Raw genomic sequence first — 57671 nt, forward strand, 5'->3', positions numbered from 1 at the left:
TTGCCCCCCTACCCCCGCTGGGCCCCGCCCCCGCACACCCCCCGGGAGCGCCTTCCCCCGGGCGGGCCCGGGTACCGGGGGGGGGGGGCCCCGGGTTCCCCCGGGGCCCCGCCCCTCGACGGTCCGCGGGCTACGCGGTGAGCTTCGCCAGCGCCGCGTCGATCCTTGCCAGCGTCTTCTCCTTGCCCAGGACCTCCAGGGACTCGAAGAGCGGCAGGCCGACCGTGCGGCCGGTGACGGCTACGCGGACCGGGGCCTGGGCCTTGCCGAGCTTGAGGCCGTGGGCCTCACCGGCGGCCAGGACGGCCTCCTTGAGCGACTCGGGGGACGTCCAGTCGGCGGCCTCCAGCTTCTCCCGCGCGGTGCGCAGCAGGGCGTCGCTGCCCTCCTTCATGGCCTTGTTCCAGGACGCCTCGTCGAAGACCGGCTCCGGCAGGAACAGGAAGTCGACGTTGTCGGTGATCTCGGAGAGGACCTTGAGGCGGGTCTGCGCGTGCGGGGCGATGGCCTGCCACTTGGTCTCGTCGAAGGCCTCCGGGGCCCAGGGCGCGAAGGGGGCCTTGAGCCAGGGGGCGCAGCGCTCGGTGAAGTCCTTCACGTCGAGCATGCGGATGTGGTCGCCGTTGATCGCCTCGCACTTCTTCAGGTCGAAGCGGGCCGGGTTCGGCTGCACGTCCGCGACGTCGAAGGCGGCGATCATCTCGTCGATCGAGAAGACGTCCTGGTCGGCGGAGAGCGACCAGCCGAGCAGGGAGAGGTAGTTGAGCAGGCCCTCGGGGAGGAAGCCGCGCTCGCGGTAGAGGTTGAGCGAGGACTGCGGGTCGCGCTTGGAGAGCTTCTTGTTGCCCTCGCCCATGACGTACGGCAGGTGGCCGAAGGCGGGGGTCCGCTTGGCGATGCCCAGCTCGGTCAGCGCCTTGTAGAGGGCGATCTGGCGCGGGGTGGAGGAGAGCAGGTCCTCGCCGCGCAGGACGTGGGTGATCTCCATCAGGGCGTCGTCGACCGGGTTGACCAGCGTGTACAGCGGGGCGCCGTTGGCGCGGACGATGCCGTAGTCCGGGACGTTCTCCGGGGTGAAGGTCAGCTCGCCGCGGACCAGGTCGGTGAAGGTGATCGTCTCGTCGGGCATCCGGAAGCGGACGATCGGCTCGCGGCCCTGGGCCCGGTACTCCTCGACCTGCGCGTCGGTCAGCTCGCGGCAGTGGCCGTCGTACCCGGAGGGCTTCCCGGCGGCGCGGGCGGCCTCACGGCGGGTGTCCAGCTCCTCCTGGGAGCAGTAGCAGTGGTAGGCGTGGCCGGCGTCGAGGAGCTTCCGCGCGACGTCCCGGTAGATGTCCATGCGCTGCGACTGGCGGTACGGCGCGTGCGGGCCGCCGACCTCGGGGCCCTCGTCCCAGTCGAAGCCCAGCCAGCGCATCGAGTCGAGCAGCTGGTCGTAGGACTCCTCGGAGTCGCGGGCCGCGTCGGTGTCCTCGATGCGGAAGACCAGGGTGCCGCCGTGGTGCTTGGCGAACGCCCAGTTGAACAGGGCGGTGCGGACCAGGCCCACGTGGGGGTTACCGGTGGGCGACGGGCAGAAACGGACGCGTGGGGGTACCCCCTGTCCGAGCGGAGTCGAGGACTTGGGGGAGGGAGTGCCGGATGCGCTAGCCACGCTTGACAACCTTGTTGGTGAGAGTGCCGATGCCTTCGATGGTGACGGCGACCTCGTCGCCGACGTTGAGGGGGCCGACCCCAGCCGGGGTACCCGTGAGGACGACGTCGCCCGGGAGCAGTGTCATGGCCTCGGAGATGTTGACGATCAGGTCCTCGATGGAGTGGGTCATCTCGCTGGTGCGGCCGAGCTGGCGCTGGGCGCCGTTGACCGTGAGCTGGATGGTGAGGTCGCCCGCGGCGGCGATGTCGAGGTCCGTCTCCACCCAGGGGCCGAGCGGGCAGGAGGTGTCGAAGCCCTTGGCCCGGGCCCACTGCTTCTCGCGCCTCTGGACGTCGCGCGCGGTGACGTCGTTGGCGCAGGTGTAGCCGAAGATCACGTCCTTGACGCGGTCGCGCGGGACCTCGCGGCACATCCGGCCGATCACCACGGCCAGCTCGGCCTCGTGGTGCACCTCCTGGGAGAAGGAGGGGTACTGGATCTCGTCGCCGGGGCCGATCACCGAGGTGGAGGGCTTGAAGAAGGCGAACGGGGCCTCGGGCACCTCGTTGCCGAGTTCCCTGGCGTGTTCGGCGTAGTTGCGGCCGAAGGCCACCACCTTGTTGGGGAGCACCGGGGGCAGCAGCCTGACCTTGCTCACCGGGACCTTGGTGCCGGAGAGCTCGAAGTCCGCGAACGGGATGCCCTTGATGATGTCCAGGACGAGTTCGTCCTGCCTCTCACCCTCGACCGCGCCGAAGGCGACGTTCCCGTCGATGGAGAATCTGGCGATGCGCACGGGATGCTCGTCCCCTTGACCGATCGGCTGAAGTCTGACGCTCCAGGCTAACGCGCGGGGGTCCCCGCCTCGCGGAACAACCCCGCGCAGCGACGAGGGGCGCCCACGTCGCCGTGGGGCGCCCCTCGTCCGGTGGGCCTTGAGTGTTTCGCGGCCGGTGTCCGTATGGACCGGTGTCACTGCGCGGCGTCGGCCGCGGCCGGGATCTCCATGAGGACGGTGCGCTTGGGGTTGGCGGTCTGGGCCGGGAGGTCGACGGTGTGCTCCGGCTGGACCGGCGTCTGCAGTTCATCGGCGCCGTTCAGGTGGGCCAGCGTGGTGCGCCGCGGGTTGGCGATCTTGTGGAACATCGTCGTCGTCTTCACTGTTTACTTGACCCTGTCCTGTTCACGGGCGCCCGGAAGGGGGTAGGAGACCCCGGCGAGGGCGCGGGTTGTCGGTTTTGCCATCCCTGTAAAGCGTCAGGCTAAACATGCGATTCCCCGCCGACTGCGGCCGGAGACCCTGATCAGGGTGTGAGTTTGCTCACGGATCACCGGACAAAACACCCATTCCAGCCCGGGTCCCGGCGAGAGGGAATCGGACATTCTCCCCCTGAAGCCATCATTCCGCTCCTGATCATGGCGACTGGGACACCCGGACCGCCCTGTCGACTCGCGGGCATACGTCCCTTATGGACGTGATCACTTTCTACCCCCGGTGACCCGCCACTCACGTGGTGTCACGTATCCCACCCGTAAGGCGGTGGGCCTTGTTGGAGGTCCTGCACTGTGCTGGAATTCCACGGACCGCCGCAGGATCGAGCCGGCGCGCAGGGGGCGCACAGACGCGCCGAGTGGCGGGCGAGAAGGGGGAACCAGCGCCGGTCACTCACGACCACCACGGGGCGTATTCAGGGCGCCCCTATGACGCCGACACCGTGCCCCGCCGTTCACGCGGAGGGGTGCCTGGTTCAGAGGTTGCGACGCTAGTGCAGGGACGTTTCAAGAGGGATGGCAGCGCTTCGGCGGAGCCGGAGCCGCACGGCGGGACTGGCCCCAGGGCCGTCGGCTCCTCGCCCCAGCACGCCCAGAACCAGGGCCCGTCCGCATCCGGGAACGGCGGCGAGGACTCCGCCGCACAGGCCGGGGCGCCGAGCCCGGCGTCGGCCGCGCCGAAGGGCCCGACCGGCCCGGGACCGCGAATAGCCCTGCGGAACTGGCGGATCTCGACCCGTCTGGTGTCGCTGCTCGCCCTCCCGGTGGTCGCGGCCACCTCGCTGGGCGCGCTGCGCATCAACCAGTCGATGGACGACATCCAGCAGCTCGACAACATGAAGCTGCTGACGGACATGACCAAGCAGGCCACCGAACTGGCCGCCGCGCTCCAGGAGGAGCGCGACCAGTCGGCCGGCCCGCTGGCGCACGGCGGCAAGGCCACCGACTTCTCGGTCAAGGGCTACCGCGAGAAGACCGACCGGGCGCGCAACCTCTTCATCGACAGCTCCGAGGAGATCGACGACGCCAGCAAGGACGGCAACCTCAAGGGCGTCCGCGACAACCTGGTGCAGCTCGCCGGTGAACTGGGCGAGCTCGAGAAGATCCGCAACACGGCGTTCCAGTCGGAGGACAACTCCACCCAGACCGTCGAGGGTTACCACCGTCTGATCGAGAAGCTGGTCGAGCTCTCGCAGGACATGGCGGAGGCGACCAGCAACCCCGAGATGATCCAGCGCACCCGTGCCCTGGCGTCCTTCTCCTCCGCCAAGGAGTACGCGTCGATCCAGCGCGCGGTCCTCGCCGCGGCGCTGCCCGCCAGCAACACCACCAAGGGCGAACTCTCCGACAACGACCGGCTCTACGCCGAGTCGGCGCTGGCGAGCCAGAAGTCCGAGATCCGCAGCTTCAAGAGCATCTACGGCGACGTCGCCGCCACCGAGCTGCTGCTGCCGATCGAGGAGGGCAACAGCACGATCAAGGCCACCGACGAGTACGCCGGGCGCGCCCTGGCCTCGGAGTTCGGCCTCTCGTCGGTCGGCAAGCGGTCCTACCGCGACTGGCTGGACGACAGCGGCACCAAGATCCAGCAGATGAAGAACATCGAGCTGACGCTGCTCGAGGACATGGAACAGAAGGCCCGTGAGCTGCGCAGCGCCACCGAGCGCGACGCGATCGTCTCCGGTGTGCTGATCCTGCTCGTGCTCGGTGTGTCGCTGGTCGGCGCCTTCGTCGTGGCCCGCTCCATGATCCGCTCGCTGCGCCGGCTGGAGGAGACCGCCACCAAGGTCGCCCAGGAACGCCTGCCCGAGCTGGTCAAGCAGCTGTCCGAGTCCGACCCGCAGGACGTCGACACGTCCGTGGAGTCGGTCGGTGTGCACTCCCGGGACGAGATCGGCCGGGTGGCCGCGGCCTTCGACGACGTGCACCGCGAGGCGGTCCGCCTCGCCGCCGAGCAGGCCCTGCTGCGGGGCAACGTCAACGCGATGTTCACCAACCTCTCGCGCCGCTCCCAGGGTCTGATCCAGCGCCAGCTGTCGCTGATCTCCGAGCTGGAGTCCCGCGAGGCCGACCCGGACCAGCTGTCCTCGCTGTTCAAGCTGGACCACCTCGCCACGCGTATGCGCCGTAACGGTGAGAACCTGCTGGTTCTCGCGGGTGAGGAGCCCGGCCGCCGGTGGACCCGTCCGGTCCCGCTGGTCGACGTGCTCCGTGCCGCCGCCTCCGAGGTGGAGCAGTACGAGCGCATCGAGCTGGCCTCCGTGCCGAGCACCGAAGTGGCCGGCCGCGTGGTCAACGACCTCGTGCACCTGCTCGCCGAGCTGCTGGAGAACGCGACCTCCTTCTCCTCGCCGCAGACCAAGGTCAAGGTCACCGGTCACGCGTTGCCCGACGGCCGGGTGCTGATCGAGATCCACGACACCGGTATCGGTCTGTCGCCGGAGGACCTGGCGGCGATCAACGAGCGGCTCGCCTCGCCGCCCACCGTGGACGTCTCCGTCTCCCGCCGCATGGGTCTGTTCGTGGTCGGCCGTCTGTCACAGCGCCACGGCATCCGCATCCAGCTGCGTCCGTCCGACTCCGGTGGTACGACCGCGCTGGTCATGCTGCCCGTCGACGTCGCCCAGGGCGGCAAGAAGCCGCAGGGCAAGCCGGGTCAGCCGGGCGCGGGCGGCGGTGGCCCCGCCGCCGCGCAGGCGGCCGCGGGCGCCGCGGCCGCACGGCGTGCGGCCGGCGCCGGCCAGTCCGCGGGCGGTGCTCTCGGCGCCGGCGCGCCCGGCGGCGGCCGGCTCGGTGCCGGTCAGGGGCCGCGGGCCGCGCTGCCCGGGCGGGACGGCGCGGGCCGGCCCGACGGGGCGCGGGGGCCGCAGGGCCAGCCGGGCAACCCCACGCCGTCGCTGTTCGACCGGGGTGCTCCCGGTGCGGCTCCGCAGGGCCGTCCGGCTCCGGCCGGCTTCGGCGGCCAGGCGCCCGGTGCCCCCCAGGGCGCGCAGGGCACGGGCCCGGGCGGACAGCAGGACCAGGACGCCTTCGGTGGCGGCCGCGGCCAGGTGCCGCCGCAGCGCGGCAGCGGAAAGCCCGAGCGCGGCCGTCGTCCGCAGCTGCCGCCGCGCGGCGGTGGACGTCCCGAGCTGCCCGGCGGTGACCAGCAGCAGCGCGTGCCCAGCTGGAGCGACGAGAACGCCCAGCCGCCGGTGCCGCGCGCCTCGCTGGACACCCCGCGCGGTCACGAGGAGCCGGACGTCGCCCGGACCTCGTCCATGCCCCGGTTCGACGACCGGCAGGGCCCCGGCGCGACGGCGGAGATCCCCCGGTTCGACGAGCGTCAGAACCCCGGCGCGCCCGCCTACGGCGCCCCCGGTGCCGACGCCCCGCAGCACACGGGCCAGTACGCCCAGCCCGGTGCGAACGGTGTCCAGCACACCGGCCAGTACGCCCAGCCCGGTGGCAACGACGCCCAGAACACGGGCCCGTTCGTCCGCGGCGACATCTTCGGCGCCCCGCAGGGCGGTCCGGGCGGGCAGAACCCGGCCGCGACGGGCCAGTTCCCCGCTCCGCAGGGCTACGACAACGGCTCCACCAACCAGTTCCAGATGCCGGGCCAGGACAACGGTGCCACCGGCCGCCACTCCCTCCCGGAGCGTCCGAACGCCGCGGACCCGGCCGTCACCGGCCAGTTCGAGCGTCCGCAGCCGAACGGCGCGTACGGGGCCGGCCCGGCCGCCCCGCGTCCGCCGGCCCCGCAGCAGCGTCCGGTCCACCCGGAGCAGCAGGGCAACGGCGGTGCGCAGCGGCCCGACGAGCGCGCGGTGTCCGACGCGTGGGCGCTGCCGCCCGCGTCCGGTCCGGGCGACGGCCGTACGCCGCTGTACGACACGCTGGAGACCAACTGGTTCCACGGTGGCGGCGGCCAGGAGCAGGGCAACGGCTCGGCTCCGGCACCCCAGCAGCAACAGCAGCCCCAGCAGCCGCAGGGCCCCACCGGTCCGCAGCGGTCCGCTTCCACCGCCTGGCGCAGCTCGCCCAACGACGAGCTGGTCCGGCAGGCCGAACGCGTCCGGCAGCCGGCCGCTGGCGGCGTCACCACCTCCGGCCTGCCGCGCCGGGTGCCCAAGGCGAACCTCGTCCCGGGTACAGCTCAGCAGCAACAGCACCAGAGCGGTCCTCAGGTCTCGCGCGCCCCCGATGACGTGCGCGGCCGGCTGACCAATCTCCGTCGGGGTATCGCACAGGGTCGTCAGGCCGGTACCACCCAGACCGGCACCTTCCCGAACCCCACTCACCAGCAGGAGCGTTAGTTGAGCCCGATGAGCCAGGCGGCACAGAACCTCAACTGGTTGATCACCAACTTCGTGGACAACACCCCCGGGGTGTCCCACACCGTCGTCGTGTCCGCCGACGGTCTCCTGCTGGCCATGTCCGAGGGGTTCCCGCGCGACCGCGCGGACCAGCTCGCGGCCGTCGCTTCGGGACTGACCTCCCTGACGGCCGGCGCCTCCCGGATCTTCGAAGGCGGCAACGTCGCCCAGACGGTCGTCGAGATGGAGCGGGGATTCCTCTTCCTCATGTCCGTCTCGGACGGCTCGTCCCTGGCCGTTCTCGCGCACCCCGAGTGCGACATCGGCCTCGTCGGCTACGAGATGGCACTCCTGGTCGACCGTGCGGGGGCGGTCCTCACCCCGGACCTGCGCGCCGAACTACAGGGAAGTCTGCTGCACTGATCGGCCCCGGCACCACCCGTCTCACCAAATCACCGTCCGGCCGCCACATTCCCCCCACCGGCCCCGTCAGACGGCTTGACTGACCGACTTGCTGTCCCGCCCGGAGGATCCATGACCCCGCCCCCCGCCTCTCATGATCCGTACGCCGAGCCGTACGAGGATGAGGGCGACCAGCCACTGGTGCGTCCCTATGCGATGACCGGTGGCCGGACCAGGCCGCGTTATCAGCTGGCCATCGAGGCACTGATCAGTACGACGGCCGACCCGGCAGCGCTCATGGGGCTCCTTCCGGAGCACCAGCGCATCTGCCATCTGTGCCGTGAGGTGAAGTCGGTCGCCGAGGTCTCGGCGCTGCTCAACATGCCGCTGGGTGTTGCCCGGATCCTGGTGGCCGACTTGGCGGAGGCGGGACTCGTCGCCGTGCACCAGCCGGGCGGCGACGAGACGACCGGCGCCCCGGATGTGACACTGCTCGAAAGGGTGCTCAGTGGACTTCGCAAGCTCTAGCGGCGGAACGGTCTCCGACAGCCGCACCACCACGTCCGCGAAGATCGTGGTGGCGGGCGGCTTCGGCGTGGGCAAGACCACGTTCGTCGGCGCCGTCTCGGAGATCAACCCGCTGCGCACCGAGGCCGTGATGACCTCCGCCAGCGCGGGTATCGACGACCTCACCCACACCGGGGACAAGACCACCACCACGGTGGCCATGGACTTCGGCCGTATCACCCTGGACCAGGACCTGATCCTGTACCTGTTCGGTACGCCCGGTCAGGACCGCTTCTGGTTCATGTGGGACGACCTGGTGCGCGGCGCCATCGGCGCGGTGGTCCTGGTGGACACCCGCCGGCTGGCGGACTGCTTCCCGGCGGTGGACTACTTCGAGAACAGCGGGCTGCCCTTCGTGGTCGCCCTCAACGGCTTCGACGGGCAGCAGCCCTACCAGCCGGAAGAGGTGCGGGAGGCGCTCCAGATCGGTCCCGACACCCCGATCATCACCACCGACGCCCGGCACCGCGCGGACGCGAAGGGTGCGCTGATCACCCTGGTCGAGCACGCCCTCATGGCGCGTCTCAGGTAGGGCCGGTCAAGAGGCGGCGTACGGCGGTCGTCGTAGGTGCACCGGAGCCGGCTGTGTCCTTTGACACGGCCGGCCCCGGTGTTCATAACGTTTCGGCAGAGGAATCGGGGGAGGTCGACACGCGACGCGGTCGCGCGATGCCACTGCGCTCACGAACCGCCCGCCTTTTGCCGGTGCTCGCTCTTTATGACCGTTTTATCTGGGGCTTACCTCACTCGGATTCTCCGTCTTCCAGTGTTTGGAAGAGCGCTGCTCGTCATGCTGGAATGCCTGAACTGCCCAATAGTCAAAGACGTACTCCACCGTTGACGGCACACCGGGCACTGAGACGAAGCGGCACGACGAAGGTGCCGACCGCCGAGAGGTTGTTGGTCGAGTGAGGCGAAGCAAGAACAGTCCCGAGCCATCGGCCCGGGGCAACTTCACGCCGCCGCCGCGCACAGCGGCGCCCGCCCCCGTGCCCGGTCCCGAACCGACGGCCGCACCCGCCAAGAGCGGAGGGCGCCTTTCCCCGCGCAACTGGCGCGTGACGACCAGGCTGAACGCGATCCTCCTCATACCCGTGCTGGTCGGCCTGGTCATGGGCGGCTTCCAGGTGAAGAGCTCGATCGACACCTGGAACGAGGCCGAGGACGCCGAGAACACCGCGCTCCTGGTCCAGGCCTCCCTCACCTACGCCAACGCCCTCTACAACGAGCGGGACGTCACCGCGGTCCCCCTGCTGCAGGGCAAGGGCAAGGACGACCCGGACGTCGTCAAGGCCCGCGCCGCGACCGACGAGGCCGCCGACGCCTTCGACGAGGCCGCGCAGAACATGCCGGACAAGCCCGGCCTGAAGCGCCGGATGGAGCTGTTCCGGGAGGCGGAGCCGCAACTGACCGCGCTGCGCGCCGCGGCGTACACCTCCAAGCTCAAGGGCGTCGCGACCGAGGAGGGCTACGTCTCCGTCGCCCACCCGCTGATGGAGTTCGCCAACGACCTCGGTCTGGGCACCGGCAACATCACCAGTTACGGACGTACGGTCTACGCGATCTCGCTGACCAAGTCGGCCCTGTCGCTGGAGCGTTCCATCGGCATGCACCTGCTGGTGAAGCCCGGCCCGACCGACAGCCAGCTGGCCAGCCAGCGCGTGGCCCTCTCCTCGTACGCCTACCTCGAGCGCATCGCCATCGAGGAGTACCGGGGCGGTGGCACCGAGGCCGACTCGGCCAAGTTGGAGCAGACCGCGCAGCGGATCGAGGCCGAGGGCGCCGCCATGGCCAAGGAGGCCAAGGAGCGGGACCCGGACTACGTGGCGCCGCCCGCCAAGCCGGAGACGATGATCTCCGAGCTGGGCCGGCTCCCCTCCACGGACGCGTCCGCCCGCGCAGAGCTCGCCGCCCAGGGCATCACCCCCGCCAACTGGTGGGCCGTGAACACCCTCAAGTTCGACGGTTACCGCGAGATCGAGTCCGACCTCACCGACACCGCGGTGAGCGAGGCCTCGCAGATCGCCGACGACGCCCAGCGCGACGCCCTCATCACCGGTGCCGCCGTCGTGGTCGCCCTGCTCGCCGCGTTCATCCTGGCCGGCATGGTGGCCCGCCAGATGAGCCGCTCCATGCGCCAGCTGCGCAACGCCGCCTTCGGCATCGCCGAGCAGCGCCTCCCGATGCTGGTCGACCAGCTCTCCCGCACCGACCCCGGCCGGGTCGACACCAAGGTCGCCCCGATCCCGATCTCCTCCACCGACGAGATCGGCGAGGTCGCCCGCGCCTTCGACCAGGTCCACCGCGAGGCCGTCCGGCTCGCCGCCGAGCAGGCGCTGCTGCGGGGCAACATCAACGCGATCTTCACCAACCTCTCGCGCCGCAACCAGTCCCTGATCGAGGGTCAGCTAACCCTGATCACCGACCTGGAGAACAACGAGGCCGACCCGGACCAGCTGGAGAACCTCTTCCGCCTGGACCACCTCGCGACCCGTATGCGCCGCAACGGCGAGAACCTCCTCGTCCTCGCCGGCGAGGAGCCCGGCCGCCGCTGGGACCAGCCGGTGCCGCTGGTCGACGTGCTGCGCGCCGCCTCCTCCGAGGTGGAACAGTACGAGCGCATCGAGCTGTCCGGTGTCCCCGAGGCCGAGATCCACGGCCGCGCGGTGACCGACCTCGTGCACCTGCTCGCCGAGCTCCTGGAGAACGCCACCACGTTCTCCTCCCCGCAGACCAAGGTCCGCGTCACCGCGACCCGTCTCCCCGACGGCCGCGTGATGGTCGAGATCCACGACAAGGGCATCGGCCTCACCGCCGAGGACTTCGCGGACATCAACCACAAGCTGGCCAACCCGCCGACCGTGGACGCCGCGATCTCGCAGCGCATGGGCCTGTTCGTGGTCGGCCGGCTGTCCGACCGGCACGGCATCCGGGTCCAGCTGCGCCCCTCGGGCGAGCAGGCCGGCACCACGTCGCTGGTCATGCTGCCGGACGCGATCACCCACGGCGGTGGCGGCGAGCAGCCGATGGCCCGCGACGAGTTCACGGTCTCGCAGATCATCCCGGAGCAGAACTTCCAGGGTGAGGACTTCAGCCGGCAGCCGCTGCGCACCGCCGCGGAGCTGGGCTTCGACGACAGCCGTTACACGGAGGTCCCGGACGACATCCGCGACCTGGACCCGGTCGGCCGTTCCCTGATGCGCGAGGGGCGCCGGACGGCGCTGGAGACCCAGGCGCAGCCCGAGCCGAACGCCCAGGAGACCCCCGGGGCGCCCGCCCACCCGGACGAGTTCGCCGCCCCCCAGGGCTACGACAACGGCCAGGGTTACGGGGGCAACGGCCAGGGCTTCGACGGCAACGGCCAGGGCTTCGACGGCGGCTACCAGGAGCAGCAGACCGCCGGGTACGACCGGCAGGCGTACGGCGACGGGCAGCAGACGGCGTACGAGGAGCCGCAGCAGCAGGCGTACGGCGAGGGGTTCTACGCGCCGAACGGCCAGGGTCCGCAGAACGACGCCTTCCCGGCCGACGGCGGCTACCCGGACCCCTCCTACGGACAGCCGGTCCAGGGCGGCGGCGCGGCGGCGGGTGCCGCCGACTCCTTCTCGTCCTTCACCGGGCGGCGCCAGGCGGACGACTGGCCCCAGCAGGACGGTTACCGGAACGAGCACCCGGGCCAGTACCCTGCTCAGACCCCGGAACCGGAAAATGCGCAGGCCGCTGACGCACGTGAGCGGGACAGCGTAGGCTTCGACCGTCCGGAACCGGCTGCCTCCGACGTCCACGCGCTGACCGACGCCGGGCTCCCCCGCCGCGGATCCACCGCGGGCGGCGCGAGCGGCTCGGGCGGGCCGGGGCACGTGAGCCAGGAGCAGCCGGCCTCCACTCCGGAGGGTGACGGCGACAGCGGCTGGCGTTCGGCGAACGACGAGCGCTGGCAGCAGGCATCGGCGCTCCGGAAGCCCAAGGCGGGCGGAGTGACCTCCTCCGGTCTGCCGCGACGGGTCCCCAAGGCCAATCTGGTCCAGGGAGCCGCCGAAACCACTCCTCAGGGAGGCCCCCAGGTCTCCCGCGCCCCGGAAGACGTCCGGGGCAGGCTGAGCAACCTGCGGCGCGGTGTCCAACGGGGCCGCGGCGCGGGCAGTGAAACGAACGGCCAGGGCTTCGGTCCTGACAGCACCTACAACCAGGAGCGTTAGTGTGAGCCCGATGAGCCAGGCGGCACAGAACCTGAACTGGTTGATCACCAACTTCGTGGACAACACCCCGGGGGTGTCCCACACGGTGGTGGTCTCCGCCGACGGACTCCTTCTGGCGATGTCCGAAGGCTTTCCCCGCGACCGCGCCGACCAGCTCGCGGCCGTCGCCTCCGGTCTGACGTCTCTGACGGCAGGCGCCTCCCGGATCTTCGAGGGCGGCAGCGTGAACCAGACGGTTGTGGAGATGGAGCGGGGATTCCTGTTCATCATGTCCATTTCCGACGGTTCGTCGCTCGCGGTTCTCGCACATCCGGAGGCGGACATCGGCCTCATTGGGTACGAGATGGCCCTTCTGGTCGACCGAGCCGGCACGGTCCTGACGCCGGACCTCCGCGCGGAGCTCCAGGGGAGCCTTCTCAACTAAAGGACAGACGGTGCGTTTTGGCGTCCCGGGGCCGTAAGGTTTCGGGACGCGGCTCCACAGTGATGGGTGCCAGGCACAGTCGGAGGAGGAGAAAGTGGCAACACCCCCAGGCGGTTCATCGTCGGGCAACTGGTCGTACGGTCCCGCACAGGGCCAGAACGACGGTGCTCAGAGCGGGTACGGCTACCCTTCCGCCCCGAACCACCCGCAGCCGTACGTGCCGCAGGGCCCCGGCCCTTCGCCGTACGAGCAGCCGCATGCCCCGCGCATCCAGCCCGTGCAGCCGCAGCGCCGAGCACCCGATCCGGCCCCCGCCGGGTCGTCGAACAATCCCCTGGTGCGCCCGTACGCGATGACGGGCGGCCGCACCAGGCCGCGGTACCAGCTCGCCATCGAGGCACTGGTACACACCACCGCGCAGCCGCACCAGATGCAGGGCCAGCTGCCCGAGCATCAGCGGATCTGCACCCTCTGCCGGGAGATCAAGTCGGTGGCCGAGATCTCGGCCCTGCTGACCATTCCTCTCGGCGTGGCCAGGATCCTCGTCGCCGACTTGGCGGAGGCGGGACTGGTCGCCATCCATCAGCCCGGCGGCGACGAGAGCGCCGGCGGCCAGCCAGACGTGACACTGCTCGAAAGGGTGCTCAGTGGACTTCGCAAGCTCTAGCGGCGGTCCTTCCCGCTCCACCACCTCGGCGAAGATCGTGGTGGCGGGTGGCTTCGGCGTGGGCAAGACCACGTTCGTCGGGGCCGTTTCGGAGATCAACCCGCTGCGCACGGAGGCCGTCATGACGTCTGCTTCGGCAGGCATCGACGACCTCACCCACACCGGGGACAAGACCACCACCACGGTGGCCATGGACTTCGGCCGTATCACCCTGGACCAGGACCTGATCCTGTACCTGTTCGGTACGCCCGGTCAGGACCGCTTCTGGTTCATGTGGGACGACCTGGTGCGCGGCGCCATCGGCGCGATCGTGCTGGTGGACACCCGGCGTCTCGCCGACTGCTTCCCCGCGGTCGACTACTTCGAGAACTCGGGTCTTCCCTTCGTGATCGCCCTCAACGGCTTCGACGGCCAGCAGCCGTACCAGCCGGACGAGGTGCGGGAGGCGCTGCAGATCGGTCCCGACACCCCGATCATCACCACCGACGCCCGGCACCGTGCCGACGCGAAGTCGGCGCTGATCACGTTGGTGGAACACGCCCTGATGGCCCGCCTCCGCTGACGGCTGCCGCCGGGCTGCGCGACGCCCCCGCGGTCACTGGGCCGCCGGGGGCCGTCGCATGCCGGGTGCGGGCGGTCCGTGGCCGGTCGCGCCCATGCGGCGCCGGCCGCACATGGTCACAGCCCCGCGCCCCGTGCGCATGGGAAGAGGCCCCTCCTCGGAAGGAGGGGCCTCTTCACGTACGTGGGGTCAGCGCCAGCTGTGGGGGGCCCGGAAGCCGTTCTCGCGTTCCAGGCGGCGCCAGCCGGCGCGGGCGCGGCCGTGGTGGGCCGGAGCCGCGGGCTGTGCGGCGGCCCTGGCCAGCAGGATCGCCGTGATCGCGGCGACCTCCTCCGGCCCGGCGTGCCCCTTCTCGACACGGATGTCAGGTGTGCTCATGGCTCTCAGTCTCCCTGGGAGAGATGTCCGCCGGGTTACTGCGGCGGGTTGCCGTGCTTGCGGGACGGCAGATCGGCGTGCTTGGTCTGCAGCATCGCCAGCGAACGGATCAGCACCTCACGGGTCTCCGCGGGGTCGATCACGTCGTCTACCAGACCGCGTTCGGCCGCGTAGTACGGGTGCATCAGCTCGGACTTGTACTCCTTGACCATGCGCGTCCGCATGGCTTCGGGGTCCTCGGCCTCGGCGATCTGGCGGCGGAAGATGACGTTGGCCGCGCCCTCCGCGCCCATCACGGCGATCTCGTTCGTCGGCCAGGCGTAGGTGAGGTCGGCGCCGATGGACTGGCTGTCCATGACGATGTAGGCACCGCCGTACGCCTTGCGCAGGATCAGCGAGATCCGCGGCACGGTGGCGTTGCAGTAGGCGTACAGCAGCTTGGCGCCGTGGCGGATGATGCCGCCGTGCTCCTGGTCGACGCCCGGGAGGAAGCCGGGGACGTCCAGGAAGGTGAGGATCGGGATGTTGAAGGCGTCGCACATCTGGACGAAGCGGGCCGCCTTCTCGGACGCCTCGATGTCCAGCACGCCCGCCAGCGTCTGCGGCTGGTTGGCGACGATGCCGACGACCTGGCCGTCCATCCGGGCCAGGGCGCAGATGATGTTGCGCGCCCAGCGCTCGTGGACCTCCAGGTACTCGCCGTCGTCGACGATCTCCTCGATGACCTTGGCCATGTCGTACGGCCGGTTGCCGTCGGCGGGGACCAGGTCCAGCAGGGCGTCGCCGCGGCGCTCGGCGGCGTCGGAGCACTCCACGCGCGGCGGGTTCTCCCGGTTGTTCTGCGGAAGCAGGGAGAGGAGGTAGCGCACCTCGTGGATGCACGTCTCCTCGTCGTCGTAGGCGAAGTGGCAGACACCGGAGGTCTCGGCGTGCACGTCCGCGCCGCCCAGGCCGTTCTGGGTGATCTCCTCGCCGGTGACCGCCTTGACGACGTCCGGGCCGGTGATGAACATCTGCGAGGTGTCACGGACCATGAACACGAAGTCGGTGAGGGCGGGGCTGTAGGCCGCGCCGCCCGCGCAGGGGCCGAGCATCACGCTGATCTGCGGGATGACGCCGGATGCCTTGGTGTTGCGCTGGAAGATGCCGCCGTATCCGGCGAGGGCGGAGACGCCCTCCTGGATACGGGCGCCGGCGCCGTCGTTCAGCGACACCAGCGGTGCGCCGGCCGCGATGGCCATGTCCATGATCTTGTGGATCTTGGTGGCGTGGGCCTCGCCCAGCGCGCCGCCGAAGATCCGGAAGTCATGGGCGTAGACGAAGACCGTGCGGCCCTCGACGGTGCCCCAGCCGGTGATCACGCCGTCCGTGTACGGCTTCTTCTCCTCGAGACCGAAGCCGGTGGCCCGGTGCCGTCGCAGCTGCTCGACCTCACGGAAGGAACCGGGGTCCAGCAGGAGTTCGATGCGCTCCCGCGCGGTCAGCTTGCCCTTGGCGTGCTGCGCCCGGGTCGCCTTCTCGCTCGGGCCGGCCAGTGCCCGGGCACGGATCTCGTGCAGTTCGGCCACGCGTCCGCGCGCGTCGGTCGGCTCACCCGGCGCCTCATCCAAAACGGTCATGTAGTGACCTTACGAAGCCCACCCGGAAATGCGAGCCGTTGACTCCTCACAGTCTCCGGGGTGTTTTCCTGGTACCCCTGAACAGAACCTCGGCGCCATGCAGCCGTTCCGACTGCTCAGAGGGCGTCCGGCTTGTGGAGGTCATACAAAGACGCCGTCTGAGAATCCGCTCACATTCCTGGGTGGCGCATGCACCCGTTCGGGTCGGCCCGCCCGCGCCGGGGCCTCAGCCGAAGCGGTTCAGGAGCTTGCGGTAGAGGCCGGGGGCGAGGGCGCGCACCCGGGAGGGGAGGGCGAGCCAGGTGGGGATATAGATGTCGTCGTGGCCCCGCGAGACGGCTTTCCAGACGGCGGCCGCGACCCGGCCGGGCGAGGTGGGGCGCGGGCGGGAGCGGTGGTACGGCGTGCCGCGGCGGGCGAAGAAGCCCGTCTCGACGGGTCCGGGCACGACGAGCGTCACCCCCACGCCCGTACCGCGCAGTTCCTGCCGGAGCGCCTCGGCGAACGCGGCGAGCCCGGCCTTGGCGGCGGAGTACACCGCCTCCTCCCGTACGCCCACCGAGCCGGCCACCGAGCCGACGAGCACCACCCGGCCGCCGCCGGCCGCCACCATCGCGGGCAGCACCTCCCGCACGAGGTGCAGCGTCGCGTTGAGGTCCAGGAACAGCACCCGGTCGATGTCGGTGTGCGGCATCGTCAGGAACGGGCCGGCCCAGCCGATGCCCGCCCCGGCGACCAGCACGTCGATGCGTCCGGTCCTCCGCAGCGCGGCCTCCGCCAGGATCCTCGCCCCGTCCGGCGCGGCGAGGTCGGCGGGCAGCAGGACCGCCGAGGTGCCGGACGCCGTCTCCTCCAGCCGCCGCCGGTCCCGGCCGTTGAGCAGCAGCTGCCAGCCCCCGGCGGCGAAGCGCCGCGCGGTGGCCGCGCCGATGCCCGAGGAGGCGCCGGTGACGAGGGCGACGCGCCGGTCCGTGCGCGGCGGCGGCCCGTGGCCGCGCGCCGCCGCCGGGGCGGAGGCGGCGGCACGGGCGGCACCGTGTGCGGGGTCCGCCGGGGGGTCGTAGCCGGAAGCGGAGCCGGTGGTGGTCACGAGTCGGTCTCCCATGCGCTGTCGCTGCGGGTCCTCGTCATCCAGGACACCCCCACTCCGGCGCACCCCGCCAGCGCTGGAGTCCGTCCGCCCGGCCCGCTCCGGCCCCACGCCGGCGGGCCGTGTCGCGGCTCCCGGGGGCGTGCTCCGCGCCGCAGGACCACTCCTGCGTGCCGTGGGATGCGGCCAGGCGGGCGTATGGGCGGGTACGCGGTCCGGTGTGCAGGGATACGAAGGAGACACCCTTCCGTACCCGGTCCGTCCGGTCCCCGTGGCGAGGTCACCATGCGTCTGCTGCTCGTCCACCCCAGTGCCCTGATGTACTCCGAGATCTTCCTCCGCCTCGAGCCCCTGGGCCTGGAGCGGGTGGCGGGCGCCGCCCGCGCGGCCGGTCACGAGGTCCGGGTCGTCGACCTCCAGGTGCTGGGGGTGAACCGGCTCCGCGACGAGGTGCGGTCCTTCCGCCCGGAGGCGCTCGGCATCTCGCTGAACTACCTGGCGAACATCCCCGAGGCGATCGCGCTGGCGACGCGGGTGAAGCGGGAGGTGCCGGGCTGCTTCGTGTTCCTCGGCGGGCACAGCGTCTCGTTCGTCGCCGAGGAGGTCGTCGAACAGGCGGCGGGCGCGGTCGACGCGGTGGTCCGCGGGGAGGGGGAGCCGGCGGTCGCGCCGCTGCTGGAGGCGGTGCGCGACGGCGGGGTGGAGGGCGTGCCGGGCGTCGTCACGGCGGCCGGGCGCGGTCCGGCGCCGCTGATGCTGCACGGCATCGACGGACCGCTCCCGGCCCGCGATCTGATGCGCAACCGGCGCCGCTACTTCATCGGCGAGCTCGACCCGTGCGCGTCCGTCGAGTTCACCCGCGGCTGTCCCTGGGACTGCTCCTTCTGTTCGGCGTGGACGTTCTACGGCCGCAGCTACCGCAAGGCCTCGCCCGAGGCGGCGGCGGAGGAGCTGGCGGGGATCCGCGAGCCGAACGTGTTCATCGTGGACGACGTGGCGTTCATCCGGCCCGAGCACGGGAACGCGATCGCCGCGGAGGTGGAGCGGCGCGGCATCCGCAAGCGGTACTACCTGGAGACGCGCTCCGACGTCCTGCTGCGCCATCCCGACGTGTTCGAGCGGTGGGCGCGGCTGGGGCTGCGCTACATGTTCCTCGGCATGGAGGCGATCGACGCCGAGGGGCTCGACCTGTACCGCAAGCGGGTCAGCCCGGACGAGAACCTGAAGGCGCTGGAGACGGCACGGCGGCTCGGCATCAAGGTCGCGATCAATCTGATCGTGGACCCTGCCTGGGACGAGGAGCGCTTCCGGGTGGTGCGGGAGTTCGCGCTGGCCGTGCCGGAGATCGTGCACTTCACGGTGATGACGCCGTATCCGGGTACGGAGATCTGGCACACCGAGTCGCGCCGGCTCACCACCCGCGACTACCGCCTCTTCGACATCCAGCACGCGGTGGTGCCGACCACGCTGCCGCTGGAGCGCTTCTACGAGGAGCTGGTGCGGACCCAGGCGGTCATCAACCGCAAGCACCTGGGAGTGCGCACGGCGTTCGGCGCGGCGCGCGTGCTCGGCCGCAACCTGCTGCACGGGCAGACCAACTTCGCCCGGATGCTCTGGAAGTTCAACCAGGTCTACAACCCGCGCCGGCAGCTCGCCGACCACGCGCGGCCGGTGCGCCACGAACTGCCGCTCCCCCAGCGCCTCGACATCGGCGACCGGCGCATGCTGTACGTCCACACCCGGGAGGCGGCGCGGGGCACGACGCCCGGCCGGACACCGGACTAGCCGGCCGCCGGGACTCCTCCGCCATGGCGGTAGCCGTCCTCGCCTCGCTCGCCGCCGGTGTCTGCTTCGCCGTCGCGGGGGTCATGCAGCAGTGGGCGGCGGCCGCGCGGCCGGACGCGGAGGCGCTCACCGCGCGGCTGCTGGGGCGGCTGGCACGGGACCCGCTGTGGCTGTGCGGGATCGGGCTGGCCGTGGTGGCGTACGGATTCCAGTCGCTGGCGCTGGCGTTCGGGCCGCTGAGCCTGGTGCAGCCGCTGATCGTCGCCGAACTGGTCTTCGCGGTCCCGCTGTCGGCACGGCTGTACCGGCTGCGGCTGGGCCGGCGGGAGTGGTCCGGCACGCTCGCGGTGGCGGCGGGGCTGGCGCTGGCGCTGCTCTCCGCCCGCCCGCACGGCGGCGACCCCCGGGCGGCCGGCCTGCTGTCCTGGCTCCTGGCCGTCGGCGCGGTCGCGGCCGTGGTGGGCGCCGCGCTCGCGACCGCGCGGGTGCTGTCCGGTCCGTGGCGGGCCTCGGCGACGGCGCTCGCCGCGGGGGCGGTGATGGGCACCCAGTCCGTCCTGCTGGCCGCGACGGTGGACCGGCTCCGGCACGGGCCGCTCACGGCCCTGGCCGCCTGGCAGACCTACGCGCTCGTCGCGGCCAGCGTGGGCGGCCTGCTGCTCATCCAGAGCGCCTTCCAGCGGGGCCCGCTCGCCGCGAGCATGACGGTCCTGGACGCGACCGAGCCGGTGGTCGCGGTGGCCATGGGCACCCTCCTCTTCGACGAGACGCTCCGCACGGGCTGGCCCGCCTCGGCGGTGACGGTGACGGGTCTGGTCCTGGTGGCGGCGGGCATCACCGCCCTGGACACGTCCCCGGTCGTGGCGGCGTCCCACGGCCGCCACGGAGCCGGCACCGCCTGAGGCCCGGCCCCGCCCGGGAACCGTCCGCCTCACCGCGGCGGAAGCCGGACGGGCGGACGGCACCGGCGGCGCGAGCGGCCGGCCGGGGCATCGGTCCGCCGTCCCCTGCGTCCGCGGGCGGGCCCGCCCGCGGTTCCGGTCCGGCGTCCGCCGTCACTTCGACGGTGACGTCCCGGCCGCTCCCGCACCGCGCCCCGTCCCGGCGACCGGGACGGGGCGCTTCCGTGGTGCCCGCCGGCGGGCGGGCCGCTCCTTCGCGGTCCGGAAGGCGGCGCGGTGGCTCAGGAGGCGTGCGGGCCGGGGGTGCGGCCCGGGTGCGGGGCGGGCCGGGGTGCCCGGGCGGGGGCGGACCAGAGCGGGAGGAGGTCCTCCGCGAGCACGCGGTCCCAGGTGGGGTGGGTGTTCCGGGACGTCTCCGCGGCCCGGTGCCGTACCGACTCCCGTAGCGCGGGGCGGTCGGTCAGCGGGCGCAGGGCGTCCGCCCAGGTCCGGGGGTCGTCGGCCGGGACGACGATGCCGTCGAGGCCCGGTGCGGACAGCCAGCGGGTGGTGTGCGCGCCCTCGGGCAGGACCACCGCCAGACCGCACGCCATCGCCTCGGCGACGACGTTGCCGCTGGTCTCCGTGCGGGACGGGAAGGCGAAGACGTCGCAGCCGGCGTACACCCGTGCCAGCCGGTCCTGCGGGAGCGGCCCGAGCAGGGTGACGTCCCGGCCGAGCGCACGGCGCACGGCGTCCTCCTCGGCGCCGGAGCCCGCCATGACCAGGTGCGCGGCACTGCCCCCGGCGCGCAGCAGCCGGACGCTCTCGGTCAGCAGCGGCACGCCCTTGCTGGCGTCCAGCCGGCCCGCGAACAGCACCAGCGGGCGGTCGGCCGGGACGCCGTACGCGCGCGCGAGCCAGGCCCGCGCGGTGGGGTCGGGCCGGAAGAGTTCGTGGTCGACGCCCCGGCGCAGCAGGGCGACCCGGTGCGGCCCGAGGACGCGGGCGAGTTCCGCGCGGCCTTCCGGGGTCGGGACGAGTACGCGTTCGCAGGCGTCCAGCAGCCGGTCCCGGCGCCGGCGCAGCGCCCTCTCGGCCCGGTCCGCGAGCAGGTCCTCCACCTTCGGATGGCTCCCGGGCAGCCACCGCTCGGCCAGATAGCGGGCGTAGACGGAGGCCAGCAGCGGTACGTCGGTGTGCACGGAGCCGACGAGCCGGGGCCGCGGGCCGGACCGCCGGGCCGCGTGGCGGTGGAGCCGTACGGCGGTGGCGGCGAAGGCGAAGCCGTGGGTCAGGTGCCAGACGTCGTGGCGGGGCAGCAGGGCGGCGAGCCGCGGGTGGTACGGCGCGAGGTCGCAGACGTCCTCCGCGCGGTCGGCCGAACGCGTCGCCGCCGAGCTGAGCACGGGCCGGAGCACGACGAACCGGACGCGCGGGGAGAGCGGCTCGACCCGCTCGCGTTCGCCGAGGAAGTAGACGGTCAGGTCGAGGGGTGTGCCGCCGGAGCCGTCGGGCAGGGGCTCCGGCAGGCGGGCGGCGCTCCGCGCGAAGTGTTCCCAGCACTTCACCTGGCCGCCCGACGTATCACGCCGCAGCAGCTCCACCAGGACCGCGACCGAGGACACGACCGGCGGGTACCACCCGTTCCGGGGGCTCAATCGCGCCACCTTCGCCAGACATGTTGAAACTTAAACGGAATGGGTCTACGGTGGATCCCGTCGAGTTAGTTGAACATTCAACGTGATCCCTTCAGGAGGAACACCATGGGCATCTTCGGCCGCAAGGACAACGAGACCGCCACCGCCACCACCACCGCGGTGAACCCGGACCTGGCCGCGCTGAGCGGCGACTACACGATCGACCCCGCGCACAGCACGTTCGGCTTCGTCGCCCGGCACGCCATGGTCACCAACGTCAAGGGCGGCTTCCAGGACTTCACCGGCACGCTGCACCTCGACGGCACCGACCCGTCGAAGTCCACGGCCACCATCGACGTGGTGATGGACAGCATCGACACGGGCAACGCCGACCGTGACGGCCACCTGAAGAGCGCCGACTTCTTCAGGACGGAGGAGTTCCCGACGATGACCTTCCGCACCACCGGGGCGGAGGCCCTCGGCGGCGATGACTACCGCATCACCGGTGACCTGACCATCCTGGGCACCACCCGGCCGCTCACCATCGACCTGGAGTTCAACGGCGCCGCGAAGGACCCCTTCGGCAACGAGCGCGTCGGCTTCGAGGGCAAGGCGGAGATCCTGCGCTCCGAGTGGGGCCTGACCTGGAACGCGGCGCTGGAGACGGGCGGCGTCCTGGTCTCCGACAAGATCAAGCTGAACTTCGACATCTCGGCGATCCGCAACGCCTGATCCCGCCGACGGCGCCCCGCCCGGCGTCCCCCCGAGCGCGCCCGCCCCCCACTCCCCCGTACGGGAGGGCGGGCGCTCGGCGTGTCCGGAGGAGATCCCGACGGCTCAGAAGCCGCCGCCGAAGTCCCCGCCTCCGCCTCCGCCGCCGAAGTCACCGCCGCCGAAGTCACCGCCGAAGTCCCCGCCGTCGAAGTCGGCGCCCGAGACGTCGCCTCCCTGGTAGCCGCCGAAGTCGCCGTAGCCGGCGCCGTAGTCGGCCGCGTAGGCGGGGCCGGCCATCATGCCGCCGAGCATGGTGCCGACGAGCAGTCCGGGCAGCAGGCCGCCGCCGAAGTAGCCGCCGGCCCAGGGGCCGTACGCGGGACCGGCGTCCCAGTAGGGCCGGCGCCCGTACTCGGTGTCGACCTCGCGGACGACGGGATCGCGCCCGTCGGCCAGCCGGGCCCGGTCGGCCGCGCACACCGGGACCTCGCGTTCGGCGCCGCCCGGCGGCGTCCAGACGGCGTCGGCGACCGAGGGGCCGTGGCGCGGGTCGAAGAAGCAGGGCGGGCGGCGCTCCGGCAGCGGGCGTCCCTCCCGGCGTGCGGCGAGCGAGGCGAGGGCGAAGCGGCCGTCCTCCACGGCCTCGGTGACGGCCCGGACGTCCTCCGGTTTGCGGGCCGCGGCCATGAACGACTTGGACCGCTCGTAGGCGTCCAGCGCGTGCTCGTAGTCCGCGCGCATCGCGTCGTCCGCGCCGGGCTCGGCCGGGTGGAAGTCGAGGCGGTCGAGTTCCTCGCCGAACGCGGTGATGTCCTCGTCCACCACCACCCGCAGCTTCTCCAGCGCGGCCCCCTGCTCCTCCTCGTGGCGCCGCCGGTTGCGCCGGGTCAGGACGTACGCGCCCGCGCCGCCGGCCACCAGCACCGTGCCGACGGTGATCAGCCCGCCGACGGGGACGCCACCGCCGGACCCGTCGCTCCACGAGTTCGGCGCGGAGCCGCCGGTGTCGCGCAGCGCGTTGTCGACGAAGTCGTTCAGCTGGGCCTTGGCGTCACCGGTGTCCTGCACGGACAGGACCAGGTTCCGCACGCCCTGGCGGCTGAGCACGCTGCTGTCGGCACGCGCGTCGAACCGGTCGCCGAGGCGGATGCCGTACAGACCGGTGACGCCGGTCTCGGTGCGCAGGTTCCGGAAGAGGTTCTGCGTCGGGTAGTCCGCCGGGAGGACCGCCACGAAGACCGGCGCGTCCGCGTCCTCGATCCTGGCGGCGAGGGCCTCCGCGTCGGACTCGGCCAGGATGTCCCGGGCCCCGGGGTCGACGTAGACGGGGCTCTCCCGCAGTGCGCGGGCGATCTCCGAGATGTCCGTGGCCGCCTGCGCCCCGGGCGCACCGGCCGTCAGGAGCGCCAGTACGGCGGTCACCGGCACGATCAGCAGGCGTACGAGGGTACGCATCGACGCGGCCTTCATACCTTCGAAGCTACCCGAATCCGTTCGAAAACGGACATCCGGACCGGCAGGGAGTCCCGGGGCCGCCCCGCCGGTCCCGGTTTCCTACGACGCCGGTTCCACGCCGGCCCGCAGCAGCCCGTACGCGTAGGCGTCCTCCAGCGCCTGCCAGGAAGCGGCGATGACGTTGTCGGCGACGCCCACCGTCGACCACTCCCCCGCCCCGTCGGACGTGGAGATCAGGACCCTGGTCGTCGACTGCGTGCCGTGCTTGCCCTCCAGGATGCGGACCTTGTAGTCGACCAGCTCCAGCTTGGCGAGCTGCGGGTAGATCTTCTCCAGGGCGACGCGCAGGGCACGGTCCAGGGCGTTGACCGGGCCGTTGCCCTCCGCGGTGGCGACGATGCGCTCGCTCTTGGCCCACAGCTTCACCGTGGCCTCGTTGGCGTGGGTGCCGTCGGGGCGGTCCTCGACGATCGCGCGCCAGGACTCGACGTCGAAGTACTTCAGCGGCCCGCCCTCGGCCTCCGCGCGCAGCAGCAGCTCGAAGGAGGCGTCGGCCGCCTCGTACGTGTAGCCCTTGAGCTCGCGCTCCTTGACCCGCTCGACGACCCGGCCGACCAGTTCGCGGTCGCCGCCGAGGTCGATGCCGAGCTCCTTGCCCTTGAGCTCGATGGAGGCGCGCCCGGCCATGTCGGAGACCAGCATCCGCATGGTGTTGCCGACCTGCTCGGGGTCGATGTGCTGGTAGAGGTCCGGGTCGACCTTGATCGCGGAGGCGTGCAGTCCGGCCTTGTGCGCGAAGGCGGAGACGCCGACGTACGGCTGGTGCGTGGAGGGGGTGAGGTTGACGACCTCGGCGATGGCGTGCGAGATGCGGGTCATCTCCCGCAGCCGACCCTCGGGCAGGACCTGCTTGCCGTACTTCAGTTCCAGGGCGGCCACGACCGGGAACAGGTTGGCGTTGCCGACCCGCTCGCCGTAGCCGTTGGCGGTGCACTGCACGTGGGTGGCGCCCGCGTCGACGGCGGCGAGGGTGTTGGCGACCGCGCAGCCGGTGTCGTCCTGGGCGTGGATGCCGAGCCGGGCGCCCGTGTCGGCGAGCACGGTGGAGACCACGGCCTGGATCTGCGCCGGGAGCATGCCGCCGTTGGTGTCGCACAGGACGACGACGTCGGCGCCGGCCTCGGCGGCGGCGCGGACCACCGACTTCGCGTACTCGGGGTTGGCGCGGTAGCCGTCGAAGAAGTGCTCGCAGTCGACGAAGACCCGGCGGCCCTCCCCCTTGAGGAAGGACACCGTGTCGCGGACCATCTCGAGGTTCTCGTCGAGGGTGGTGCGCAGGGCGAGCTCGACATGGCGGTCGTGGGACTTCGCGACCAGCGTGATCACCTGCGCGCCGGAGTCGAGGAGCGCCCTGACCTGGGGGTCCTTCGCGGCGGTGGAGCCGGCGCGGCGGGTGGCGCCGAAGGCGACCAGCTGGGCGTGCCGGAACTCGATCTCCTGCTGGGCACGGGCGAAGAACTCGGTGTCCCGGGGGTTCGCGCCGGGCCAGCCGCCCTCGATGAAGCCCACGCCGAACTCGTCCAGGTGCCGGGCGATGGCCAGCTTGTCGGCGACCGTGAGGTTGATGCCCTCACGCTGGGCGCCGTCGCGCAGGGTGGTGTCGAAGACGTGGAACGAGTCGTCGGGCTCGCTGGTTGCGGTCATGGTCTGAAGGCTCCTGAGTTGATCTCGGTCTACCGGAATGACCGGTTCCACCGTTCCCCCATGGTCCCTCACGCCCCGTTCCCCGGCTGCGGGTGGGCCAGGAAACAGAAAAACCCCTCGCGGGTGCGAGAGGTCTGCGCGCGGGTCGAGGACGACGGTGTCCGCCCGTACGGTGTCGTACGTGCGGTCACTGCGGACCGGCGCGCCTGCTGCCAATAATCGTGGCGAACGAGAGCACGGCGGCAGTCTGGCACAATCCGCCCCCGCGCTCACGGTCCGTCTCAGGATGCGGGCGGTGCGTGCTCGCGCAGGCGGCGGACGAAGCCGTCGTGGTGACCGCCGGTGTCGTCCGGGACGAGCCGGGCGGGCGCGCCGCCGAGGCCGATCCGGCCGGGATGCCCGCACCCGGCCGGAAGGCCGTCGCGCAGGCGTCCGCCACGGGCCCCGAGGTGACGGACTCGCCGATCGGCCGGGTGCTCCCGGTGCGCAGGCCGCGGAGGCGGACACCGGCCGGCCCCGGCCGTCCGACCGCGGGGCGCGGCTCCGCCCGGCCCCGCGCCGGGGGCTCGCCGGAGCCGGCCGGTCGACGCGGTGTTCCGCGTACGGCCCGGGCGCGGGTTCAGGCGTCCGCGAGAAGCGTTTCGGCGAGGAACTCCCGTACGTGGGAGAGGACTTGTGTCCGGTCCGTGCCGCGCAGGCCGATCGCCACATGGATGGAGAGGCCGTCGAGCAGCGCGCGGAGGCGGGCCGCGTAGCGGTCGGCGTCGACGGGGCGGAACTCGCCCCGGGAGACGCCCTCGGCCAGCAGCGCCACCAGGTCGCGGTGCCAGGCGCCCTCGATGGCGGCCTGCCGGTCGCGGGCGTCGGCGCCCGCGTTCTGCGAGCGGTTCCAGACCTCCAGCCACAGCGTCCAGTGCGGGTCGCGGTGGCCGTCGGGAACGTACAGGCCGACGTAGGCGTCGAGGCGTTCGCGGGCGGTGGCGGGGCGGGCGAGCAGCCGGGCCCGCTCGGTGCCGAGGCGGCCCTCGCTCCACTCCAGGGTGCGCAGCAGCAACTCGTCCTTGGAGCGGAAGTAGTAGATCAGGTGACCGCTGCTCATGCCGACTTCACGGCCGAGGGCGGCCATGGTCAGCTGTTCCAGGCCCCGTTCGGCGATCATCGCCATGGCGGCGGCGAGGACGTCCTCGCGGGGCGGCGCGGGGGTGCGGCGGCGGGTGGTCACCGGGCGGCCTCCACGTGGACGGCGTCCGGGACGGGCCGGGTCCCGTATCCGCCGGTGCGGTCGGCGGCCACGATCGCCGCCTCGGCCCCGCACGCACGGACGTGGCCGGCCCCGCACGCACGGACGTGGCCGGTCCCGGCCCGCCCGTCCGGGCCCGGCAGCCCGTCCCAGCCGGAGTACCCGGGCATCCCGTCGAGCCGGCGGACCGGCGCGGTCAGCCGTGTTCCGCAGGTGGCGCAGGGCAGTACGTTCACCCGTACGTTCTACCCGACGAGGGCCTTCGGCTGCTGCTGGGTGACGCAGTGGATGCCGCCGCCGCCCGCGAAGACGGTGCGCGCGTCGACGAGCGTCACCGTGCGCTCGGGGAAGAGGCGGCGGAAGATCCCGGCCGCGGTCTCGTCGCGCGGGTCGTCGAACCCGCAGAGCACGACGCCGCCGTTGCAGAGGTAGTGGTTGATGTAGGAGTAGTCGGCCCAGTGTCCGTCGGCCTCCAGGACGGTCGGGGCGGGGACCTCGACGACCTCCAGGCGGCGGCCGCGCGCGTCCGTCTGCGACCTCAGCAGGCCGACGGTCTCCTTGGTGACCTCGTGATCCGGGTGCGCCGGGTCGGGCTGCACATGGGCCACGACCACACCGGGGCGGGCGAAGGCCGCGACGATGTCCACATGGCCGAGGGTGCCGAAGCCGTCGGGGGGATAGTCGCCGGTGAGGCCGCGCGGCAGCCAGATCGCCTTGCGGGTGCCGAGGTGGGCGTGGATCTCCGCCTCGACCTCCTCGCGGGACCAGCCGGGGTTGCGCTCCGGGCCGAGCTGGACCGTCTCCGTCAGCAGCACCGTTCCCTCGCCGTCGACGTGGATCGCGCCGCCCTCGTTGACCAGCCGCGAGGCGTACGTCCGGGCCCCCGCGAGGTCCGAGACGTACGCGGCGATCTTCGCGTCGTGCTCCCAGCGGGCCCACTCCTGGGCGCCCCAGCCGTTGAACGTCCAGTCGACGGCGGCCAGCCCGCCCGCGCCGTCGGTGAGGAACGTGGGCCCGATGTCCCGCATCCAGGCGTCGTCGAGGTCCCGCTCGACGGTGTCGACGCCGGGGCCGAGCAGGGCCCGCGCCCCGTCCGACTGCCCGGTGCCGCACACCACCGTCACCGGCTCGAAGCGGCGGACCGCGCGGGCCACCGCCGCCCAGGCGGTGCGGGCGGCGGCGAGTTCACCGGGGTCGGCGAAGGTGTGGTTGGGGCCGGGCCAGGCCATCCAGGTGCGCTCGTGCGGGGTCCACTCGGCGGGCATGCGGAAGCCGTCGGACGCGGGCGTGTTCATGTGGGTCCTCAGAGGAAGTAGAGGCGGTTGAGGGAGACCGAGTCGGCGGGCCGGGAGCGGAGCGGTTCCCCGTCGAGGGTGACGAGTCCGGTGCGCGCGTCGACCTCGACGGCTCCGGTGCGGGAGTTGAGGCGCAGGTCGGCGGGGCCGATGCCGCGGGTGCCGCGCACCGCGACCCTGCGGCGCCGGGTCGGCATGGTGTCGTGGCCCTGCTCGACGGCCGCCCGGGCGACGAAGGCGACCGAGAGGTCGGCGGGAGTGGCGCCGTACGCCCCGAACTGCGGTCCCAGGACCAGGGGTTCGCAGGTGTCGGTCGCCGCGTTGGGGTCGCCGACCACTCCGTACGCGGGGAAGCCGGCCTTGAGCACCAGCTGGGGTTTGGCACCGAAGTACTCCGGCCGCCACAGCACGATGTCGGCGAGCTTGCCGGTCTCGATCGAGCCCACCTCGTGGGCGAGGCCGTGGGCGATCGCGGGGTTGATGGTCAGCTTGGCGACGTACCGCAGGACCCGCTCGTTGTCGTGGTCCTCGGGCGCGCCGAACTCGGCCTTCATCTTCCCGGCCATGGCGAAGGTGCGGCGGACCGTCTCGCCCGCGCGGCCCATGCCCTGCGCGTCGGAGGAGGTGATGCCGATGGCGCCCAGGTCGTGCAGCACGTCCTCGGCGCCCATGGTTCCGGCGCGGATGCGGTCGCGGGCCATGGCGGCGTCGCCGGGCAGGTCGGTCTTGAGGTCGTGGACGGAGACGATCATGCCGTAGTGCTCGGCGACCGCGTCCCGGCCGAAGGGCAGGGTGGGGTTGGTGGAGGAGCCGATGACGTTCGGCACGCCCGCCATCTTCAGCACGTTGGGGACGTGTCCGCCGCCGCAGCCCTCGATGTGGAAGGCGTGGACGGTACGTCCCTCCAGCACCTTCAGGGTGTCCTCGACCGACAGGCACTCGTTCAGTCCGTCGCTGTGCAGGGCGACCTGGACGTCGTGGTCCTCGGCGACCCGCAGCGCCGTGTCCAGGGCCCGGGTGTGGGCGCCCATGTCCTCGTGCACCTTGAAGCCGGACGCGCCTCCCTCGGCGAGCGCCTCGATCAGCGGCGCCTCGTGGGACGAGGAACCCCGGCCCAGGAAGCCGATGTTGACCGGCCAGGCGTCGAAGGCGCCGAAGGCGTGCTTGAGCGCCCAGGGCGAGTTGACGCCGACGCCCCAGACCGGGCCGAACTCCTGCCCGATGACCGTGGTGACCCCCGAGGCCAGCGACGCCTCCATGATGCGCGGGGAGAGCAGGTGGACGTGGGTGTCGACGGCCCCGGCGGTGGCGATCAGCCCCTCGCCGGACACGATCGAGGTGCCCGTGCCGACCACGACGTCCACGCCGTCGAGGGTGTCGGGATTGCCCGCGCGCCCGAGGGAACAGATCCGCCCCTGTCTGATCCCGATGGAGACCTTCCGGATCCCCTGGACGGCGTCGACCACCACCACGTTGCTGATCACGACGTCACAGGTCTCGCGGACGGCGGCGGCCTTGAGGTGCAGCCCGTCGCGGGCGGTCTTGCCGAAGCCGGCGAGGAACTCGTCGCCGTACCGCTGGGCGTCGGACTCGACGCGGATCACGAGGCCCGAGTCGCCGAGGCGGACGCGGTCGCCGGCGCGGGGGCCGTGGGCGGCGGCGTAGGCGTGGGGGTCCAGGTGCACGGCCTCGCCGGCCTCGCGTCCCTTCGAGCGGCTCATCGCCCGTCTCCTTCCGGTCCTTCGGGTGCGGCGCCGAGGTATCCGCAGGCCGCCGCCCGGAGCAGCGCCTCCTCCCTCGCGCCCGGCGCGTCCAGGGGGCCGTCGACCAGGCCGGCGAAGCCGATGGCGACGCGTGCGCCGCCGATCGGCACGAGCCCGACCTCACGGGTCTCGCCCGGCCCGAAGCGCACGGACGACCCGGCGGGCACGGCGAGCCGCATGCCGTAGGCGTCGGCGCGCCGGAAGTCCAGGCGCGGGTTGGCCTCGAAGAAGTGGAAGTGGGAGGTCACCGAGACGGGTACGGCGGCGGTGTTGGTGACGGTCAGCCGTACCACCGCCTCGGGCTCGGTGTGCCGCGGGCCGGGCAGCAGTGCTCCCGGAGCCCGCTCGCCCAGCCCGCCGCCGATCGGGGCGGAGACGACCGCGAGCCGGGAACCGTCGTCGAAGACGGCCTCGACGTGCACCTCGGTGACCACGTCCGCGACCCCGGGCAGCACGTCGTCGGGTCCGAGCACCGACCGGGCGCGTTCGACGGCCTCGGCGAGGCGCGCACCGTCGCGGGCGGCCTCGCACACGGTGTCGGCGATCAGGGCCGTCGCCTCGGGGACGTTCAGTCGAAGCCCCCTGGCCCGGCGGGCCCGGGCCAGCTCGGCGGCCCCGAAGAGCAGCAGCCGGTCACGTTCCGTGGGGGTCAGCCTCACGACTCGGCACCTCCTTGCCTTCCCCTTTTAGAGCGTCACTCTAAACCTTTGATTCCTGTTGTGGAACTGTTGACGGGGAGCACATTCAACCAACACATTGAGCGTCGCTCTAAAACCAGCCGACCCTTCGGCGGAGACCGGCCGTGCAGAGGGAACAGCGCGGAGCCGACACCGTCCCCGAGGCGGAACGCACCAGCGGACCGCGGGACCTCGTCTCGATCCCGCTGGGGTCCAACCTCTGTCCGGGGGTGATCGTCTTCGGGTGGCTGCCGCCGTCCTTCGGCCTGGACCGGTGGTCGTCGGTCGGCTCGGTGGTCGTCGGCACGGTCGTCGGCACGGTGTTCACCGCCCCGCCGGCGCTGGTCCCGCTGCGCACGGCGGCCCACCTGTCCGCCTCCTCGGGCGCCCGGTTCGGCGTGCGGGGGCGGCTGGTGGGCTCGGTGACCGGGCCGCCGCCGGCGCCCGGGTACACGGCGCCGACCGTGTGGATCGGCGGGGACGTGACGGTGGGGTGCGCGAGCGGCTGTTCGGACTGCACGTACGTGGTCGTCGTGAGCGCCACGGTCCGCGTGTCCGCCGGGCACCACCTGGCGACGGCCCAGGACGCGATGACGTCGTTCGTGCCGCTGCTCACCGCGATCGGCACCCCGTGGGCCGTGATCACCCTCATCGGCTTCGCCCGCTGCCGCGGGGTCCACGACGCCGACGCGCTCCAGGTCCTCAACCGCCGTGCCCGGGGCGGTGCCACTGGTGCACCGCCGGCTGGAACGTCCCGGCGACGGTCTCCTGGGCGCTCGGCGCGACCGTCGGCGTGCCGGCGGTCTCCCTGCCGTCGTACGGGGGCCCGCCGGCGGCGCTCACGGACGGGGTGGACGCGAGCTTCCCGCTGTCGGGGCCGGCGGGAGGCGCGGCGTACCCGCTGTCGGCCCCGGGCTCCATGGAGCGGAACCCGGCCGCGACGGTCCCCGCGGCCCGTCCGGCGTTCGAGGACGAGGCCGCTTGAGCCCGGGGGCCCGGGGACGGAGCCCCGGTGCCCCGCCCGCACCGGCGCCCTACGCCAGCTGGTGCATCCAGCCGTGCCGGTCCTCGGCCGTGCCCCGCTGGATGTCGAGGAGGGCCCGGCGCAGCCGGAGGGTGACCTCGCCGGGCTCGCCCCCGCTCTGCCGCCACTCGGCACCCTCCCGCTTCACGGTTCCGACCGGGGTGATGACGGCCGCCGTGCCGCAGGCGAAGACCTCGGTGAGGGTGCCGTTCTCCGAGTCGCGCTGCCACTGCTCGACGGAGACGCGCTCCTCGACGGCCTCGTAGCCGAGGTCGCGGGCGACGTCCAGCAGGGAGTCACGGGTGACGCCCTCCAGGATGGAGCCGCTGAGGCTGGGGGTGACGATCCTGTCGCCGTACACGAAGTACAGGTTCATGCCGCCCAGTTCCTCGACCCACTGGTGCTCGACCGCGTCGAGGTAGCAGACCTGGTCGCAGCCCTTGGCGGCGGCCTCGGCCTGCGCGAGCAGGGAGGCCGCGTAGTTGCCGCCGGTCTTGGCGTCGCCCATGCCGCCGGGGACGGCGCGGACGCGGTCCTCGGAGACCCAGATGGAGACCGGCTTCACACCGCCCGGGAAGTACGCGCCGGCCGGCGAGGCGATGACCAGGAAGAGGTACTCGTTGGCGGGCTTCACGCCCAGTCCGACCTCGGTGGCGATCATGAAGGGACGCAGGTAGAGGGACTCCTCGCCGCCGTGCGCCGGCACCCACGCCTTGTCCTGGGCGACGAGGGCGTCGCACGCCTCGATGAAGGTCTCGACCGGTAGTTCGGGCATCGCGAGGCGCTTGGCGGAGCGCTGGAAGCGCTCGGCGTTCTTCTCGGGGCGGAAGGTGGCGACGGAACCGTCGGGCCGTCGGTAGGCCTTCAGCCCTTCGAAGATCTCCTGCGCGTAGTGCAGGACGGTGGTCGCGGGGTCGAGGGAGATCGGCGCGTACGGGACGAGCTGGCCGTCGTGCCAGCCGCGGCCCTCGGTCCACTTGATCGTCACCATGTGATCGGTGAAGTGGCGGCCGAACCCGGGGTTGGCCAGGATCGCCTCGCGCTCTGTGTCCGAGAGCGGGTGCGCCGAGGGCTTGAGCTCGATCGTGGGCGTCGTCATGAGTGGTTGTCCTTCACCGGTTGTAGTGACGGGCCGCGCACACGCCCGTACGGCCGGTGGCCAGTGCTAGGACGTCCGAGCATTCCCTCATTCCGCGGCTCCGCGTTCGATTATCGCCCGGGAGCGACGGCGGGAGGAACAGGGTGAATGCGGCCCGGTGGTCGATGGTGGCACCCGGCGGGGACAGGGGGAAGCCGCCGGGTGCGGATGCGACCCGGCGGCTTCGAATGTTCTTCGAGGGAGCGCGCCGGATCAGCCGGCTACTCGCGCGGCGAGCGCGTCGCCGATCTCGGAGGTGCTGCGGGCGGGCAGGCCGCCGCGCTCCGCGAGGTCGGCGGAGACGGCGTCCTCGATGCGGGCCGCCTCGGCGTCGTGGCCGAGGTGGCGCAGCAGGAGGGCGACGGACAGGACCGTGGCGCTGGGGTCGGCCTTGCCCTGGCCGGCGATGTCCGGGGCCGAGCCGTGCACGGGCTCGAACATGGACGGGTAGGCGCGGTCCGGGTTGATGTTGCCGGAGGCCGCGACGCCGATGCCGCCGGAGACGGCCGCGGCGAGGTCGGTGATGATGTCGCCGAAGAGGTTGTCGGTGACGATGACGTCGAAGCGGGCCGGGTCGGTGACGAGGTAGATCGTCGCGGCGTCGACGTGGATGTAGTCGGTGGTGACCTCGGGGTACTCCTCGGCCACCTTGTTGAAGACGTTCGTCCACAGGTGACCGGCGAAGGTCAGCACGTTGTTCTTGTGGACCAGCGTGAGCTTCTTGCGCGGGCGGGCCTGGGCGCGGGCGAAGGCGTCGCGGACCACGCGCTCGACCCCGAAGGCCGTGTTCACGGACACCTCGGTGGCGACCTCGTGCGGCGTGCCCTTGCGGATGGTGCCGCCGTTGCCCGTGTACGGCCCCTCGGTGCCCTCGCGGACCACGACGAAGTCGATCTCGGGCTGGCCGGCGAGCGGGGTGGCGACACCCGGGAGGAGCTTCGACGGACGCAGGTTGACGTGGTGGTCGAAGGCGAAGCGGAGCTTGAGCAGGAAGCCGCGCTCGAGGACGCCGGAGGGGACCGACGGGTCACCGATGGCGCCGAGCAGGATGGCGTCGTGCCGCTTCAGTTCGTCGAGGTCGGCGTCGGTGAGGGTCTCACCGGTGGCGTGGTAGCGCCGGGCGCCGAAGTCGTACTCCTTGGTCTCCAGCTTCACATCCTGCGGAAGGACGGCGGAGAGGACCTTCAGACCTTCGGCCACGACCTCCTGGCCGATGCCGTCACCGGGGATCACTGCGAGATTGAGGCTGCGAGACATGCGGGCACCCTACTCCTCGTCCCACGGGATGACATGCGGCGTCCGGCATACGGACGCCGTCGGCGTGTCAGTGGCCGGTCGAGCCGCCGTTGTCCCTGCGGTCGAGGGCGCGCTGGAGCGCCGCGGCGGCGTTCTTGCGGTCGGATTCGCTGGTGCGGGAGGTGTGACGGACGCGGCGGCGGACGGTCGTCTCGGCCATGGGTCATCGACTCCTTCGGCATACGTGGAGCACGGAAAGGGGTGTGCGAGACGCCGGAAGGGGCGGGGAGTGTCGGGCCGCAGGGGTTGCCTGCGCGGGGCCCGGCTCACGACCACCGTTCGCTTGATCGAGCGAGTCGTTCGGCTCCTACAAAACTAGAGGAGCGGACTGCGCCTGTCTGCACAATTACTCGGACTTCCTACTATCTGAGACGGTGGCTCGGGTCACACCGCCCTCACCTGCGAAAACACCGGACGGGCCAGGTCGGGGGGTGACCTGGCCCGTCCGGGGTCGGGGTGGGCGTCAGCCCATGTGCGGGTAGCCGTAGTCGGTCGGCGGGACCAGCGTCTCCTTGATGGCGCGGGTCAGCGTCCAGCGCATCAGGTTCTGCGGGGCTCCGGCCTTGTCGTTGGTGCCGGAGGCACGGCCGCCGCCGAAGGGCTGCTGGCCGACGACGGCGCCGGTCGACTTGTCGTTGATGTAGAAGTTGCCGGCCGCGTAGCGCAGCTTCTCCATCGTGTACGCCGCCGCCGCGCGGTCGTTCGCGATGACCGAGCCGGTGAGGGCGTAGTCCGACACCGACTCCATCTGGGTCAGCATCTCGTCGTACTTCTCGTCGTCGTAGACGTGCACGGCGAGGATCGGGCCGAAGTACTCGGTGCGGAACACCTCGTTCTCCGGGTCGTCGCACTCGATGACGGTCGGGCGCACGAACCAGCCCTCGGAGTCGTCGTAGGAGCCGCCCGCGACGATCGTGCAGGACGCGTCCTCCTTGGCGCGGTCGATGGCGGCCTTGTTCTTGGCGAAGGACCGCTCGTCGATGACGGCGCCGATGAAGTTGGACAGGTCGGTGACGTCACCCATCCTGATGCCGTCGACCTCCGCCGCGAACTCCTCCTTGAAGCCGGAGTTCCAGATCGACGCCGGGATGTAGGCGCGGGAGGTCGCGGAGCACTTCTGGCCCTGGTACTCGAAGGCGCCGCGGGTCAGCGCGGTCTTGAGGACCGCGCGGTCGGCGCTCGGGTGGGCGACGACGAAGTCCTTGCCGCCGGTCTCGCCGACCAGACGCGGGTAGGTGCGGTACTTCTCGATGTTGTTGCCGACCGTCTTCCACAGGTGCTGGAAGGTCTTGGTCGAGCCGGTGAAGTGGATGCCGGCCAGGTCGCGGTGCTCCAGGGCGACCGCGGAGACCTCGAGGCCGTCGCCGGTGACGAGGTTGATGACGCCCTTGGGCAGACCGGCCTCCTCCAGCAACCGCATCAGCAGCACGGCGGCGTGGGTCTGGGTGGGGGACGGCTTCCAGACCACCACGTTGCCCATCAGCGCGGGCGCGGTGGGCAGGTTGGCCGCGATGGCGCTGAAGTTGAACGGCGTGATCGCGTAGACGAAGCCCTCCAGCGGGCGGTGGTCGAGGCGGTTCCACACGCCCGGGGAGTTGGCCGGGGGCTGCTCGGCGAGGATGCCGCGCGCGTAGTGGACGTTGAACCGCCAGAAGTCGACCAGCTCGCAGGGGCTGTCGATCTCGGCCTGCTGGGCGGTCTTGGACTGGCCCAGCATGGTGGAGGCGGCGATGGTCTCGCGCCAGGGGCCGGCCAGCAGCTCGGCGGCGCGCAGGATGATCGCCGCGCGGTCGTCGAAGGACATCGCGCGCCAGGCGGGCGCGGCGGCGAGGGCCGCGTCGATGGCGTCCTGTGCGTCCTGCCGGGTGGCGTTGGCGTAGGTGCCCAGGCGGGCCTTGTGGTTGTGCGGCTGCACGACGTCGAAGCGCTCACCGCCGCCCATCCGCTTCTCGCCGCCGATGGTGCAGGGGAGGTCGATCGGGTTGTCGGCCAGCTCCTTGAGCTTGGCCTCCAGCCGGGCGCGCTCGGGCGACCCGGGGGCGTAGCCGTGCACCGGCTCGTTGACGGGGGTGGGGACCTGGGTCACAGCGTCCATGGTTTCCGTAACTCCTTGTCTGAACGGTGTGGTGTCAGCCCTTGGTGATCATGCTTCGGGCGAAGACCCGCAGGTTCGCGGGCTTCTCCGCCGGACGGCGCGTGCTGTGCCTTCCCGGGGGACGCCCCCCGGACCCCCGGCCGGGGCCGGGGCCGCGGCACAGCCGGGTCGTCTCAGCCACGACTGATCATGCTCCGCAGGAAGAACCGCAGGTTCGCGGGCTTCTCCGCCAGACGGCGCATGAAGTAGCCGTACCAGTCGGTGCCGTAGGCCGTGTAGACGCGCATGCGGTGGCCCTCGGCGGCCAGTCGCAGGTGCTCGTCGCCGCGGATGCCGTAGAGCATCTGGAACTCGTACTCGTCGAGCTTGCGCCCGGCGGTGCGGGCCAGCTCCTGGGCGATGGAGATCAGACGCGGGTCGTGGGACCCGATCATCGGGTAGCCCTCGCCCTCCATCAGCGTCCGCAGGATGCGCACGTACGCCTTGTCGATCTCGTGCTTCTGCTGGTGGGCGACCTCGGCGGGCTCCTTGTAGGCGCCCTTCACCAACCGTACGCGGCTGCCGGCCGCGGCGAGGCGGCGCGCGTCGTCCTCGGTGCGGAAGAGGTAGGCCTGGATGACGCAGCCCGTCTGCGGGACGTCCTTGCGCAGCTCCTCGTGGATGGCGAACATCGAGTCGAGGGTGGTGTGGTCCTCGGCGTCCAGCGTGACCGTGGTGCCGATCGCGGCGGCGGCCTCGACGACCGGGCGGACATTGGCGAGCGCCAGCTCGTGGCCGCCGGGGAGGGCCTGGCCGAACATCGACAGCTTCACCGACATCTCGGCGCGGGTGCCGAGCTCCAGCGGCCCCAGCCGGTCGATCAGCTCCAGGTAGGCGTCGCGGGCGGCGGCGGCCTGCTCGGGGGCGGTGATGTCCTCGCCGACGACGTCCATGGTGAGTTCCAGGCCGTTGCCGGTGAGTTCCCGGATGATCGGCAGGATCTCGTCGACGGTCTCCCCGGGGATGAAGCGGTCGACGACCTGCTTGGTCACCGGGGCCGCCGAGATCAGGCGTCGCATCCGGTCGCTGCGCGACGCGGCGAGAATCACGGGACCCAGCACGGGGCACCTCCACAAGCTGCACGAGGCCGTCACCCGACGATTCGGACACGGCACGGAGAACCACCGTGAAACCTACGGATGCCCCCGATCGTGAGCCATCGACAGCTGTCACGCATCCGTGCCGCAGATCTCAGACAGATGTATGAAGGCCCCGGGGCTTTGCGGCAGAATGCCCGGGTGACGTCGGAACACAGGGATGACTACCAGGAGCTGGTGGACGAGATCTCGGAGCTGCTCGGCGCTCCGGCGACCCTGGAGAACCGGGATTTCGAACTGATCGCCTTCGGGGCGTACGACAGCGAGGGCGACCTCGATCCGTCCGCGCTGGACCCGGTGCGCACCCGCTCGATCCTGACCCGCCGTTCGACGGCCGCCGTCCGCGCCTGGTTCGAGGGCTTCGGCATCACCCGGGCGACCGGCCCGGTCCGCATCCCGCGCACTCCGGAGGCGGGTGTCCACCGGGATCGCGTCTGTCTGCCGGTACGCCATCGGGGTGTCGTCCTCGGGTACGTCTGGCTGCTCGACTACGACCCGGGCCCCTCCGAGCGGCAGCTGGCCGCGGCCATGCGGGTGACGGCCCGGATCGGTGCGCTGCTCGCGGACGAGGCCCAGCACGGCGCCGACCTCACGCGGGAACTGCGGGCGGTGCTGACGGCGGAGCGGGACTGGCAGCGGGAGATGGCCGTCGCCGAGCTGCGCACCGCCCTCGGCGGCCGCGCCGAGGGCCCGCACACGGTGGTCTGCGTCGCCCCCTGGCCCTCCGCCGACCCGGACGACGCCCCGTCGGTCCGTACGGTGCCGGGGGCGACGGCGCTGTGCACCCTTCCGTGGGGCGCCACGGCCCTGTCCCTGGCCCTGCTGCTGCGGCTGCGCTCGGCGGACGCGCAGGCCCCGGCGACGACGGCGGCCACCCGGCTGCTGGAGCGGGCGGGGAGCCGGGGCGGCCCTCCGGTGGCCGCCGGCATCGCCGCACCCCGCGCGGGTCTCGCCGAACTGGGCGCGGCCTGGGAGGAGGCGTCGGCGTCGGCCCGGGCGGCGCTGGCCGAGCCCCGGCTCGGACCGGTCGCCCGGTGGGCGTCGATCGGCCCCTTCCGCCTGCTGAGCGCGCTGCCCCCGGGAGCCGCCCGCGATCCGGCCGTCGCCCCCCTGCTCTCCCCCGCGCACGCCGAACTGGCCCGCACCGCCGAGGTCTACCTCGACCGCGCCGGCCAGGCCGGCCGCACGGCGGCCGAGCTGGGCGTCCACCGCCAGACCCTGTACTACCGCCTGTCCCGGATCGAGCAGCTCACGGGCCTGGACCTGGACGACGGCGAGGACCGGCTGCTGCTGCACATGACCCTCAAGGCCTCGCGTCTGTGACGGCGGCCTCGACCAGACGCCCTGACGGCTGCGGCGCGGGAGGCGTTCACCAGCGGGATGCAGGGCGCGGCGATCGCGGCGACGGTGCTGCTCCTCGGGGCGGCGGGACTGGCGGCGGCCGGGCTGCGGCACGTCCGGGTACACGGGGAGAACGAGAACGCCGGACGGGCTGACCGATTCAGCCCGTCCGGCGTGTGAGGACGAGTCCGTTCAGGACGGACGGGAGCCGGGGGCGGCGCCCCCGGTGACGTCAGACCAGGTTGACCGACCGGGCGGAGGTCGCACCGATCTCCGCCGACAGCTCGGCCAGCACCCCGGGGGCCACCGTGTCGTCGACCGTCAGCACCGCGAGCGCCTCGCCGCCGACCGTCGCGCGGGCGACCTGCATGCCGGCGATGTTGATGCCCGCCTCGCCGAGGATGCGGCCCACGGTGCCGACGACACCGGGACGGTCCTCGTAGCGCAGGACGACCATGTGGTCGGCGAGCGCGAGGTCCACGTCGTAGTCGCCGACCGCGACGATCTTCTGGACGTGCTTGGGACCGGCCAGCGTGCCGGAGACCGAGATCTCCTCGCCGCCGGAGAGGGTGCCGCGCACGGTGACGACGTTGCGGTGGTCGGCCGACTCCGAGCTGGTGGTCAGCCGCACCTCGACACCGCGCTCCTGGGCGAACAGCGGGGCGTTGACATAGGACACCGTCTCGTCGACGACGTCCTCGAAGACGCCCTTGAGCGCGGACAGCTCCAGCACCTTCACGTCGTGCTGGGTGATCTCGCCGTACACCTCGACGTCGAGGCGGGCCGCGACCTCACCGGCGAGCGCGGTGAAGATCCGGCCGAGGCGCTCGGCGAGCGGCAGGCCCGGCTTGACGTCCTCGGCGATGACACCGCCCTGCACGTTCACCGCGTCCGGGACCAGCTCACCGGCGAGGGCGAGGCGCACCGAGCGGGCGACGGCGATACCGGCCTTCTCCTGCGCCTCGTCGGTGGAGGCGCCGAGGTGCGGGGTGCAGACGACCTGGTCGAACTCGAACAGCGGGGAGTCGGTGCACGGCTCCTTGGCGTACACGTCCAGGCCGGCGCCGGCGACGCGCCCCTCCTTGAGCGCCGAGTACAGCGCCTCCTCGTCGACGATGCCGCCGCGCGCGGCGTTGACGATGCGCACGCTCGGCTTGACCTTGCGCAGCGCCTCGTCGCCGATCAGGCCGACGGTCTCGGGGGTCTTGGGGAGGTGGACGGTGATGAAGTCCGAGACCTCGAGCAGCTCGTCCAGCGACAGGACCTTGACCCCCATCTGCGCGGCCCGCGCGGGCTGGATGTAGGGGTCGTAGGCGACGACCTTCATGCCGAAGCCGGACATGCGCTGGGCGACCAGCGCGCCGATGCGGCCCAGGCCCACGACGCCGAGGGTCTTCTCGGCGAGCTCGACGCCCGTGTACTTGCTGCGCTTCCACTCGCCGTTCTTCAGCGCGGCGTTGGCCTGCGGGATGTGGCGGGCGGTGGCGAGGATCAGACCGCAGGCGAGCTCGGCGGCGGTCACGATGTTCGAGGTGGGGGCGTTGACGACCATCACGCCGGCCTTGGTGGCGGCGGAGACGTCGACGTTGTCCAGGCCGACGCCGGCGCGGGCGACGACCTTGAGCCTGTTCGCGGCGGCGATCGCCTCGGCGTCGACCTTGGTGGCCGAGCGGATCAGGATCGCGTCCACCTCGGCGATGGCCGGGAGCAGCTCGGCACGGTCCGCGCCGTTGCAGTGGCGGATCTCGAAGTCCGGGCCGAGTGCGTCGACGGTGGCGGGCGACAGCTCTTCAGCGATGAGTACGACGGGTTTCGAGCTCACGTGAGTCCTCACAAGTCCAATGCGGACGGCCGTCCCGACGGCCGCAGGCGGTGAAGAAGTGCTAGCCGCGTGGAAGACGCACGACACTGTGGGCCTGACGCGTTTGTTGTACAGCAGTCTAGTGGCGCGGGGCGGGTCGTCTTGCGCCTCTGCGGATCGATCACCCGGAAGTGGCTGTACGGGCTGGCCAACTGAGTCCAGCCCGTCCGGCGGGGTCCGGGGCGAAGCCCCGCGACGGCGCCCGTCACGCACGGCGCCGTCGCGGGGCGCACGGCTTACGCCTCCTCGTCGACCCAGCTCATGAGCTTGCGCAGCTCCTTGCCGGTGGTCTCAAGGAGGTGCTCGGAGTCCTGCTGCTTGTACTCGTTGTACTTCTTCAGACCGCCGTGGTACTCGTCCATCCAGTTCTTGGCGAAGGTGCCGTCCTGGATCTCGGCGAGGACCTTCTTCATCTCGGCCTTGGTGGCGTCGGTGATGATCCGCGGGCCGGTGACGTAGTCGCCCCACTCGGCGGTCTCGGAGATCGACCAGCGCATCTTCTCCAGGCCGCCCTCGTACATGAGGTCCACGATCAGCTTCAGCTCGTGCAGGCACTCGAAGTAGGCGATCTCCGGCTGGTAGCCCGCCTCGGTCAGCGTCTCGAAGCCCGCCTTGACCAGCGCCGCGGTGCCACCGCACAGGACGGCCTGCTCGCCGAACAGGTCGGTCTCGGTCTCCTCGGTGAAGGTCGTCTTGATGACGCCGGCGCGGGTGCCGCCGATGCCCTTGGCGTACGACAGGGCCAGCGCGAAGGCGCTGCCGGTGGCGTCCTGCTCGACGGCGGCGATGCAGGGAACGCCGCGGCCCTCCTCGTACTGACGGCGCACCAGGTGGCCCGGGCCCTTGGGGGCGACCATGCAGACGTCCACGCCGGCCGGGGGCTTGATGAAGCCGTAGCGGATGTTCAGGCCGTGACCGAAGAACAGCGCGTCGCCGTCCTTCAGGTTGTCCTTGATGTGCTTCTCGTAGACCTCGGCCTGGATCGGGTCCGGGACCAGGATCATGATGACGTCGGCCTCGGCGGCGGCCTCGGACGGGCTCACCACGCGCAGGCCCTGCTCCTCGGCCTTGGCCTTGGACTTGGAGCCCTCGTGCAGACCGACGCGGACGTCGACACCCGAGTCACGCAGCGACAGGGCGTGGGCGTGGCCCTGGCTGCCGTAACCGATGACCGCGACCTTGCGGCCCTGGATGATGGACAGGTCGGCGTCGGCGTCGTAGAACAGCTCGGCCACTGGGTTCTCTCCTTGTGTGCAGGTGTTGCGTCCCACCGTATGCCGGTGGGGGGAAGGGAAGTTTCTCGGTCTCGGCATACGGGCGGCCGGTCGTGTCCCGGCCGCCCGCTCACGGGTCTTACGCCGACCGGTCCAGGGCGCGCAGCGACCGGTCGGTGATGGAACGGGCACCGCGTCCGATCGCGATCGTGCCGGACTGGACGAGCTCCTTGATGCCGAACGGCTCCAGCATCTTGAGCATGGCGGACAGCTTGTCGCTGCTGCCGGTGGCCTCGATGGTCACGGCCTCCGGGGAGACGTCCACGGTCTTGGCGCGGAACAGCTGGACGATCTCGACGATCTGGGAGCGCGTCTCGTTGTCGGCGCGCACCTTCACCAGGACGAGTTCGCGCTGGACGGCCTGCCCGGGTTCGAGCTCGACGATCTTCAGCACGTTGACCAGCTTGTTGAGCTGCTTGGTGACCTGCTCCAGCGGGAACTCCTCGACGCTCACCACGATGGTGATGCGGGAGATGTCGGGGTGCTCGGTGACGCCGACGGCGAGCGAGTCGATGTTGAAGCCGCGGCGGGAGAACAGGGCGGCGATCCGGGCCAGGATGCCGGGGGTGTTCTCCACCAGGACGGAGAGCGTGTGCTTGGACATGATCTGCTTCCTTTACGGCTCTCAGTCGTCTTCGTTGTCGCCGAAGTCGGGGCGGACGTCCCGGGCGGCCATGATCTCGTCGTTGGAGGTGCCGGCGGCGACCATCGGCCACACCATCGCGTCCTCGTGGACGATGAAGTCCACGACGACCGGGCGGTCGTTGACGGAGTTGGCCTCCTCGATGACCTTGTCGAGGTCGGCGGGGTCCTCGCAGCGGATCGCGTAGCAGCCCATGGCCTCCGACAGCTTCACGAAGTCGGGGACGCGGGTGCCCGCGCTCTTCTCGGTGGCGTCGGCTCCGGGACCGGAGTGCAGCACCGTGTTGGAGTAGCGCTGGTTGTAGAAGAGGCTCTGCCACTGGCGGACCATCCCGAGGGCGCCGTTGTTGATGATGGCGACCTTGATCGGGATGTTGTTCAGGGCGCAGGTGGTGAGCTCCTGGTTGGTCATCTGGAAGCAGCCGTCGCCGTCGATCGCCCAGACGGCGCGGTCGGGGGCGCCCGCCTTGGCGCCCATCGCGGCCGGGACCGAGTAGCCCATGGTTCCGGCCCCGCCGGAGTTCAGCCAGGTGGCGGGCTTCTCGTACTGGATGAACTGGGCGGCCCACATCTGGTGCTGGCCGACGCCCGCCGTGAAGATCGTGCCCTCGGGCGCCAGCTGTCCGATGCGCTCGATGACCTGCTGCGGGGAGAGCGAGCCGTCGTCGGGCTGGTCGTAGCCGAGCGGATAGGTCTCGCGCCAGCGGTTCAGGTCGTTCCACCAGGCGGTGTAGTCGCCCTTGTGGCCCTCGGCGTGCTCCTTCTGGACGGCCTGGATGAGGTCGGCGAGGACCTCGCGGGCGTCACCGACGATCGGCACGTCGGCGGCGCGGTTCTTGCCGATCTCGGCCGGGTCGATGTCGGCGTGGACGATCTTGGCGTACGGGGCGAAGCTGTCCAGCTTGCCGGTGACGCGGTCGTCGAAGCGGGCTCCGAGGGCGACGATCAGGTCGGCCTTCTGCAGCGCGGTGACGGCGGTGACCGCACCGTGCATGCCCGGCATTCCCACGTGCAGCGGGTGGCTGTCGGGGAACGCGCCGAGCGCCATCAGGGTGGTGGTGACGGGCGCTCCGGTGAGTTCGGCGAGCATCTTCAGTTCGGCGGTGGCCCGCGCCTTGAGGACGCCGCCGCCGACGTAGAGGACCGGCCGCCTGGCGGCGGTGATCAGCTTGGCGGCCTCGCGGATCTGCTTGGCGTGCGGCTTGGTGACGGGCCGGTAGCCGGGCAGGTCCATGGTGGGCGGCCAGGAGAAGGTGGTCTTCGCCTGGAGGATGTCCTTGGGGATGTCGACCAGGACCGGTCCCGGGCGGCCGGTGGAGGCGATGTGGAACGCCTGGGCGATCGCCCGGGGGATGTCCTCCGCCTTGGTGACCAGGAAGCTGTGCTTGGTGATCGGCATGGTGATGCCGACGATGTCCGCCTCCTGGAAGGCGTCCGTGCCGATCGCCTTGGACACGACCTGCCCGGTGATCGCGACCAGCGGCACGGAGTCCATGTGCGCGTCCGCGATCGGGGTGACCAGGTTGGTGGCGCCCGGACCGGACGTCGCCATGCACACCCCGACCTTGCCGGTGGCCTGGGCGTAACCGGTGGCCGCGTGGCCGGCGCCCTGCTCGTGACGGACCAGCACGTGGCGCACCCGCGTGGAGTCCATCAGGGGGTCGTACGCCGGCAGGATGGTGCCGCCGGGAATGCCGAATACCGTGTCGGCGCCGACCTCCTCGAGAGAGCGAATGAGGGACTGTGCGCCCGTGACGTGCTCGACGGGGGCGGACTGTCCTCCGGATCGGGGCCGGGGCTGCGGGTGATGGGCCCCGGTGGCCTGCTCGGTCATCGGCATTCTCTTCTCGATGCTGAGGGTTTTTGCGAAGTTCGTGCGGGTTACGCGTGCTGCTCGGCGGGTGCCTGTGCAACAAAAAACCCCTCGTGCCGTAAGGCAAGCGAGGGGAGCGCGCCGGGTGGAGGTCGCTGAGCGGTGGAGGCTCAGCGTCAGCCGACGCGCTTTCCAAGTACGAGAATTCGGGTGCGCATGGCACTGACCCTCCACCCGGCGCGCACCCAGTGTCAAGTGGGTGGGACGGGAGTCTCATTATGTGAGCGCAGTGCCGTACCGCCCTGGAACACGGTGGTCACTCCGGTGGAATACACCCCGGAGCCCCCGCCGACGAACACGGGTTCGGCCGGCTTGGGCGGCACCGGGTAGTGCCCGGCGGCCAGCGCCCTGCGCAGCCGGTACTCGTCCAGCGGCCCGGAGAAGGCCTTGCCCTGCCCGTGCGTGCAGCCCATCGCGCGCAGGGCCGCGACCTGCTCGGGCAGATCCACGCCGTCGGCCACGGACTGCATCCCGAGGTCGGAGGCGATCCGCAGCAGGCCGCTGGTGATCTTGTGCAGCCGCGCGGACTCCACCACGCCGTCGATCAGGCCCCGGTCGAGCTTCAGTACGTCGACGGGGAGCCGTCTGAGGGCCGTGATCGCCGCGGGTCCGCTGCCGAAGCCGTCGAGCACGATCCGGACGCCGAGCCGCTTGAGCACGGTCAGCCGGCGCTCCAGCTCCTCGAGCGACGTCCTGGGGTCGGTGTCGGCCAGCTCGACGATCAGGGAGCCGGACGGCAGCCCGTGCCGGGTCAGCAGGGCCTCGATCGAGCCCAGGGGCAGTGACCGGTCCAGCAGCCGGTGCGCGCTCAGCCGGACGGCCACCGGGACGGGCAGACCGGTCGCGTGCCGTTCGGCGGCCTGTTCGACGGCCTCCTCCAGCACCCAGCGGCCCAGCTCGGCGGTCTTCTCGCTGTCCTCGGCCACGCGCAGGAACTCCGCGGGGGTGAAGAGCACTCCCTGGGAGGAGCGCCAGCGCGCCTGGGCGCAGACCGAGGTGATCCGGCCGTCCTCCAGGGACACCACCGGCTGGTGCAGCAGGGCGAACTCGCCGTGGTGCAGCGCCGCGCGCAGCCGGGTGGCCAGCTCCGCCCTGCGCACCACGTCCTGCTGCATCTGCGGCTGGTACAGCTCCACCCGGCCCTTGCCGGCGGCCTTGGCCCGGTACATGGCGAGGTCGGCGTTGCGCAGCAGTTCGCCCGCGCCGAGGCCGGGTTCGGCGAAGGCCACGCCGATGGAGGCGTTGACGCGGACATCGTTGCCGTCGATGACGTAGGGCTGGGAGAGGGTCGCCCGCAGGCGGTCGGCGAGCTCCAGGATGTGCCGCTCGCGGGCGTCCCGGTCGCGGACGCCGTCCCCGACGATCAGGGCCGCGAACTCGTCGCCGCCCAGGCGGGAGGCGGTGTCGCCCTTGCGGACCGCGTCCTGGAGTCTGCGGGCGGCCTGGACGAGGAGCTCGTCGCCGGCCTGGTGCCCGATGGTGTCGTTGACGCCCTTGAAGCCGTCGAGGTCGATGAAGAGCACGGCGGTGCCCCTGAGGGCGGCCCCCCGGTCCGAGGCGCGACGGCCGGACAGGGCCTGCTGGACGCGCCGGGTGAACAGGGCGCGGTTGGGCAGGTCGGTCAGCGGGTCGTGCTCCGCGTTGTGCTGGAGCTGTGCCTGGAGCCGCACCCGTTCGGTCACGTCACGGCTGTTGAAGATCAGGCCGCCGTGGTGCCGGTTGACGGTCGACTCGACGTTCAGCCAGCCGCCGTCGCCGGAGCGGAAGCGGCACTCGATGCGGGTGGTGGGTTCCTCGACCGGGCCGGCGGCGAGGAAGCGGCGCACCTCGTGCACGACACGGCCCAGGTCCTCCGGGTGGATGAGACCGGCCAGTTCGGTCCCCTCCAGTTCCTCCGCGGGTCTGCCGTACACCCCCGCGGCGGCCGGGGAGACGTAGCGGAGGATGCCGCTGGGGGCGGCGATCATGATGACGTCGCTGGAGCCCTGCACCAGGGAGCGGAAGTGGTTCTCCTTCTGCGCCAGTTCCTGGGTGAGGGTGATGTTGTCGAGCAGCATGATGCCCTGGCGCACGACGAGCGCGAGCACCACGGTGCCCCCGGTGAACAGCACGACGCGGTCGACGCTGCGGCCGTTGAGGACGTTGTAGAGGATCCCCAGGGTGCACACGGCCGCGGCGAGGTACGGCGTGAGCGCGGCGAGGGAACCGGCGATGGGCCGGGAGAGCGGGTACCGGCCGTGCTCGCCGGGCGGCGGCCCGTGGTGGTGGTCCGGCGCGCCGCGCCGCCCGGGCAGGTGCTCGCGGACCACGCGCGTGTGCCCCTCCCGCTCGGGCCGTCCGCCGCGGGGCGCGGTCCAGGGGGCGTACGCCAGGAGCAGCGAGCCGGCGAACCAGCCCGCGTCGAGCAGCTGTCCGGAGCGGTAGCCGGCGTGCAGCAGCGGGGAGGTGAACAGGGCGTCGCACATCACGGTCAGCGCGAGCGCGCCGATCGCGGTGTTGACCGCGGACCGGTTGACCGCCGAGCGCCGGAAGTGCAGCGCGAGCACCATGCTGACCAGGGCGATGTCGAGCAGCGGGTACGCCAGGGACAGCGCGGTGTGCGCGACGCCCGGCCCCTCGGCCTGCGCGGCCTGGGCGAGCGCGAGGCTCCACGCGAGGGTGAGCAGGGAGCCGCCGATCAGCCAGGCGTCCAGGGCGAGACAGACCCAGCCGGCCTTGGTGACGGGCCGTTTGGCGAGCACCAGCAGTCCCACGATGGCGGGCGGCGCGAAGCACAGGAAGAACAGGTCGGCGTAGCTGGGGCTGGGCACGGGAAGCCCGAGGACCACCTCGTACCACCCCCAGACCAGATTGCCCAGGGAGGCCATGGCCGAGGAGAGGCCGAACATCAGCCAGGCGGGTCGGAACCGGGTGCGGGGGCTGCGGGCGTAGACGAAACAGGACACGGCGGCGGCACCGGCCGCGGCGCTCAGTCCGAAGTCGCCCATGATCAGCGCGAGATGTTCCGAGCCCCAGCCGAACGCGGCGCCGACGGCGTAGGCCGCGCAGACCAGCGCCAGGACGAGTTGGGCGACCGGACCGGGCCGGCGGCCGGCGGCCGGGGCGCCGGCCGGCAGCGCCGTCGGCGCGGGCTGCTGCCGCAGTGCCCCGTCGAGCGTGGAGGTGGAGGTCGGTGCACTCACCGGTACCTCCCGGTCCGCTCCGCTCCCGGGCCCTTCGGCTCCCGGTGCACCGGGTGGGCACGCCCGCGGCGGTGACGGCCGAAGCCGTCGTGGGGGCCGCCGGGCCGGATGTGGTGGCCGCCGTGGTGACCGCGGCCGCGCGCGGCCGCGCGCCACGCTCGTCGCCGACGGCTCCGCCGCGTCGGATCGCTCGTCCTCAGGCCGTGCATCGCCCGTCGCCCCCCTCACTGTCCGCAGTGTCCTGCCCCCGCGCCGTTGGTCAGCGGCGCAGCCCCTGTCGGGACGATACACCAGTGTCGTCACTCAGGGACATAGGTTCTCTACGCTCCGTAACGATCAATCGATATATGAGTACCCACCGCGCCCGGAGAAACGCAGACGGTACTCGAAGCGGACTACGAGGTTTCCGCTCCCGTCACCAGGATCACGTTGTCGAGCTCCTCCCGGTTCAGGTGACGGCGCAACTGATGGACCAGCAAACGCTCGGCGCGCGGCCGGAAGGCGGAGGTGGGTCCGCCGACGTGCGGGCTGATGAGGACGCCCGGCGCCCGCCACAGGGGGTGTTCCGAGGGCAGCGGTTCGGGATTGGTGACGTCGAGGGCCGCGGTGATACGGCCGCTCTCCAGCTCGGTGAGCAGCGCCTCGGTGTCGACGACACCGCCGCGGGCCACGTTCACCAGCAGGGCGCCGTCCTTCATCCGGGCCAGGAATCCGGCGTCCACGAGGTGCCGGGTGGTCTCGGTCAGCGGCGTGGACAGGACGACGACGTCCGCCTCCGGGAGCAGGGCGGGCAGTTCGGTGAGCGGGTGCACCGGTCCGCGCTCCGTGGTGCGTGCGGAGCGCGCGACGCGCGCCACCCGCGCGAGCTCGAACGGAACGAGCCGGTCCTCGATGGCCGCGCCGATCGAGCCGTACCCCACGATGAGCACGTTCTTGTCGGCGAGCGCGGGCCGGAACCCGCCGCGCCACTCCCCCTTGTCCTGCGCCCGCACGAAGTCGGGGATGCCGCGCAGGGAGGCCAGGATCAGCGCGAGCGCGAGCTCTGCGGTGCTGGCCTCGTGCACGCCGCGCGCGTTGCACAGCCGCACGCCGGTGGGCAGGTCCTTCAGACCGGCCTCCACGTGGTCGGTGCCGGCCGACAGGGTCTGCACGACGCGGACGGAGCGCATCAGCGGCAGCGGGCGCACACCGACCCCGGCGGGCTTCATGTAGGGCACGACGTAGAAGGCGCAGTCGGCCGGATCGGCGGGGAACTCCTCACCGCCGTCCCAGAAACGGTAGTGCGGCCCCTCGGGAAGGCCCTCGATCTCGTCCGGCGGGATGGGAAGCCATACGTCAGCAGCAGTCATGGTCCGGAGGCTAGTTCAGGGGCGCGGGAGCGCAGAGGTTAGGTTGGGGGGCCGGAGAGGGAGGGTCACGACCAGGTGGAGCGCAGGACGATCGGCGCGGGGGCGCTCTCGGTGGGCGCCGTCGGACTCGGGTGCATGCCGATGAGCTGGGCCTACAGCACGTCCCGGCAGCGCGGCGAGGAGTCGCTCAGGGCGGTGCACCGGGCGCTGGACGCCGGCTCGACGCTCCTGGACACCGCCGACATGTACGGCCCGTTCACCAACGAGCTGCTGCTCGGGCGGGTGTTGAAGGAGCGGCGCTCCGAGGCCTTCGTGTCCACGAAGGTCGGGCTGCTCGTGGGCGACCAGCACATCGTGGCCAACGGCCGCCCCGGGTACGTGCGGAGGGCCTGCGACGCGTCGCTGCGCCGGCTCCAGACCGATGTCATCGACCTCTACCAGCTGCACCGCGCCGACCCGGAGGTCCCGGTCGAGGAGACCTGGGGTGCGATGGCCGAGCTCGTACGGGCCGGAAAGGTACGGGCGCTCGGGCTGTGCGCGGTGGGGGCGCGCTCGGCGCGGCGGCCGGGGGCGCGGCTGTACGACGCGACGATCCGGCAGCTGGAACGGGTGCAGCAGGTCTTTCCGGTGAGCGCGGTGGAGGCGGAGCTGTCGGTGTGGTCGCCGGAGGCGCTCCGGGCGCTGCTGCCGTGGTGCGCGTCGCGGGGGATCGGCTTCCTGGCGGCGATGCCGCTGGGAAACGGCTTCCTGACCGGGACGCTGACGCCCGGCGTGGGCTTCGAGGCGGACGACCTGCGTGCCCGGCATCCCCGCTTCACGGCCGAGATGATGGCCGCGAACCAGCCGATCGTGGCCGGCCTGCGCCGCGTCGCCCGCCGGCACGGCGAGCACGTCACCCCGGCGCAGGTGGCGCTGGCCTGGGTGCTGAGCCGGGGCGGCCAGGTGATCCCGGTCCCCGGCGCCAAGCGGGAGCGGTGGGTCGCGGAGAACGCGGCCGCGGTGGACCTGCGCCTGACCGAACGCGACCTCGCGGAGATCGCCGGACTGCCCGCGGCACAGGGGTCGTGGGACTGAGCGACGGGCCGGCGGCGGCGATCCTGCGGTCCGGGGTTCCGCGATCGGGAACTTCGGGAGCACGAGCGGGGTATGACAGGTAGGACCCCGCCGCGTCGAAGGGACGAGATCGTGGAACGACGAGCCGTGACGGCCGTGCTGGCCGCCGCCGCGCTCCTGCTGGCCGCCGGCTGCTCCTCCGACGACGGAGGATCGCCGGGTTCGGACGGCAGCACCTCCCCGGCCGGTACGGCGGCGGCGTCGTCGCCGCCGAGGGGGACCGCGGAGGAGACACCGCCCGCGAAGGGCTCGGTGAAGGTGGTCCGCACGGTGACCACGGGCCTGGACTCTCCCTGGGGCCTGGCCCCGCTGGCCGACGGCGATCTGCTGGTCTCCTCCCGGGACGAGGCGACGATCACCCGGGTCGACGGGAAGACCGGCGGGAAGACCGAGCTGGGCGAGGTGCCCGGGGTGTCGCCGTCCGGCGAGGGCGGCCTGCTCGGCATCGCCCTCTCCCCCGAGTACGCCTCGGACCGCATGATCTACGCGTACTTCACCTCGGCCTCCGACAACCGCATCGTCCGCATGATCTACGACGAGGGGAAGCCGGCCGGTGAGCAGCTGGGCGCGCCGGACACGGTCTTCCGGGGCATCCCCAAGGGCGAGATCCACAACGGCGGCCGGATCGCCTTCGGCCCGGACAGGATGCTGTACGCGGGCACGGGCGAGAGCGGTGACACGGGTCTGTCCCAGGACAAGGAGTCCCTGGGCGGCAAGATCCTGCGGCTGACCCCGGAGGGCGAGCCGGCCCCGGGCAACCCGTTCCCCGACTCCGCGGTGTACTCGTACGGCCACCGCAATGTGCAGGGCCTGGCGTGGGACGGCAGGCAGCGGCTGTTCGCCTCGGAATTCGGCCAGAACACCTGGGACGAGCTGAACGCGATCAGGCCGGGCGACAACTACGGCTGGCCGGAGGCGGAGGGCGAGTCGGACGAGGGCGGCTTCCACGACCCGGTCGAGCAGTGGAGCACCGACGAGGCCTCCCCCAGCGGTATCGCCCACGCCGAGGGCTCGGTCTGGATGGCGGGACTGCGCGGCGAGCGGCTGTGGCGCATCCCGCTCAAGGGCACCGAGGCCTCGGCGGACCCGCAGGCGTTCCTGGAGGGCGAGTACGGCCGGCTGCGCACGGTGGTGGCGGCGGGTGGCGACAAGCTGTGGCTGGTCACCAGCAACACGGACGGGCGCGGCAACCCCGAGAAGGGGGACGACCGGATCCTGGAGCTGGAGGTGGGCTAGCCGCTCATTCCGCCTCGGGCTCCTCCTCCGGCGCCGCCGGCGGGCGTACGGTGACCTTTCCGGAGGCGAGGTCCATCGGTCCGCGTCCGGGGCCGGCGTCACCGACGTCCTCCCGGGTCACTTCCAGCCGGTTCCGTTCGTCGCGGGTGTGTGTGCGGCCGGGGGCGAACAGTTCCTCGAAGGCGCTGAACACCGCTCCCCTTCCCGAGGGCGCATGGGTCGTACGCCTATGGTCCCACCGTCGGCCGTGCACCCGTCTCCGCCGCGAACAGACCGAGCCGATGCGCCACCGCCGCCGCCTCGCCCCGTCCGGAGACGCCCAGCTTGGCGAGGATGTTGGAGACGTGGACGCTGGCCGTCTTCGGGGAGATGAACAGTTCCTCGGCGATACGGCGGTTGGTGCGGCCGGCGGCCACCAGGCGCAGCACGTCGCGCTCCCGGCTGGTGAGGCCGAGCGCGTCGGCCGGGTCGGCGGGGGCCGGGGCGCGGGAGGCGGGGGGCAGGGGGAGGCGTGCGCGCTGCGCCAGCAGCGTGGCGGACCGGGCCAGCGGTGCGGCGCCGAGGTGGTCGGCGACGGCGGTCACCAGCCGCAGCAGCTCCGTGGCGCGGGCGCGCTCGTCGTCGCCCGCGCCGGTGGCGAGCAGCGCCTCGGCGAGCCGGAACCGGACGCGTGCGAGGTCGTAGGGCCGCTCCAGTGGTTCGACCGCCGCGACGGCCGCGGACCACGCGTCCGGTTCCGGCTCGCCCTCGGCGCGCAGCAGCTCGGCGCGCAGCCACAGGCCGTACGCCTTCCACACCGGTACGCCGGCCGCCAGGGTCTTGGCCGCCCGGCGGATCCGCTCCAGGATCTCCGGGCGGCCCGGAGCGGCCGCCGGGTCGCCGTGGGCGTCCGCCTCCACGGTCGTGGCGGCGAGCAGCAGGGGCCAGCCGTAGCGCTGGGTGCCGGGCGGGAGTCCGGTGTCCAGGGCGTCGAGCAGTTCGGCCCGGGCGTCGGTCAGGCGGCCCTCGGCGGCGGCGATGCCGAGGGCGACCCATTTCATGGGGAGGGCGTACTGCGGCATCGGGTCGTGGGTGCCGAAGAAGGCGCGGGCCTCGGCGAGTCTGCGGGCCGCCTCGGCCAGGTCCCCCCGGTCGTACGCGAGGTACGCCAGGCGCATCGAGCCCCCGGCGCGGGGCTTGGCGCTCTGTTCGAGGCGCTGGGCGTTGGCCGCGGCGCGGGCCGCCTCGTCCCAGCGGCCGAGGGAGTGGAGGGACTCGGCGAGGTTGCCCCACACCCAGCCCTCGGAGTCCGGCAGCCCGAGCCCGCGGGTGACGTGGACGCCCTCCCGGAGGAGCCCTGCGGCCTCCTCGGAGCGGCCGACGCCTTCGAGGACGGAGGGGAGGTTCACATGGGCGCGGGCCACCACCATGTCCACGCCCAGTTCGGTCGCCCGGTCCTTGACCGCGTACATCTCGGCGAGTCCGGTGTCGATGTCGCCGGCGTCGACCATGAGGCCGCCGAGGGTGAGCCGGGCGTTGAGCTCGATGTCGGGGGCGCCGACCATGCGGGCGTACTCGACGGCGCGTTCGGCGGCGGCCATGGCCTCCGGGCCGGGTTCGTGCAGCATGGACCAGTTGGCGGCGGAGGCGAGGACCTCGGCGTGCACCTCGGACGGGGGCAGTCCGCGCACCAGGTCCTGTGCGGTGCCGAGTTCGGCCCAGCCGTCGCCGCGGGCGAGGGACTGGGCGAGGCGGGAGCGCTGCACCCAGAACCAGGCGGCGCGCAGGGGGTCCGGGTCCTCGTCGAGGAGGCGCAGCGCCCGCTTGGTGATCTTCATCGAGCGTTCGCGTTCCCCGCAGAGGCGGCCGGCGACGGCGGCCTCTGCCATCAGGTCGAGGTAGCGCAGCGGCGGCGTCCCGGGGTCGCGGCCGCTGGGGGTCCCCCCACGCCCTTCGGGCAGTGGGGGAGGGTAGACCTCGGCGTGGTCAAGGGGGCGCAGGGTGGCCCGTACGGTGTCGGGGACGGCGTCCCACAGCTCCATCGCCCTTTCCAGAAGGCCCAGTTGCTCGGAGTAGGCGTGGCGCCGGCGGGCCTCGACGGAGGCGTCCAGGACGGCGGGCAGGGCCTTGGCCGCGTCGTGGGCGTGGTACCAGTAGCTGGCCAGACGGGTCACCCGCTCGTCGGCGGGGACCAGGGTGGGGTCGGCCTCCAGGGCCTCGGCGTAGCGGCGGTTGAGGCGGGAGCGCTCGCCGGGCAGCAGGTCGTCGCTGACGGCCTCGCGGACCAGGGAATGGCGGAAGCGGTAGCCGTCCCGGTCGGGTGCGGGAGCGAGGATGCCGGCGTTGACGCCGGCCCGCAGGGCCTCGATGAGGTCGTCCTCGGTGAGCCGGGCGACGGCGGCCAGCAGCCGGTCCTCGACGGTGGAGCCGCCCTCGGCGACGATCCGGGCGACCCGCTGGGCGCTCTCCGGCAGTCCCTCGACACGGACCAGGAGCAGGTCGCGCAGGGAGTCGGTGAGGCCGGTGCAGCAGCCCTCGTCGGCGGCGACGGCGAGTTCCTCGACGAAGAAGGCGTTGCCGTCGGAGCGTTCGAAGATGTCGTCGACGCGGTCGGGGTCGGGTTCGCGGGCCATGATGCCGGCCATCTGCCGGGCGACCTCCTCGCGGTTGAAGCGGCCGAGTTCGACGCGCTGGACCGTGCGGAGCCGGTCGAGTTCGGCGAGGAGGGGGCGCAGGGGGTGGCGGCGGTGGATGTCGTCGGAGCGGTAGGTGGCGAGGACGACGAGGCGGCCGGTGCGCAGGGTGCGGAACAGGTAGGCGAGCAGGTGGCGGGTGGAGGCGTCGGCCCAGTGCAGGTCCTCCAGGACGAGGACGACGGTGTGGTCGGCGGCGACGCGCTCCAGCAGGCGGGCGGTGAGCGCGAAGAGGCGGGCCACGCCCTGTTCGTCGCGGCGGGCCTCGCGGGCGGCGGTGCCGATTTCGGGAAGCAGGCGGGCGAGTTCCTCCTCCTGTCCGGAGGCGGCGGCGGCCAGTTGGTCGGGCAGTTCGCGGCGGAGCTGGCGCAGGGCGGTGGAGAAGGGGGCGAAGGGCAGTCCGTCGGCACCGATCTCCACGCAGCCGCCGAGGGCGACGACCGCGCCGCGGCGGCGGGCCGCGGCGGCGAACTCCTCGACGAGGCGGGTCTTGCCCACGCCGGCCTCGCCTCCGACGAGCAGTGCCTGGGGCTCGGCGGTGGCGCGGGCGAGGGCGGTGTCCAGGGTGTCGAGTTCGGTGCTGCGGCCCACGAACACGGGACTGACGGACTTGGTCTCCACGCGCCTGAGCATCGCATGCTCCTCCGACAACGGGTCACCGGTTTTCCCGGTGCGCGGGGTGGTCCTGCGGACGGGTGCTCGTGGTGGTGATCCGCGTCGGTGCTGGGCGGGGGTGGGTCGCGCGGCCCGGCGCTTGCGGGTGCCGTCGCGCCCACCCGTGCCGCCCTGCGGCACGACCGCCCGCGGGAACGGAGGCGCACGACCGCCCGCGGGAACGGAGGCGCGGGAGCGGCGGTCGACCCCCGTGCGGCCGCCGCCGTGGTGAGGGCTATGCGGCCCGCGCGAAACGGGAGCGGCGACGCGTATGGCTCTCGGCCTCGGTGCCCCGTGCGGCGGCTTCTCGGCGGGCGGTGCGGCGCAGCCGCAGCGCTTCCCGTACCCGGCGCTCGTGCTCCGCGCGGTGGAGAAGCTCGTCGTGACGGAGCTGGTGGAGTGCGTACTCGAACATGGTGCGGTCCCCCGGAGGAGTCGGTGTCGGCCGTCGCTTTCCGCGACGCCTCCACCTTCGGCTCCGGGGCGGGTCCGCCGCATCGGGAGGGTGCCGTATCTTGCGGCCGGCCCGGGGCCTTAGAAGGTGATCCGGCTTCCTAAGGCCCCTGTTGCCGCGCCACCGGCCCCGCCGCCCCGGCGGCGGGCAGCAGCACCACCGGCGGGGCGGCGGGGTCGGCCAGGGAGAACACCGGCGCGGCGATCACGCCCGGGCCGAAGCCGACGGACACCTGGAGCACCGCGCCCTTCCCGCCGGCCTCGCGGGTGAGCGGAAAGCGGGTCGGTGCCCTCGGGCTGGGCCGGATCGGCCGGGCCGTGGCGCGACGGCCCGCTTCGACGAGCGCTCGGCGGCCGCGGTCGCCCGGCTGCCCACCGTGGTGGGCTTCAAGGACGGCACCGGCGACCTCGATCTGCTCGCACGGATCGTCCCCGCCGTGCGGGAGGCGCTCGACGGGACCGGCAAGGAGTTCCAGTTCTTCAACGGCATGCCCACGGCCGAGGCGAGCCAGCTCGCGTACCGGGCGCTGGGCGTGGAGCTGTACTCGTCGGCCGCCTTCGCCTTCGCGCCCGATGTCTCCCTCGCCTTCCACCGCGCGGTGGAGGAGGGCGACCGGAAGCGGATCGAGGCGCTGCAGCGCACCTTCTTCCACCCGCTGGTCCGGCTGCGCAAGCGGGTTCCGGGGTACGCGGTGGCGCTGGTGAGGGCCGGGGTCACCCTGGAGGGCCTGGAGGCCGCACCGGTCCGCCCGCCGCTGACGCCCCTCACCGCGCCCGAGACCGAGGAGCTGGCCGCCATCATCGCCGAGGCGCGCGCCGTACTCGCCGCCTGAACGCGCGTGAAGGGGTCCCCGGGCGCCCGGGGACCCCTTCGCCGCCTTCGCTCAACCGGTCGCCGGCAGGCCCAGGAGCACGTCGGTGTACGTGAGGACGGCCAGCAGCAGCCCGATGACGCCGAGCGACACGCCCGCCCAGGCGACCGACTTGGTCCAGGGCGCCTGGACCGTCCGGCCGGGCGTCCCGAACGCGGGGCGCGCCAGCACCGCCACGCCCACGATCAGCGCGGTCAGCGCGAACAGGCCTCCCCACAGCGCGCTGGTGTGCCAGGCGTCGCCGTAGATCTCCTTGACCTGGGTGGCGACGGAGGCGTCCGTGGCCGTCTCCAGCTGGCCCACGAGGGTCTCCCGCGCGGCGGCCACCGTGCCCGGCCAGCTGCCGGTGAGCGAGACGAGGCCGAGGGCCGCGGAGACGACCGCGGCGGCGCCCTGCCCGACCCCGGACGGGGTCTCCTCCCCGTCGGCGTCGCCGGCTCCGGGTGCCTCCTGTGCCGCGTCGGTGACGTCGTCGGACCCGGTGGCGTCCACCGCCGCCTCGTCGTGCTCGGTGTCGGCCGCGGTTTCGTCCGCTGTCCTGGTTCCCATGCCCCGCACCGTACGGACGCTCTCTGAGAGTCCGCTTAACGAGCGTGGTGCGCGCGCCACTCCGGGGCCAGCACGGACCAGACCTCCAGGTCGTGGCGTACCCCGTGGTGGAGGTGGGCCTCACGGCGGACGCCGTCCCGGGTCATGCCGAGCCGGCGGGCGACGTCGATGCTCGGCCCGTTGCCGGCCGCCGCGACCCATTCGACGCGGTGGATGCCGCGCTGCTCGACCGCCCAGTCGATGAGCACCCGCATCGCGCGGGTGACGAGCCCGCGCCCGGTGGCGGCGGGCTCCAGCCAGCAGCCGACCTCGCAGCTGCCGTTCGCGGCGTCGAAGTTCAGCGTGAGCACGCCGCCCACGAGCGTGCCGTCCAGCCACAGCCCGTGCAGCGAGGCCGTGTCGGCGGCGCGCCAGTCGGCGTACCGCCGGAGCACCTCCCGGGCGCCGGCCACGTCCGTGGCCTTGGCGGCGAAGGGGACGTACCGGTTGATGAACTCCCGGCCCCGGTCCAGATGGGCCAGGAACTCATCGGCGTGCCAGGGCTCCAGGGGGCGCAGTTCGGCTCCGTCGTCACCCAGTCGTATCGCGTACATCCCGCTGCTGCTCCTCCTCGGCCAGCACGTCCGCCACCCCGGCGTCCGTGGCGGCGGCCAGCCTCTCATGGGCGGCCCGGGCCTCGGGCGGCTCGATGCTGATCCGCGGCAGGATCCGGTCCAGCGAGCGGGGCAGCCACCAGTTGGCGCCGCCGAGGAGGTGCATCAGGGCGGGGACGAGCAGGGTGCGCAGGACGAAGGCGTCGAGGGCGACGGCCGCGGCGAGCGCGATGCCGAACATGGCGATCACCCGGTCGCCGCTGAGGACGAAGGCCAGGAAGACCGAGATCATGATCACGGCGGCGGAGTTGATCACCCGGCTGGTCTCCGCGAGGCCGACGCGGACGGCGCGCCGGTTGTCTCCGGTCTCCAGCCACTCCTCGTACATCCGGCTGACCAGGAAGACCTGGTAGTCCATGGAGAGTCCGAAGAGGACCGACACCATGATCACGGGCAGGAAGGGTTCGATGGGGCCCGCCCGGCCGAGGCCGAGCAGTTCGCTGCCCCAGCCCCACTGGAAGATCGCGACGACGACGCCGAAGGCGGCGGCCACGGCGGCCACGTTCATCGCGGCGGCCTTGAGCGGGATGCCGATCGAGCGGAAGGCGAGCAGGAGCAGCAGACAGCCCAGACCGATCACGACGCCGACGAAGAGCGGCAGCTTGTCGACGATGACGTCGGCGAAGTCGTCGTACCCGGCCGTCACGCCGCCGACGTGCACGTCGAGCGAGGTGCCCGACTCGGCCCGCGGCAGCACGTCGTCGCGGAGCCGGTCGACCAGGTCGCTGGTCTGCTTCGACTGCGGGGAGGACTCCGGTACGACGGTGAGGTACGCGGTGTCGCCGCCCGAGCCGTAGGTCACGGGCGACACCGACGCGACGCCCTCGGTCGCGCGCAGGGTGGTGTCGAGGTTGTCCAGGGTGAGCCGGTCCCCGGCGCCGTCGACGTGGGTGACGAGGGTGAGGGGGCCGTTCACACCGGGGCCGAAGCCGTCGGCGAGGAGGTCGTAGGCCTGGCGGGTGGTGGCCGTCTTGGGGTCGTTGCCCTGGT

The 57671-nt window shown here is 72.3% G+C and carries 47 protein-coding genes and 1 pseudogene (1 of these 48 running past the window's edge); 16 read left to right on the forward strand and 32 right to left on the reverse strand.

All coding sequences use genetic code 11. From position 1 onward, the window contains the following. Positions 1 to 130 precede the first annotated feature (130 nt). The 3 genes from gltX to ACFY3N_RS26175 form a co-directional block, all read right to left on the reverse strand. On the reverse strand, positions 131 to 1654 hold the full coding sequence (gene gltX, locus ACFY3N_RS26165) for a glutamate--tRNA ligase (protein ID WP_390819175.1): 1524 nt from the start codon (positions 1652 to 1654) through the stop codon (positions 131 to 133). Continuing rightward, positions 1647 to 2432: a fumarylacetoacetate hydrolase family protein gene (locus tag ACFY3N_RS26170; protein ID WP_390819176.1), complete on the reverse strand. Its 786-nt coding sequence runs from the start codon at positions 2430 to 2432 to the stop codon at positions 1647 to 1649. The genes gltX and ACFY3N_RS26170 overlap by 8 nt, the downstream gene beginning before the upstream one ends. Before the next feature lie 176 nt (positions 2433 to 2608). Beyond that, a complete protein-coding gene (locus ACFY3N_RS26175) occupies positions 2609 to 2797 on the reverse strand; it encodes a hypothetical protein (protein ID WP_390819177.1) in 189 nt (62 codons plus the stop codon). Between the two features lie 605 nt (positions 2798 to 3402). On the opposite strand from ACFY3N_RS26175, the gene ACFY3N_RS26180 reads away from it, so the two are divergent. The 8 genes from ACFY3N_RS26180 to ACFY3N_RS26215 all read left to right on the forward strand — a co-directional run bounded on the left by ACFY3N_RS26180 (position 3403) and on the right by ACFY3N_RS26215 (position 14027). After that, positions 3403 to 7206 (forward strand): nitrate- and nitrite sensing domain-containing protein, encoded by a 3804-nt coding sequence (locus tag ACFY3N_RS26180; RefSeq protein WP_390819178.1) that lies wholly within the window; start codon positions 3403 to 3405, stop codon positions 7204 to 7206. Positions 7207 to 7215: 9 nt separating this feature from the next. Then, entirely contained in the window at positions 7216 to 7629 is a 414-nt protein-coding gene (locus ACFY3N_RS26185; RefSeq protein WP_003973453.1) for a roadblock/LC7 domain-containing protein, read from the forward strand. Positions 7630 to 7740: 111 nt separating this feature from the next. Then, on the forward strand, positions 7741 to 8136 hold the full coding sequence (locus tag ACFY3N_RS26190; RefSeq protein ID WP_390819179.1) for a DUF742 domain-containing protein: 396 nt from the start codon (positions 7741 to 7743) through the stop codon (positions 8134 to 8136). Further along, on the forward strand, positions 8117 to 8707 hold the full coding sequence (locus ACFY3N_RS26195) for an ATP/GTP-binding protein (RefSeq protein WP_390819180.1): 591 nt from the start codon (positions 8117 to 8119) through the stop codon (positions 8705 to 8707). The genes ACFY3N_RS26190 and ACFY3N_RS26195 overlap by 20 nt, the downstream gene beginning before the upstream one ends. Before the next feature lie 376 nt (positions 8708 to 9083). Then, complete coding sequence (locus ACFY3N_RS26200; protein WP_390819181.1) at positions 9084 to 12374, forward strand: nitrate- and nitrite sensing domain-containing protein; 3291 nt, start codon at positions 9084 to 9086, stop codon at positions 12372 to 12374. A gap of 10 nt (positions 12375 to 12384) precedes the next feature. Next, entirely contained in the window at positions 12385 to 12798 is a 414-nt protein-coding gene (locus ACFY3N_RS26205) for a roadblock/LC7 domain-containing protein (protein WP_004983065.1), read from the forward strand. A gap of 94 nt (positions 12799 to 12892) precedes the next feature. Beyond that, positions 12893 to 13465: a DUF742 domain-containing protein gene (locus tag ACFY3N_RS26210; protein ID WP_390819182.1), complete on the forward strand. Its 573-nt coding sequence runs from the start codon at positions 12893 to 12895 to the stop codon at positions 13463 to 13465. After that, positions 13446 to 14027 (forward strand): ATP/GTP-binding protein, encoded by a 582-nt coding sequence (locus ACFY3N_RS26215; protein WP_030216560.1) that lies wholly within the window; start codon positions 13446 to 13448, stop codon positions 14025 to 14027. The genes ACFY3N_RS26210 and ACFY3N_RS26215 overlap by 20 nt, the downstream gene beginning before the upstream one ends. Positions 14028 to 14216: 189 nt before the next feature. Here ACFY3N_RS26215 and ACFY3N_RS26220 read toward each other — a convergent pair whose 3' ends face one another. The 3 genes from ACFY3N_RS26220 to ACFY3N_RS26230 all read right to left on the reverse strand — a co-directional run bounded on the left by ACFY3N_RS26220 (position 14217) and on the right by ACFY3N_RS26230 (position 17114). Continuing rightward, positions 14217 to 14405, reverse strand: coding sequence for an acyl-CoA carboxylase subunit epsilon (locus ACFY3N_RS26220; RefSeq protein ID WP_390819183.1), 189 nt, complete (start codon positions 14403 to 14405; stop codon positions 14217 to 14219). A gap of 35 nt (positions 14406 to 14440) precedes the next feature. Next, positions 14441 to 16024, reverse strand: coding sequence for an acyl-CoA carboxylase subunit beta (locus ACFY3N_RS26225; RefSeq protein ID WP_390819184.1), 1584 nt, complete (start codon positions 16022 to 16024; stop codon positions 14441 to 14443). A 226-nt stretch (positions 16025 to 16250) separates the two neighbouring features. Next, the gene (locus ACFY3N_RS26230) at positions 16251 to 17114 is read right to left on the reverse strand and encodes an SDR family NAD(P)-dependent oxidoreductase (protein ID WP_390819297.1); all 864 of its coding nucleotides are present in this window, start codon (positions 17112 to 17114) and stop codon (positions 16251 to 16253) included. 285 nt (positions 17115 to 17399) lie between these two features. Between ACFY3N_RS26230 and hpnR the strand changes: the two genes are divergently transcribed. Then, on the forward strand, positions 17400 to 18899 hold the full coding sequence (gene hpnR, locus ACFY3N_RS26235) for a hopanoid C-3 methylase HpnR (protein ID WP_390819185.1): 1500 nt from the start codon (positions 17400 to 17402) through the stop codon (positions 18897 to 18899). Positions 18900 to 18922: 23 nt separating this feature from the next. Beyond that, positions 18923 to 19801: a DMT family transporter gene (locus ACFY3N_RS26240; protein ID WP_390819186.1), complete on the forward strand. Its 879-nt coding sequence runs from the start codon at positions 18923 to 18925 to the stop codon at positions 19799 to 19801. A 281-nt stretch (positions 19802 to 20082) separates the two neighbouring features. On the opposite strand, the gene ACFY3N_RS26245 is transcribed toward ACFY3N_RS26240, so the two are convergent. Beyond that, positions 20083 to 21408: a glycosyltransferase gene (locus ACFY3N_RS26245; RefSeq protein WP_390819187.1), complete on the reverse strand. Its 1326-nt coding sequence runs from the start codon at positions 21406 to 21408 to the stop codon at positions 20083 to 20085. A gap of 138 nt (positions 21409 to 21546) precedes the next feature. Between ACFY3N_RS26245 and ACFY3N_RS26250 the strand changes: the two genes are divergently transcribed. After that, positions 21547 to 22152: a YceI family protein gene (locus ACFY3N_RS26250; RefSeq protein ID WP_390819188.1), complete on the forward strand. Its 606-nt coding sequence runs from the start codon at positions 21547 to 21549 to the stop codon at positions 22150 to 22152. Positions 22153 to 22257: 105 nt separating this feature from the next. Here the strand turns inward: ACFY3N_RS26250 and ACFY3N_RS26255 are convergent, their stop codons facing one another. The 7 genes from ACFY3N_RS26255 to ureA form a co-directional block, all read right to left on the reverse strand. Then, a complete protein-coding gene (locus tag ACFY3N_RS26255; RefSeq protein WP_390819189.1) occupies positions 22258 to 23604 on the reverse strand; it encodes a hypothetical protein in 1347 nt (448 codons plus the stop codon). A gap of 84 nt (positions 23605 to 23688) precedes the next feature. After that, positions 23689 to 25293 carry a citramalate synthase gene (cimA, locus tag ACFY3N_RS26260; protein WP_390819190.1) on the reverse strand — a complete coding sequence of 535 codons (1605 nt, stop codon included), beginning with the start codon at positions 25291 to 25293 and terminating at the stop codon, positions 23689 to 23691. Between the two features lie 619 nt (positions 25294 to 25912). Then, complete coding sequence (locus ACFY3N_RS26265; protein ID WP_390819191.1) at positions 25913 to 26515, reverse strand: TetR/AcrR family transcriptional regulator; 603 nt, start codon at positions 26513 to 26515, stop codon at positions 25913 to 25915. Then, entirely contained in the window at positions 26512 to 26769 is a 258-nt protein-coding gene (locus tag ACFY3N_RS26270; RefSeq protein ID WP_390819192.1) for a hypothetical protein, read from the reverse strand. The genes ACFY3N_RS26265 and ACFY3N_RS26270 overlap by 4 nt, the downstream gene beginning before the upstream one ends. Positions 26770 to 26778: 9 nt before the next feature. Further along, the gene (locus tag ACFY3N_RS26275; RefSeq protein ID WP_390819193.1) at positions 26779 to 27828 is read right to left on the reverse strand and encodes an agmatine/peptidylarginine deiminase; all 1050 of its coding nucleotides are present in this window, start codon (positions 27826 to 27828) and stop codon (positions 26779 to 26781) included. 8 nt (positions 27829 to 27836) lie between these two features. Beyond that, entirely contained in the window at positions 27837 to 29549 is a 1713-nt protein-coding gene (locus ACFY3N_RS26280; RefSeq protein WP_390819194.1) for an urease subunit alpha, read from the reverse strand. Next, entirely contained in the window at positions 29546 to 30250 is a 705-nt protein-coding gene (gene ureA / locus ACFY3N_RS26285) for an urease subunit gamma (protein ID WP_390819195.1), read from the reverse strand. Before ureA ends, ACFY3N_RS26280 begins: the two co-directional genes overlap by 4 nt. Before the next feature lie 143 nt (positions 30251 to 30393). Here ureA and ACFY3N_RS26290 point away from each other — a divergent pair. After that, a pseudogene (locus tag ACFY3N_RS26290) lies at positions 30394 to 31253 on the forward strand (cytosine permease). A gap of 49 nt (positions 31254 to 31302) precedes the next feature. Here ACFY3N_RS26290 and ACFY3N_RS26295 read toward each other — a convergent pair. The 5 genes from ACFY3N_RS26295 to ACFY3N_RS26315 all read right to left on the reverse strand — a co-directional run bounded on the left by ACFY3N_RS26295 (position 31303) and on the right by ACFY3N_RS26315 (position 36921). After that, a complete protein-coding gene (locus tag ACFY3N_RS26295) occupies positions 31303 to 32391 on the reverse strand; it encodes a branched-chain amino acid aminotransferase (RefSeq protein ID WP_390819196.1) in 1089 nt (362 codons plus the stop codon). A 252-nt stretch (positions 32392 to 32643) separates the two neighbouring features. Next, the gene (locus tag ACFY3N_RS26300) at positions 32644 to 33687 is read right to left on the reverse strand and encodes a 3-isopropylmalate dehydrogenase (protein WP_390819197.1); all 1044 of its coding nucleotides are present in this window, start codon (positions 33685 to 33687) and stop codon (positions 32644 to 32646) included. Between the two features lie 67 nt (positions 33688 to 33754). Beyond that, positions 33755 to 33886, reverse strand: a complete 132-nt coding sequence (locus ACFY3N_RS26305; RefSeq protein ID WP_106982032.1) for a hypothetical protein — start codon at positions 33884 to 33886, stop codon at positions 33755 to 33757. A 303-nt stretch (positions 33887 to 34189) separates the two neighbouring features. Then, a complete protein-coding gene (gene pruA, locus ACFY3N_RS26310) occupies positions 34190 to 35821 on the reverse strand; it encodes an L-glutamate gamma-semialdehyde dehydrogenase (protein WP_390819198.1) in 1632 nt (543 codons plus the stop codon). A 173-nt stretch (positions 35822 to 35994) separates the two neighbouring features. Further along, positions 35995 to 36921, reverse strand: a complete 927-nt coding sequence (locus tag ACFY3N_RS26315; protein WP_390819199.1) for a proline dehydrogenase family protein — start codon at positions 36919 to 36921, stop codon at positions 35995 to 35997. Positions 36922 to 37059: 138 nt separating this feature from the next. Here ACFY3N_RS26315 and ACFY3N_RS26320 point away from each other — a divergent pair, with 138 nt between their 5' ends. After that, positions 37060 to 38280 carry a PucR family transcriptional regulator gene (locus tag ACFY3N_RS26320; protein WP_390819200.1) on the forward strand — a complete coding sequence of 407 codons (1221 nt, stop codon included), beginning with the start codon at positions 37060 to 37062 and terminating at the stop codon, positions 38278 to 38280. A 250-nt stretch (positions 38281 to 38530) separates the two neighbouring features. Here ACFY3N_RS26320 and serA read toward each other — a convergent pair whose 3' ends face one another. From serA to ACFY3N_RS26350, 6 genes are all read right to left on the reverse strand, one after another. Continuing rightward, positions 38531 to 40120, reverse strand: a complete 1590-nt coding sequence (serA, locus tag ACFY3N_RS26325) for a phosphoglycerate dehydrogenase (protein ID WP_390819202.1) — start codon at positions 40118 to 40120, stop codon at positions 38531 to 38533. A gap of 275 nt (positions 40121 to 40395) precedes the next feature. Next, positions 40396 to 41394 carry a ketol-acid reductoisomerase gene (ilvC, locus tag ACFY3N_RS26330; protein ID WP_390819203.1) on the reverse strand — a complete coding sequence of 333 codons (999 nt, stop codon included), beginning with the start codon at positions 41392 to 41394 and terminating at the stop codon, positions 40396 to 40398. Positions 41395 to 41512: 118 nt separating this feature from the next. Further along, positions 41513 to 42037 carry an acetolactate synthase small subunit gene (gene ilvN, locus ACFY3N_RS26335; RefSeq protein WP_030216544.1) on the reverse strand — a complete coding sequence of 175 codons (525 nt, stop codon included), beginning with the start codon at positions 42035 to 42037 and terminating at the stop codon, positions 41513 to 41515. Between the two features lie 21 nt (positions 42038 to 42058). Continuing rightward, positions 42059 to 43909, reverse strand: coding sequence for an acetolactate synthase large subunit (locus ACFY3N_RS26340; protein ID WP_390819204.1), 1851 nt, complete (start codon positions 43907 to 43909; stop codon positions 42059 to 42061). Positions 43910 to 44139: 230 nt separating this feature from the next. After that, complete coding sequence (locus tag ACFY3N_RS26345) at positions 44140 to 47130, reverse strand: putative bifunctional diguanylate cyclase/phosphodiesterase (RefSeq protein WP_390819205.1); 2991 nt, start codon at positions 47128 to 47130, stop codon at positions 44140 to 44142. Positions 47131 to 47525: 395 nt separating this feature from the next. Next, positions 47526 to 48479 carry a 2-hydroxyacid dehydrogenase gene (locus ACFY3N_RS26350; protein WP_390819206.1) on the reverse strand — a complete coding sequence of 318 codons (954 nt, stop codon included), beginning with the start codon at positions 48477 to 48479 and terminating at the stop codon, positions 47526 to 47528. Between the two features lie 75 nt (positions 48480 to 48554). On the opposite strand from ACFY3N_RS26350, the gene ACFY3N_RS26355 reads away from it, so the two are divergent. Beyond that, the gene (locus ACFY3N_RS26355; RefSeq protein WP_390819207.1) at positions 48555 to 49553 is read left to right on the forward strand and encodes an aldo/keto reductase; all 999 of its coding nucleotides are present in this window, start codon (positions 48555 to 48557) and stop codon (positions 49551 to 49553) included. Between the two features lie 72 nt (positions 49554 to 49625). After that, positions 49626 to 50828, forward strand: coding sequence for a PQQ-dependent sugar dehydrogenase (locus ACFY3N_RS26360; protein WP_390819208.1), 1203 nt, complete (start codon positions 49626 to 49628; stop codon positions 50826 to 50828). Between the two features lie 4 nt (positions 50829 to 50832). On the opposite strand, the gene ACFY3N_RS26365 is transcribed toward ACFY3N_RS26360, so the two are convergent. The 4 genes from ACFY3N_RS26365 to ACFY3N_RS26380 form a co-directional block, all read right to left on the reverse strand. Further along, positions 50833 to 51021, reverse strand: a complete 189-nt coding sequence (locus ACFY3N_RS26365; RefSeq protein WP_390819209.1) for a DUF6191 domain-containing protein — start codon at positions 51019 to 51021, stop codon at positions 50833 to 50835. A 34-nt stretch (positions 51022 to 51055) separates the two neighbouring features. Beyond that, the gene (locus tag ACFY3N_RS26370; RefSeq protein ID WP_390819211.1) at positions 51056 to 54133 is read right to left on the reverse strand and encodes an AAA family ATPase; all 3078 of its coding nucleotides are present in this window, start codon (positions 54131 to 54133) and stop codon (positions 51056 to 51058) included. Between the two features lie 256 nt (positions 54134 to 54389). Continuing rightward, positions 54390 to 54569, reverse strand: a complete 180-nt coding sequence (locus ACFY3N_RS26375) for a hypothetical protein (protein ID WP_390819212.1) — start codon at positions 54567 to 54569, stop codon at positions 54390 to 54392. Positions 54570 to 54708: 139 nt separating this feature from the next. Next, a complete protein-coding gene (locus ACFY3N_RS26380; protein WP_390819305.1) occupies positions 54709 to 54849 on the reverse strand; it encodes a hypothetical protein in 141 nt (46 codons plus the stop codon). 126 nt (positions 54850 to 54975) lie between these two features. Here ACFY3N_RS26380 and ACFY3N_RS26385 point away from each other — a divergent pair, with 126 nt between their 5' ends. Continuing rightward, on the forward strand, positions 54976 to 55440 hold the full coding sequence (locus ACFY3N_RS26385; RefSeq protein ID WP_390819298.1) for a dihydrodipicolinate synthase family protein: 465 nt from the start codon (positions 54976 to 54978) through the stop codon (positions 55438 to 55440). A gap of 51 nt (positions 55441 to 55491) precedes the next feature. Here ACFY3N_RS26385 and ACFY3N_RS26390 read toward each other — a convergent pair whose 3' ends face one another. The 3 genes in view from ACFY3N_RS26390 to ACFY3N_RS26400 are tightly spaced (at most 35 nt apart) and all read right to left on the reverse strand, a layout consistent with a single transcriptional unit that may run on beyond the window. Next, positions 55492 to 56028 (reverse strand): hypothetical protein, encoded by a 537-nt coding sequence (locus ACFY3N_RS26390; protein ID WP_390819213.1) that lies wholly within the window; start codon positions 56026 to 56028, stop codon positions 55492 to 55494. Positions 56029 to 56063: 35 nt separating this feature from the next. Next, a complete protein-coding gene (locus ACFY3N_RS26395; RefSeq protein ID WP_390819214.1) occupies positions 56064 to 56621 on the reverse strand; it encodes a GNAT family N-acetyltransferase in 558 nt (185 codons plus the stop codon). Further along, positions 56599 to 57671, reverse strand: partial view of an MMPL family transporter gene (locus ACFY3N_RS26400; RefSeq protein ID WP_390819215.1) — the 3' portion only. The gene runs 1174 nt beyond the window's last position; only the last 1073 of its 2247 coding nucleotides appear in the window; its start codon lies beyond the right edge, outside the window; the stop codon is at positions 56599 to 56601. The genes ACFY3N_RS26395 and ACFY3N_RS26400 overlap by 23 nt, the downstream gene beginning before the upstream one ends.

The sequence above is a fragment of the Streptomyces sp. NPDC000348 genome (assembly GCF_042898795.1).
Taxonomy (GTDB): Bacteria; Actinomycetota; Actinomycetes; order Streptomycetales; family Streptomycetaceae; genus Streptomyces.

Coding starts and splice junctions, on each gene's coding strand:
- ACFY3N_RS26255 (WP_390819189.1), bottom strand. CDS start 23,604: ATGAAGGCCGCGTCGATGCGTACCCTCGTACGCCTGCTGATCGTGCCG.
- ACFY3N_RS26370 (WP_390819211.1), bottom strand. CDS start 54,133: ATGCTCAGGCGCGTGGAGACCAAGTCCGTCAGTCCCGTGTTCGTGGGC.
- ACFY3N_RS26190 (WP_390819179.1), top strand. CDS start 7,741: ATGACCCCGCCCCCCGCCTCTCATGATCCGTACGCCGAGCCGTACGAG.
- ACFY3N_RS26240 (WP_390819186.1), top strand. CDS start 18,923: ATGGCGGTAGCCGTCCTCGCCTCGCTCGCCGCCGGTGTCTGCTTCGCC.
- ACFY3N_RS26375 (WP_390819212.1), bottom strand. CDS start 54,569: ATGTTCGAGTACGCACTCCACCAGCTCCGTCACGACGAGCTTCTCCAC.
- ACFY3N_RS26225 (WP_390819184.1), bottom strand. CDS start 16,024: ATGACCGTTTTGGATGAGGCGCCGGGTGAGCCGACCGACGCGCGCGGA.
- ACFY3N_RS26185 (WP_003973453.1), top strand. CDS start 7,216: ATGAGCCAGGCGGCACAGAACCTCAACTGGTTGATCACCAACTTCGTG.
- ACFY3N_RS26205 (WP_004983065.1), top strand. CDS start 12,385: ATGAGCCAGGCGGCACAGAACCTGAACTGGTTGATCACCAACTTCGTG.
- ACFY3N_RS26360 (WP_390819208.1), top strand. CDS start 49,626: ATGACAGGTAGGACCCCGCCGCGTCGAAGGGACGAGATCGTGGAACGA.
- ACFY3N_RS26340 (WP_390819204.1), bottom strand. CDS start 43,909: ATGACCGAGCAGGCCACCGGGGCCCATCACCCGCAGCCCCGGCCCCGA.
- ACFY3N_RS26350 (WP_390819206.1), bottom strand. CDS start 48,479: ATGACTGCTGCTGACGTATGGCTTCCCATCCCGCCGGACGAGATCGAG.
- ACFY3N_RS26250 (WP_390819188.1), top strand. CDS start 21,547: ATGGGCATCTTCGGCCGCAAGGACAACGAGACCGCCACCGCCACCACC.
- ACFY3N_RS26275 (WP_390819193.1), bottom strand. CDS start 27,828: ATGAACACGCCCGCGTCCGACGGCTTCCGCATGCCCGCCGAGTGGACC.
- ACFY3N_RS26295 (WP_390819196.1), bottom strand. CDS start 32,391: ATGACGACGCCCACGATCGAGCTCAAGCCCTCGGCGCACCCGCTCTCG.
- ACFY3N_RS26280 (WP_390819194.1), bottom strand. CDS start 29,549: ATGAGCCGCTCGAAGGGACGCGAGGCCGGCGAGGCCGTGCACCTGGAC.
- hpnR (WP_390819185.1), top strand. CDS start 17,400: ATGCGTCTGCTGCTCGTCCACCCCAGTGCCCTGATGTACTCCGAGATC.
- ACFY3N_RS26390 (WP_390819213.1), bottom strand. CDS start 56,028: ATGGGAACCAGGACAGCGGACGAAACCGCGGCCGACACCGAGCACGAC.
- ACFY3N_RS26300 (WP_390819197.1), bottom strand. CDS start 33,687: ATGTCTCGCAGCCTCAATCTCGCAGTGATCCCCGGTGACGGCATCGGC.
- cimA (WP_390819190.1), bottom strand. CDS start 25,293: ATGACCGCAACCAGCGAGCCCGACGACTCGTTCCACGTCTTCGACACC.
- pruA (WP_390819198.1), bottom strand. CDS start 35,821: ATGGACGCTGTGACCCAGGTCCCCACCCCCGTCAACGAGCCGGTGCAC.
- ACFY3N_RS26395 (WP_390819214.1), bottom strand. CDS start 56,621: ATGTACGCGATACGACTGGGTGACGACGGAGCCGAACTGCGCCCCCTG.
- ilvN (WP_030216544.1), bottom strand. CDS start 42,037: ATGTCCAAGCACACGCTCTCCGTCCTGGTGGAGAACACCCCCGGCATC.
- ACFY3N_RS26320 (WP_390819200.1), top strand. CDS start 37,060: ATGTATGAAGGCCCCGGGGCTTTGCGGCAGAATGCCCGGGTGACGTCG.
- ACFY3N_RS26305 (WP_106982032.1), bottom strand. CDS start 33,886: ATGGCCGAGACGACCGTCCGCCGCCGCGTCCGTCACACCTCCCGCACC.
- ACFY3N_RS26220 (WP_390819183.1), bottom strand. CDS start 14,405: ATGAGCACACCTGACATCCGTGTCGAGAAGGGGCACGCCGGGCCGGAG.